Annotated in this window: 49 protein-coding genes and 1 pseudogene (1 of these 50 cut by a window edge); 25 read left to right on the top strand and 25 right to left on the bottom strand. The window is 71.0% G+C overall.

The genetic code is table 11. The features are described 5' to 3' along the window. Nucleotides 1–119: 119 nt before the first annotated feature. A complete protein-coding gene (locus tag OG456_RS13555; RefSeq protein ID WP_266560658.1) occupies nt 120–1,439 on the bottom strand; it encodes a cytochrome P450 in 1,320 nt (439 codons plus the stop codon). Nucleotides 1,440–1,785: 346 nt separating this feature from the next. Between OG456_RS13555 and OG456_RS13550 the strand changes: the two genes are divergently transcribed. After that, nucleotides 1,786–2,574 carry a class I SAM-dependent methyltransferase gene (locus OG456_RS13550; protein WP_266560656.1) on the top strand — a complete coding sequence of 263 codons (789 nt, stop codon included), beginning with the start codon at nt 1,786–1,788 and terminating at the stop codon, nt 2,572–2,574. A 273-nt stretch (nt 2,575–2,847) separates the two neighbouring features. Here OG456_RS13550 and OG456_RS13545 read toward each other — a convergent pair whose 3' ends face one another. Continuing rightward, entirely contained in the window at nt 2,848–3,183 is a 336-nt protein-coding gene (locus OG456_RS13545) for a DUF192 domain-containing protein (RefSeq protein WP_266560654.1), read from the bottom strand. A gap of 334 nt (nt 3,184–3,517) precedes the next feature. Between OG456_RS13545 and OG456_RS13540 the strand changes: the two genes are divergently transcribed. Next, nucleotides 3,518–4,036, top strand: a complete 519-nt coding sequence (locus OG456_RS13540; RefSeq protein WP_266560652.1) for a hypothetical protein — start codon at nt 3,518–3,520, stop codon at nt 4,034–4,036. Between the two features lie 49 nt (nt 4,037–4,085). Here the strand turns inward: OG456_RS13540 and mgrA are convergent, their stop codons facing one another. After that, complete coding sequence (gene mgrA, locus OG456_RS13535; RefSeq protein ID WP_266560650.1) at nt 4,086–5,126, bottom strand: L-glyceraldehyde 3-phosphate reductase; 1,041 nt, start codon at nt 5,124–5,126, stop codon at nt 4,086–4,088. A 133-nt stretch (nt 5,127–5,259) separates the two neighbouring features. Here mgrA and OG456_RS13530 point away from each other — a divergent pair, with 133 nt between their 5' ends. The 4 genes from OG456_RS13530 to OG456_RS13515 all read left to right on the top strand — a co-directional run bounded on the left by OG456_RS13530 (nt 5,260) and on the right by OG456_RS13515 (nt 10,350). Further along, nucleotides 5,260–6,021, top strand: coding sequence for an isoprenyl transferase (locus OG456_RS13530; protein ID WP_116510472.1), 762 nt, complete (start codon nt 5,260–5,262; stop codon nt 6,019–6,021). Nucleotides 6,022–6,341: 320 nt separating this feature from the next. Further along, the gene (locus OG456_RS13525; RefSeq protein ID WP_100598186.1) at nt 6,342–7,661 is read left to right on the top strand and encodes a PhoH family protein; all 1,320 of its coding nucleotides are present in this window, start codon (nt 6,342–6,344) and stop codon (nt 7,659–7,661) included. Nucleotides 7,662–8,070: 409 nt separating this feature from the next. Then, nucleotides 8,071–8,802, top strand: a complete 732-nt coding sequence (locus OG456_RS13520; protein WP_266560643.1) for a lytic transglycosylase domain-containing protein — start codon at nt 8,071–8,073, stop codon at nt 8,800–8,802. Between the two features lie 147 nt (nt 8,803–8,949). Continuing rightward, the gene (locus OG456_RS13515) at nt 8,950–10,350 is read left to right on the top strand and encodes an AI-2E family transporter (RefSeq protein ID WP_266560641.1); all 1,401 of its coding nucleotides are present in this window, start codon (nt 8,950–8,952) and stop codon (nt 10,348–10,350) included. Between the two features lie 95 nt (nt 10,351–10,445). Here OG456_RS13515 and OG456_RS13510 read toward each other — a convergent pair whose 3' ends face one another. Together OG456_RS13510 and OG456_RS13505 are read right to left on the bottom strand one after the other, a co-directional pair. After that, entirely contained in the window at nt 10,446–10,976 is a 531-nt protein-coding gene (locus tag OG456_RS13510; RefSeq protein WP_227297019.1) for an alkyl hydroperoxide reductase, read from the bottom strand. Between the two features lie 6 nt (nt 10,977–10,982). Next, on the bottom strand, nt 10,983–11,537 hold the full coding sequence (locus OG456_RS13505; protein WP_100598182.1) for a peroxiredoxin: 555 nt from the start codon (nt 11,535–11,537) through the stop codon (nt 10,983–10,985). A gap of 162 nt (nt 11,538–11,699) precedes the next feature. Here OG456_RS13505 and OG456_RS13500 point away from each other — a divergent pair, with 162 nt between their 5' ends. Then, nucleotides 11,700–12,635: a LysR substrate-binding domain-containing protein gene (locus tag OG456_RS13500; protein ID WP_266560631.1), complete on the top strand. Its 936-nt coding sequence runs from the start codon at nt 11,700–11,702 to the stop codon at nt 12,633–12,635. Nucleotides 12,636–12,673: 38 nt separating this feature from the next. Here OG456_RS13500 and OG456_RS13495 read toward each other — a convergent pair whose 3' ends face one another. From OG456_RS13495 to OG456_RS13470, 6 genes and pseudogenes are all read right to left on the bottom strand, one after another. After that, on the bottom strand, nt 12,674–15,079 hold the full coding sequence (locus tag OG456_RS13495; RefSeq protein ID WP_266560629.1) for an FtsX-like permease family protein: 2,406 nt from the start codon (nt 15,077–15,079) through the stop codon (nt 12,674–12,676). Next, nucleotides 15,076–15,762 carry an ABC transporter ATP-binding protein gene (locus OG456_RS13490; protein ID WP_266560627.1) on the bottom strand — a complete coding sequence of 229 codons (687 nt, stop codon included), beginning with the start codon at nt 15,760–15,762 and terminating at the stop codon, nt 15,076–15,078. The genes OG456_RS13495 and OG456_RS13490 overlap by 4 nt, the downstream gene beginning before the upstream one ends. Beyond that, on the bottom strand, nt 15,759–16,286 hold the full coding sequence (locus OG456_RS13485; protein WP_266560625.1) for a PadR family transcriptional regulator: 528 nt from the start codon (nt 16,284–16,286) through the stop codon (nt 15,759–15,761). Before OG456_RS13485 ends, OG456_RS13490 begins: the two co-directional genes overlap by 4 nt. Before the next feature lie 113 nt (nt 16,287–16,399). Then, the gene (locus OG456_RS13480) at nt 16,400–16,594 is read right to left on the bottom strand and encodes a hypothetical protein (RefSeq protein ID WP_266569205.1); all 195 of its coding nucleotides are present in this window, start codon (nt 16,592–16,594) and stop codon (nt 16,400–16,402) included. Nucleotides 16,595–16,675: 81 nt separating this feature from the next. Further along, a pseudogene (locus tag OG456_RS13475) lies at nt 16,676–16,915 on the bottom strand (SPFH domain-containing protein); the annotation flags it as partial. 4 nt (nt 16,916–16,919) lie between these two features. After that, complete coding sequence (locus tag OG456_RS13470) at nt 16,920–17,555, bottom strand: Uma2 family endonuclease (protein ID WP_266560623.1); 636 nt, start codon at nt 17,553–17,555, stop codon at nt 16,920–16,922. A gap of 289 nt (nt 17,556–17,844) precedes the next feature. Here OG456_RS13470 and OG456_RS13465 point away from each other — a divergent pair, with 289 nt between their 5' ends. Then, nucleotides 17,845–20,148: a transglycosylase domain-containing protein gene (locus tag OG456_RS13465; protein WP_266560621.1), complete on the top strand. Its 2,304-nt coding sequence runs from the start codon at nt 17,845–17,847 to the stop codon at nt 20,146–20,148. 83 nt (nt 20,149–20,231) lie between these two features. Here the strand turns inward: OG456_RS13465 and OG456_RS13460 are convergent, their stop codons facing one another. The 4 genes from OG456_RS13460 to OG456_RS13445 all read right to left on the bottom strand — a co-directional run bounded on the left by OG456_RS13460 (nt 20,232) and on the right by OG456_RS13445 (nt 25,468). Beyond that, complete coding sequence (locus OG456_RS13460) at nt 20,232–22,397, bottom strand: SpoIIE family protein phosphatase (RefSeq protein WP_266560619.1); 2,166 nt, start codon at nt 22,395–22,397, stop codon at nt 20,232–20,234. Nucleotides 22,398–22,446: 49 nt separating this feature from the next. Then, nucleotides 22,447–23,187, bottom strand: a complete 741-nt coding sequence (locus OG456_RS13455) for a class I SAM-dependent methyltransferase (RefSeq protein WP_266560617.1) — start codon at nt 23,185–23,187, stop codon at nt 22,447–22,449. Nucleotides 23,188–23,280: 93 nt separating this feature from the next. Continuing rightward, nucleotides 23,281–23,973: a DUF402 domain-containing protein gene (locus OG456_RS13450; RefSeq protein WP_266560615.1), complete on the bottom strand. Its 693-nt coding sequence runs from the start codon at nt 23,971–23,973 to the stop codon at nt 23,281–23,283. A 73-nt stretch (nt 23,974–24,046) separates the two neighbouring features. Beyond that, the gene (locus tag OG456_RS13445; RefSeq protein ID WP_323136325.1) at nt 24,047–25,468 is read right to left on the bottom strand and encodes a class II fumarate hydratase; all 1,422 of its coding nucleotides are present in this window, start codon (nt 25,466–25,468) and stop codon (nt 24,047–24,049) included. 122 nt (nt 25,469–25,590) lie between these two features. Here OG456_RS13445 and OG456_RS13440 point away from each other — a divergent pair, with 122 nt between their 5' ends. After that, complete coding sequence (locus OG456_RS13440) at nt 25,591–27,105, top strand: ricin-type beta-trefoil lectin domain protein (RefSeq protein ID WP_266569201.1); 1,515 nt, start codon at nt 25,591–25,593, stop codon at nt 27,103–27,105. A gap of 73 nt (nt 27,106–27,178) precedes the next feature. Here the strand turns inward: OG456_RS13440 and OG456_RS13435 are convergent, their stop codons facing one another. Continuing rightward, on the bottom strand, nt 27,179–28,849 hold the full coding sequence (locus OG456_RS13435) for a fumarate hydratase (RefSeq protein WP_266560613.1): 1,671 nt from the start codon (nt 28,847–28,849) through the stop codon (nt 27,179–27,181). Between the two features lie 154 nt (nt 28,850–29,003). On the opposite strand from OG456_RS13435, the gene OG456_RS13430 reads away from it, so the two are divergent. Together OG456_RS13430 and OG456_RS13425 are read left to right on the top strand one after the other, a co-directional pair. Continuing rightward, entirely contained in the window at nt 29,004–29,672 is a 669-nt protein-coding gene (locus OG456_RS13430) for a DUF1707 domain-containing protein (protein WP_266560611.1), read from the top strand. Nucleotides 29,673–29,824: 152 nt separating this feature from the next. Then, nucleotides 29,825–30,202, top strand: a complete 378-nt coding sequence (locus OG456_RS13425; RefSeq protein WP_266560609.1) for a WhiB family transcriptional regulator — start codon at nt 29,825–29,827, stop codon at nt 30,200–30,202. A 99-nt stretch (nt 30,203–30,301) separates the two neighbouring features. Here OG456_RS13425 and glpX read toward each other — a convergent pair whose 3' ends face one another. Continuing rightward, nucleotides 30,302–31,336: a class II fructose-bisphosphatase gene (gene glpX / locus OG456_RS13420; protein WP_266560607.1), complete on the bottom strand. Its 1,035-nt coding sequence runs from the start codon at nt 31,334–31,336 to the stop codon at nt 30,302–30,304. 149 nt (nt 31,337–31,485) lie between these two features. Between glpX and OG456_RS13415 the strand changes: the two genes are divergently transcribed. Next, nucleotides 31,486–32,007 (top strand): DUF4245 domain-containing protein, encoded by a 522-nt coding sequence (locus OG456_RS13415; RefSeq protein ID WP_266560605.1) that lies wholly within the window; start codon nt 31,486–31,488, stop codon nt 32,005–32,007. 109 nt (nt 32,008–32,116) lie between these two features. Here the strand turns inward: OG456_RS13415 and OG456_RS13410 are convergent, their stop codons facing one another. From OG456_RS13410 to OG456_RS13395, 4 genes are all read right to left on the bottom strand, one after another. Next, nucleotides 32,117–32,707 (bottom strand): malonic semialdehyde reductase, encoded by a 591-nt coding sequence (locus OG456_RS13410; RefSeq protein ID WP_266560603.1) that lies wholly within the window; start codon nt 32,705–32,707, stop codon nt 32,117–32,119. Nucleotides 32,708–32,899: 192 nt separating this feature from the next. Then, nucleotides 32,900–33,136, bottom strand: coding sequence for an exodeoxyribonuclease VII small subunit (locus tag OG456_RS13405; protein ID WP_266560601.1), 237 nt, complete (start codon nt 33,134–33,136; stop codon nt 32,900–32,902). Next, a complete protein-coding gene (xseA, locus tag OG456_RS13400) occupies nt 33,133–34,380 on the bottom strand; it encodes an exodeoxyribonuclease VII large subunit (RefSeq protein WP_266560599.1) in 1,248 nt (415 codons plus the stop codon). Before xseA ends, OG456_RS13405 begins: the two co-directional genes overlap by 4 nt. Nucleotides 34,381–34,484: 104 nt before the next feature. Continuing rightward, nucleotides 34,485–35,873 carry an APC family permease gene (locus OG456_RS13395; RefSeq protein ID WP_266560597.1) on the bottom strand — a complete coding sequence of 463 codons (1,389 nt, stop codon included), beginning with the start codon at nt 35,871–35,873 and terminating at the stop codon, nt 34,485–34,487. 89 nt (nt 35,874–35,962) lie between these two features. Between OG456_RS13395 and OG456_RS13390 the strand changes: the two genes are divergently transcribed. Both OG456_RS13390 and ppgK read left to right on the top strand, forming a co-directional pair. Continuing rightward, complete coding sequence (locus tag OG456_RS13390; protein WP_266560595.1) at nt 35,963–36,970, top strand: 4-hydroxy-3-methylbut-2-enyl diphosphate reductase; 1,008 nt, start codon at nt 35,963–35,965, stop codon at nt 36,968–36,970. A gap of 30 nt (nt 36,971–37,000) precedes the next feature. Continuing rightward, entirely contained in the window at nt 37,001–37,750 is a 750-nt protein-coding gene (gene ppgK / locus OG456_RS13385) for a polyphosphate--glucose phosphotransferase (RefSeq protein WP_266560593.1), read from the top strand. A 48-nt stretch (nt 37,751–37,798) separates the two neighbouring features. Here the strand turns inward: ppgK and OG456_RS13380 are convergent, their stop codons facing one another. Further along, nucleotides 37,799–38,341 carry a DUF6542 domain-containing protein gene (locus OG456_RS13380; protein ID WP_266569199.1) on the bottom strand — a complete coding sequence of 181 codons (543 nt, stop codon included), beginning with the start codon at nt 38,339–38,341 and terminating at the stop codon, nt 37,799–37,801. Nucleotides 38,342–38,613: 272 nt separating this feature from the next. On the opposite strand from OG456_RS13380, the gene ychF reads away from it, so the two are divergent. From ychF to OG456_RS13355, 5 genes are all read left to right on the top strand, one after another. Beyond that, nucleotides 38,614–39,702: a redox-regulated ATPase YchF gene (gene ychF / locus OG456_RS13375; RefSeq protein ID WP_116510423.1), complete on the top strand. Its 1,089-nt coding sequence runs from the start codon at nt 38,614–38,616 to the stop codon at nt 39,700–39,702. A 150-nt stretch (nt 39,703–39,852) separates the two neighbouring features. Further along, entirely contained in the window at nt 39,853–40,845 is a 993-nt protein-coding gene (locus OG456_RS13370; protein WP_266560590.1) for an Lrp/AsnC family transcriptional regulator, read from the top strand. A gap of 170 nt (nt 40,846–41,015) precedes the next feature. After that, the gene (locus tag OG456_RS13365; RefSeq protein WP_266560588.1) at nt 41,016–42,497 is read left to right on the top strand and encodes an amidase; all 1,482 of its coding nucleotides are present in this window, start codon (nt 41,016–41,018) and stop codon (nt 42,495–42,497) included. A 60-nt stretch (nt 42,498–42,557) separates the two neighbouring features. Further along, a complete protein-coding gene (locus OG456_RS13360) occupies nt 42,558–42,788 on the top strand; it encodes a hypothetical protein (RefSeq protein WP_266560586.1) in 231 nt (76 codons plus the stop codon). After that, nucleotides 42,785–44,212 (top strand): sodium:solute symporter family protein, encoded by a 1,428-nt coding sequence (locus tag OG456_RS13355; protein ID WP_266560584.1) that lies wholly within the window; start codon nt 42,785–42,787, stop codon nt 44,210–44,212. The genes OG456_RS13360 and OG456_RS13355 overlap by 4 nt, the downstream gene beginning before the upstream one ends. A gap of 81 nt (nt 44,213–44,293) precedes the next feature. Here OG456_RS13355 and OG456_RS13350 read toward each other — a convergent pair whose 3' ends face one another. Then, nucleotides 44,294–46,969, bottom strand: a complete 2,676-nt coding sequence (locus OG456_RS13350) for a glycosyl hydrolase family 65 protein (protein ID WP_266560582.1) — start codon at nt 46,967–46,969, stop codon at nt 44,294–44,296. 274 nt (nt 46,970–47,243) lie between these two features. Between OG456_RS13350 and OG456_RS13345 the strand changes: the two genes are divergently transcribed. The 6 genes from OG456_RS13345 to OG456_RS13320 all read left to right on the top strand — a co-directional run bounded on the left by OG456_RS13345 (nt 47,244) and on the right by OG456_RS13320 (nt 54,385). After that, nucleotides 47,244–47,996, top strand: a complete 753-nt coding sequence (locus tag OG456_RS13345; protein WP_266560580.1) for a GntR family transcriptional regulator — start codon at nt 47,244–47,246, stop codon at nt 47,994–47,996. A gap of 154 nt (nt 47,997–48,150) precedes the next feature. Continuing rightward, on the top strand, nt 48,151–49,836 hold the full coding sequence (locus tag OG456_RS13340) for a cytosine permease (RefSeq protein ID WP_266560578.1): 1,686 nt from the start codon (nt 48,151–48,153) through the stop codon (nt 49,834–49,836). Between the two features lie 203 nt (nt 49,837–50,039). Then, nucleotides 50,040–50,231 (top strand): SPOR domain-containing protein, encoded by a 192-nt coding sequence (locus OG456_RS13335; protein ID WP_116510396.1) that lies wholly within the window; start codon nt 50,040–50,042, stop codon nt 50,229–50,231. 31 nt (nt 50,232–50,262) lie between these two features. Next, a complete protein-coding gene (locus tag OG456_RS13330) occupies nt 50,263–50,658 on the top strand; it encodes a (deoxy)nucleoside triphosphate pyrophosphohydrolase (RefSeq protein ID WP_266560575.1) in 396 nt (131 codons plus the stop codon). Nucleotides 50,659–50,913: 255 nt separating this feature from the next. Beyond that, on the top strand, nt 50,914–51,333 hold the full coding sequence (locus OG456_RS13325; RefSeq protein ID WP_266560573.1) for an ATP-binding protein: 420 nt from the start codon (nt 50,914–50,916) through the stop codon (nt 51,331–51,333). Between the two features lie 313 nt (nt 51,334–51,646). Further along, complete coding sequence (locus tag OG456_RS13320; RefSeq protein WP_266560571.1) at nt 51,647–54,385, top strand: SpoIIE family protein phosphatase; 2,739 nt, start codon at nt 51,647–51,649, stop codon at nt 54,383–54,385. 26 nt (nt 54,386–54,411) lie between these two features. On the opposite strand, the gene OG456_RS13315 is transcribed toward OG456_RS13320, so the two are convergent. Further along, nucleotides 54,412–55,125, bottom strand: a complete 714-nt coding sequence (locus OG456_RS13315) for a PspA/IM30 family protein (protein WP_266560569.1) — start codon at nt 55,123–55,125, stop codon at nt 54,412–54,414. A 55-nt stretch (nt 55,126–55,180) separates the two neighbouring features. After that, nucleotides 55,181–56,638, bottom strand: partial view of a YgcG family protein gene (locus tag OG456_RS13310; protein ID WP_266560568.1) — the 3' portion only. It continues 648 nt past the right edge of the window; only the last 1,458 of its 2,106 coding nucleotides appear in the window; its start codon lies off the right edge, out of view; its stop codon occupies nt 55,181–55,183.

The following is a 56,638-nucleotide window of genomic DNA, read 5'->3' as shown; positions in this document are numbered from 1 at the left end:
TCCGGTTATTCGGGCGGGGACGCTCCAGTCAGGGCGCGAGGGTGTGCTGACTTCGGACCGGCTTGCCGCCGTCCGATCGGCGTCGGAAGCACAGTGGCGTGCTGGGGCTGGACCGTGCTTCAGGCCACGTAGACCGGCAGTGAGTCCACCCCGTACACGATCGACAGCTTGCGGAACTCCAGGTCCCGGGGCTCTACGGCGAGCTTCAACTCAGGGAAGCGGCGGACCAGTTGGGGGAAGGCCGCGCGGAGTTCCATCTTGCCGAGTTCGGCGCCGATGCAGCGGTGGATGCCGTAGCCGAACGCGAGGTGGGAGCCGGTGACCTGGCGGGACGGGTCGAAGCGGTCCATGTCCTCGCCGAGGCGCGCGTCGCGGTCGGCGGCGCTGAGGGAGACGAGGACTATGTCTCCGCCGGATATCTGGACCCCGCCGATCTCGACGTCCTCGCGCGCGAAGCGCGGGAACGCGGTCTGGACGACGGTCAGATGGCGCAGCAACTCGTCGACGAAGGGCGCGGCGACGGCCTCCGGGTCCTCCGCGTCGCGCAGCGCGGTGAAGTGCTCGGGGTTCTGGAGCAGGATGAGCGTGCCGAGCGCCAGCATGCTCGCGGTGGTCTCCAGGCCGCCGGTGAGGACGCCGTCGGCGAGGCCCGTGAGCTCCTCGTCGGTGATGGAGTCGCCGTATTCGCGTACGAGCATGCCGAGGAGGCCGTCGCCGGGGTTGCGGCGCTGCTCGGCGACGATCCCGCGCAGGTAGTCGAGGGACTGCGACACGGCGCTGAACGACGCGCCCGCGCCGCCGAACACGTCGAAGCGGGCCACGGAGAACTGCTGGAAGTCGTCCCGGTCCTCATAGGGGACGCCGAGCAGTTCGCAGATCACCAGCGCGGGCACCGGCATCGCGAAGTGCTCGACGAGGTCCACGGCACCGTCGCCGTCCGCCGCCTTCGCGAGGTCGGCGAGGCGCTCCTCGACGATGGCGTGGATACGGGGCGTGAGCCGGGAGAGCCGGCGCATCGTGAACTCCGGCGTGAGCATCTTCCGTAGCCGGGTGTGGTCCGGCGGGTCGGTGAAGCCGAGTCCGCCCGGGTTCTGGTCGTCGGTGACACCGGTGTTGCCGACCAGGTTCCGGAAGTCGTTGCTGAAGGCGGACCCGTGGCCCAGTACCGCCTTCGCCTCGTCGTAGCCGGTGACCAGCCAGACCGTCATGCCGGGGATGGGCAGCCGGCTGACGGGCTCACGGTCGCGGAGCTCGCCGATCTCGGCCACGGGGTCGAGGCCCTCGCGGCGCAGCGGAAGGAGCGCCGCGTCGGGCAGCTTCGAGAGGACGGAGAGGTCGAGGCCGCCCTTCTTCCGGAGCCGGGCGAAGTAGAGGCGGGTGAGCCAGGCCGCTATCGCTGAACGGGCAGAACGAACGGAGCGGAGGGAACGATCGGACATGTGCTCGCATTTCGGCGCGGGACGGACGGTGCCGTTACCTGTGTCGGGCAGCGGTGCCCGGAGCGGATCCGCCCAGGGTACGTGGAGAACCCCCGTAGGCCGAGGGCGGGCGGACGGTGACCTCCCCCGCCCACTTCAGCGGGCAGGCTCCGTGAACCGGGCGGGAGTTCGGTCAGACCCCGGCGTCGATCACGCGGCAGTCGCCCGGCGAATCATCCACCGGCCCGCGACGATCACGCGCCCGCCTTCCCGCGATCCAGCGACCGGCGCCCGGCCATCACCCCTCCCGCACGGTCAGTGCAAAAAGCACGTGCCGTCGCGGGAACGCCGCTGCGAACATGGCCCCATGAGCACACCCCCGACCCACGCCGGCCGCCCCTTCGACGAGCTCCTCGCGGAGGCGGCCGCCGTCCCCGTGGAGGGCTGGGACTTCTCGTGGTTCGACGGCCGGGCCACCGAGGAGCGGCCCTCCTGGGGGTATGCGCGTGCTATGGGCGAGCGCATGGGCCGGGCCTCGGCCGGGCTCGACCTCCAGACCGGCGGCGGTGAGGTACTGGCCTCCGCCCCGAAGCTGCCCCCGCTGATCGCCGCCACCGAGGGCTGGCCGCCCAACGTCGCCCAGGCCTCCGCGCTGCTCGCCCCGCGCGGTGTCGTGGTCGTCTCCTCGCCGGAGGGCGCGCCGCTGCCGTTCGCCGACGGCACGTTCGACCTGGTGACCAGCCGCCACCCGGTGAAGGCCCCGTTCGCCGAGATCGCCCGGGTGCTGACGCCCGGCGGTACGTACTTCGCGCAGCACGTCGGCCCGAGCAGCGTCTTCGAGGTCGTCGAGTTCTTCCTCGGCCCGCAGCCGGAAGAGGTCAGGAACGGCCGTGACCCGGAGGCCGAGCGCGCCGAGGCCGAGGCGGCCGGCCTCGATGTCGTCGACCTGCGCGCGGAGCGTCTGCGCATCGAGTTCTACGACGTCGGGGCCGTCGTCCACTTCCTGCGCAAGGTGATCTGGATGGTCCCGGGCTTCACCGTCGAGGCGTACCGGCCGCGCCTCCTTGAGCTGCATGAACGGATCGCGAAGGAAGGGCCGTTCGTCGCCCACAGCACCCGCCACCTGATCGAGGCCCGCAAGCCGATCGCCGGCTGATTCACGGCAATTGGTGTGCAAGCGGGAGGAGTTCGCCGGGTCTTTTCCGGAGGTCCGCCGTCCAACCGATTCCGCATCGTTATCGACAATGGCTCGCTACACGTGTCACCGTCACGTAGGTTCAGACCAAGGCAATTCGCGCGAGCAAAGCTGCGCGGCGGTACCGTGCAGTGGAGGGGGCTGCGCGGTGCCGCGTGCCTTTCCGTCATCTACGGTCACCGGATCGCCGGCGATCAGCGGACCGTCCCGCGAGACGCGAGACGCGAGACGCCGTCACCACCCCAGGACCGTCACCCGCACCCCCCGCCGCACTCCCCACCGCGCCATCGCCCCCGCCTCGGACTCCAGGACACGCCGGGCGCGCAACCGGGGGAGCCCGATCCGCCCCGGCCGCATCGTCCGCACGGCGAGCACCGTGCCGCGCCGGTCCAGATACGCCACATCTATGGCGAAGCGCATCCCCAGGGTGTGGACACTCGACGACGACGTCAGCAGGAGCGCGCCGCTCACCCCGTCCCGGCCGAGGAGGCCACGTCGCCGCGCCGGTCCCGACTCCGCGATTTCCAGTGGTAGTTCGGCCGCGAGTCCCGGAACGGTGAAGGTCGCCATGAGGGCGCAGCCAACCTCCGGGCCGCTGTGGGGTCAAGCGCGCGTTCGTCACCCGACTAGCCCATGAGAGGGACGCCGCGGGTGGGCCACAAGCCGGGAAAACCATTGCGAAACCCCGCCCGAACCGGCCGGAAACAGACGTCCAGCCGTCGTCGGGCGACTTCGGAGAGTAGTTATGGCGCGCCGATGGACCCACCATCACTTACGAAGGGTTATGGTGGAAACCCCCCCTCGGGCCGGTCCGTCTCCCCCCCACGGACCGGCCCGTTTTTTGTCTCCGACCGGGCCGCGCGTGCGCCCCCCGGGTCACGGCGCCGCGATTAGAGTCCCCGGCATGCCGAACGACTTTCCGCGCCAGGCGCCGCCCACCGCTCCCGGTCCGTACGGAGGCCCGGGTCAGCACGGCGCTCCCGTCCCCTACATCCCCGGCCCCTCCAACGCGCCCGGACCGTACGGGACGAACCCGCAGTTCGCCCTCGCGCCGCCCCTGAGCATGCCGTCCTCGCTCCGCGCCGCCCGGACGACCACGTACGTGATGGTCGGCCTCGCACTGCTCGCCTCTGTGGCGGTCGGCGTGACGGAGGGGACGCGGGGCGCCGGCGCCGCGTTCGGCGGGAACATCTTCGGCGTCGCGCTGCTGGTCCTCGCCTGCTTCTACGGGAGGGCGGGACGTGGGCTGCGCGTCACGTCGATCGTCATCGCGAGCGTGCAGATCCTGCTCGGCCTGAGCGCGACGATGCGCGGCAACATCGGCGGGCCCATCGCGCTGGTCGGAGCGGTCGTCATGGTCGTCCTGCTCGGTCAGGCGAGCTCGGGTGCGTGGTTCCGCAGGCCGCGTACCCCCGGCGCCTAGGGGGAGTCCTGGCGCGAGGGCCGCGGCCCGCGGAACGGAACGGGCGGGGTCAGCTCCGCCCGGCCCAGATGTTCGTGCCCGGGGTCGACACCGCGAACGAGTCGATTTCGGACAGCTCTTCGTCGGTGAGCTTCGGGCCCGCCAGCGCCGCCACGTTCTCCTCGAGCTGCCGGACGCTTGAGGCGCCGATCAGGGCCGACGTCATCCGCTCGTCCCGCAGCACCCAGTTGAGCGCGAGCTGCGCCAGGGACTGGCCGCGGCGCTGAGCGATGTCGTTCAGACCGTTCAGCCGGCGGATGACCTCGGAGTCGCCCGCGAGACCCGGGTCGAGGGACTTGCCCTGCGTGGCGCGCGACCCCTCCGGGATGCCCTTCAGGTACTTGTCCGTCAGCAGGCCCTGCGCGAGCGGCACGAAGGAGATGCAGCCCATCCCGGCCGTCTCCAGCGTGTCGAGCAGGCCGTCGTCCTCGGTCCAGCGGTTGATCATCGAGTACGAGGGCTGGTGGATGAGCGCCGGGACACCCATCTCCTTCAGCAGGCGCGCCGCCTCGGCGGTCTGCTCGCTGTTGTAGGAGGACACACCCACGTACAGCGCCTTGCCCTGCTGCACGGCGGACGCGAGCGCGCCCATCGTCTCCTCGAGCGGGGTGTCCGGGTCGAAGCGGTGGGAGTAGAAGATGTCGACGTAGTCGAGGCCCATCCGTGACAGGGACGCGTCGAGGGACGACAGCAGGTACTTGCGGCTGCCCCACTCCCCGTACGGGCCCGGGTGCATGAGATAGCCCGCCTTGGTCGAAATGACCAGCTCGTCCCGGTACGGGGCGAAGTCCTGGGCGAACATCTTGCCGAAGTTCAGCTCGGCGGAGCCGGCGGGCGGCCCGTAGTTGTTCGCCAGGTCGAAGTGGGTGACACCGATGTCAAAAGCGCGGCGGAGGATCTCCCGCTGCGAGTCGAGGGTGCGGTCGTCACCGAAGTTGTGCCACAGGCCGAGCGAGATCGCGGGCAGCTTGAGACCGCTGCGGCCGGTGCGCCGGTACTCCATCGAGTCGTAGCGGTCCCCGGCGGCGCGGTAGGAAGACGTGTCGTTCATGGGTACGAAGCTACGTCAGAGCACCGACAGTCCACAGTGCCGGAGCACAGACACCCCACAGTGAGGGCGAGGCCTCACAGCGGTAGGCTTTCGCCCTCGGGGACTGCCGTCTGCACGGAGGGGCTGAAAGACAGTGAACCTGCGCGACCTGGTGTACGGACTTTACGCACGCCGGGTGGAAGGCCGTCTCGACCACGATCAGGTGCCCAAACACATCGGGGTCATCCTCGACGGGAACAGGCGCTGGGCGAAGGCCTCCGGTGGCACTGCGGCGCAGGGCCACCAGGCCGGCGCGTACAAGATCGAGGAGTTCCTCGGCTGGTGTGCCGAGACGGACGTCGAGGTCGTCACCCTCTGGATGCTGTCGACGGACAACTTCGACCGTCCCGAGGAGGAGCTGCGGCCGCTCCTCGGCATCATCGAGGAGACCGTCCGCAGCCTCGCCGTCGACGGCCGCTGGCGCGTCCACCACGTCGGCACCCTCGACCTCCTCCCCGCCCGCACCCAGACCGTCCTCAAGGAGGCCGAGCAGGCCACCGCCGACAACACGGGAATACTCGTGAACGTCGCGGTCGGCTACGGCGGCCGCCAGGAGATCGCCGACGCGGTGCGCTCCCTGCTGCTGGACCACGCGGACAAGGGCACCGCCCTGGAGGAGATCGCCGAGAGCGTCGACATCGACCAGATCTCGAAGCACCTCTACACCAGCGGGCAGCCCGACCCCGACCTCGTCATCCGCACGAGCGGCGAGCAGCGCCTGTCCGGATTCATGCTGTGGCAGTCGGCCCATTCCGAGTACTACTTCTGCGAAGTTTTCTGGCCCGCCTTCCGCAAGGTGGACTTTCTGCGCGCCCTGCGCGACTACGCCGCCCGTCACCGGCGTTACGGCGGCTGACCTCGGGGACGTACGTCACCAGGAGTTAACACGCGCGCCGTCATATGCCGTGGCATGGCCGCGCGTGTTCGAGGGAATAAGCCTTCCAGGTCGATGTCCGATTCACGGACGTCGAGTCTCAGCGGACGGCACGGGGCTGTCCGCCCGGGAGGCCCTTTGCGCCAGGACGACCACGCGGAGAGCACGCGCTCCGCTGGAGAGGCTGGGGGCCGGTCCACGGCCCACGCATCGCGGCCGTCGACCGGCGGGTACGACCCGCCCCGCCCGGCCCGGGATCCCTCTGTCGCTCCCCGACCTCATCCGAGGGGGTACGTCCTTCCGTGGTGACCAGCAACAAGCGCCAGCCCGACCGGCGCACTTATGTTCTCGACACCAGCGTCCTGCTGGCCGACCCGAACGCCCTGACCAGGTTCGACGAGCACGAAGTGGTGCTCCCGATCGTCGTGGTCACGGAACTGGAGGCCAAGCGGCACCATCCGGAGCTCGGATACTTCGCCCGGCAGGCCCTGCGCCTGCTCGACGACTTCCGTATCCGCCACGGACGCCTGGACGCCCCGATCCCCATCGGTGATCTGGGCGGGACCCTGCGCGTCGAGCTCAACCACTCGGATCCGGGCGTTCTCCCGGCGGGTTACCGCCTGGGGGACAACGACTCCCGCATCCTCGCCGTCGCCCGCAACCTCCAGGCCGAGGGGTACGACGTCACCGTCGTCTCCAAGGACCTGCCGCTGCGCATCAAGGCGTCGTCGGTCGGCCTGCTCGCCGAGGAGTACCGCGCCGAGCTCGCCATCACGGACTCCGGCTGGACCGGGATGTCCGAGCTGCGGCTCTCCGGTGAGCAGGTGGACCTCCTCTTCGAGGAGGAGAGCCTGTACGTACCGGAGGCGGCGGAGCTGCCCGTCCACACCGGCCTCACCATCCAGTCCGAGCGCGGCAAGGCGCTCGGCAGGATCACGGCCGAGGGCAACGTCCGTCTGGTGCGTGGCGACCGTGAGGCGTTCGGCATCAAGGGACGCAGCGCCGAGCAGCGCATCGCGCTCGATCTGCTCCTCGACCCGGACATCGGGATCCTGTCGATGGGCGGCCGGGCCGGCACCGGCAAGTCGGCGCTCGCGCTCTGCGCTGGCCTCGAAGCGGTGCTCGAACGGCGCCAGCACCAGAAGGTGATGGTCTTCCGTCCGCTGTACGCGGTGGGCGGCCAGGAGCTCGGCTATCTGCCCGGCACCGAGGCCGAGAAGATGGGGCCGTGGGCGCAGGCGGTCTTCGACACGCTCGGGTCCGTCGCCGGCAAGGCCGTCATCGAGGAGGTCACCGCGCGGGGGATGCTGGAGGTCCTGCCCCTGACCCACATCCGCGGCCGCTCCCTGCACGACGCGTTCGTGATCGTGGACGAGGCCCAATCCCTCGAACGGAACGTCCTTTTGACCGTTCTGTCGAGGATCGGGGCGAATTCACGGGTTGTGCTCACGCACGACGTGGCGCAGCGCGACAACCTCCGGGTCGGCCGGTACGACGGCGTGGTCGCCGTCGTCGAAAAGCTGAAGGGACACCCGCTGTTCGCGCACGTCACACTCACGCGGTCGGAGCGTTCACAGATCGCCGCCCTGGTCACCGAGATGCTGGAGGACGGCCCCTTGTGAGGAGAGAGCGTGTGAAGCGCCCCGTCTTGTAGGGGTTACCCGGTAGTTGGCGCCGCCCGGCGAAGCGCAGGAGCTTAGCCGGGCGGCGTTGTGCCGTGCGCTTGTTTCCGTGAAACCGCTGGGGCAAACGAGGTGTGAGCTTTCCCACTTGGATGAGAATTGCCTTGAGGCAACCGCGTCCGGCAGAGTCTCAGTCCTGTCAGGCCCCGCATACGACACTTGTGCATCCACAGCATGAAGAGCACCACGAACACCAGAACTTCACAGAGGCCGTCGTATGCCGCCCGAGCACCACGCGGCGCTCCCGTAGCGGGAGTTGCCCACCGGGCCCGTGTCTCCCGTGACCCCGCAGTTGGGAGGCCAGCGCCAGGGGCACGATTGCGTCCGCGAGGGTCACCTACAGCGGGCGATGCTGGAAGGAAACCGTGTGAGCCGGATTTCGGTCCGGGGATTCGCAGTGGCTTCGGCCACCGCGGTCACCACAGTCGGCGCAGTCGTGGGTGTTGCCTCGGGCAGCACCGCTCAGCCCTCCACCAACGAGGCTGAGGCCACGGCGAGCGACGCGACCCTCCTCGCCGACATACCCGCGGGCCAGCAGGCCCAGGTGCAGACCGCCTCTCTGACGCAGCAGGCGGAGACGCAGGCCATCGCCGCGGACAACGCCGCTCAGAAGTCGGCGGAGGAAGCAGCCCGTAAGAAGGCCGCCGAGGACGCCGTCGCCAAGCAGAAGGCCGCCGCCGACGCCAAGGAGAAGGCGGAGAAGGAGGCCAAGGAGCGCGCGGAGGCCAAGAAGGTCGCCAGCCGCTCGGCCACCCGCGACGCCTCCAGCTTCGCCACGCAGGCCTCTTACTCGGCGTCGCAGATCCAGGCGATGGCGCGTCAGATGGTGCCCGCCGGGCAGTTCCAGTGCTTCAGCAACATCGTGGACCACGAGTCCAGCTGGAACTACCGGGCGACCAACGCCTCCTCCGGTGCCTACGGTCTCTTCCAGGCGCTGCCCGCGTCCAAGTACTCCACCGCGGGCGCCGACTGGCAGACCAACCCGGCCACCCAGATCAAGTGGGGCCTCAACTACATGGACAGCCGCTACGGCAGCCCGTGTGAGGCCTGGACCTTCTGGCAGGCCAACCACTGGTACTAGAAGCGGGTACAGCTTCGTGACGGGCCCTGGGCCCGTCAACCTTCCTGAGCCCCTCGCCGTCCTACGGTGAGGGGCTTCGGGCATGTACGGTCGGAGCCGACGACTCCCGGGGGAGTGGTGAGAGAGCACGGGGGAAGAGGGCGGATCATGTCGCGAGTTCCAGGATGGCTCGGCCGGCTCGGCCACGAGCTGAGCCGGATGGGGGAGCGGTTGGACGAACGCCGCGCCGAGGCCGAGCGTGACGACGGCGGGGACGACTCCGCCCAGGACTCCGCCCCGCACGCCTCTGATGCCGCTCGGGCACCCGCGCACATGGCCGCCGAAGCGTCCCAAGTGCCCGTCACCCGGCCGGAGAACGGCGGCGGCGACCACGTACCCCCGCCGCCCGCGTACGCGCCCGCGATAGCGGCCCGGCCCGACCCCGTCGCGGCCGTGCCGTGGGGGATGCGGGTCGCGGCCGAGGCCGGCTGGCGGCTGCTCGTCCTCGCGGGCACCCTCTGGGTCCTGATGAAGGTCATCAGCGCCGTGCAGCTGGTCGTGTACGCGTTCGTCGCCGCGATGCTCATCACCGCGCTCCTCCAGCCGACCGTGGCCCGCCTGAGGAGGCACGGTGTGCCGCGGGGCCTGGCCACCGCACTCACCGCGATCCTCGGCTTCGTCATCATGGGACTCGTCGGCTGGTTCGTCGTATGGCAGGTCCAGGAGAACATCGACAACCTCTCGGACCAGATCCAGGACGGCATCGACGAGCTGCGCAGATGGCTCCTCAACAGCCCGTTCCATGTGACCGAGAGTCAGATCAACGACATCGCCAAGTCCCTGCGCGACGCGGTCGGCGCCAACACCGACCAGATCACGTCCGCCGGCCTCGAAGGCGTGACCGTCATCGTCGAGGCCCTCACCGGCATCCTGCTCACGATGTTCTCGACGCTGTTCCTGCTCTACGACGGCCGGCGCATCTGGGAGTGGACCACCAGGCTCGTCCCGGCGCAGGCCCGTCCGGGCATCTCGGGTGCGGGCCCCCGCGCGTGGCGCACGCTCACCGCGTACGTGCGCGGCACGGTGATAGTCGCCCTGATCGACGCGATCTTCATCGGGCTCGGCATCTTCTTCCTCGGCGTCCCGATGGCGGTGCCGCTCGCCGTCTTCATCTTCCTGTTCGCGTTCATCCCGCTGGTGGGCGCGGTGATTTCGGGGGCGCTCGCGGTGGTGGTGGCCCTGGTGACCCAGGGCGTCTTCACGGCCGTCATGACGCTCGCGGTGGTACTGGCCGTGCAGCAGATCGAGGGCCACATCCTCCAGCCGTTCATCCTGGGCCGCGCCGTGCGGGTGCATCCGCTCGCGGTGGTGCTCTCCGTCGCGGCCGGGGGCCTGGTGAACGGGATCGGCGGTGCGGTGGTGGCGGTGCCGCTCGTGGCCGTCACGAACACGGTCGTCGGCTATCTGCGCGCGCACTCGCGAGAGGCGGCGCTACGGCAGGCGCCTTCGCCGCACGGGGCGACGATCATCGACGTGGCGCCCGTCGATCCGACGGCCGGGAAGACCTAGGGCCTTTCGTCCGGACACACGAGAACGCCGGGCGGGCTGAATTTCCTTCAGCCCGCCCGGCGTTCTCGTGTGCGGATACCGGGGTGATCCGTCCGTCAGGACAGGACATCCTCGGAGTCCAGGGTGACGCCCACGGCCTGGACGACCGCGGCGATCTTGAACGCTTCCTGGATCGTCTCGCGGTCGACGCCCGCCTTGCGCAGCACCTGCTCGTGCGAGTCGAGGCACTGGCCGCAGCCGTTGATCGCGGAGACCGCGAGGGACCACAGCTCGAAGTCGACCTTCTCGACCCCCGGGTTGCCGATGACGTTCATCCGCAGGCCGGCGCGCAGCGTCCCGTACTCCGGGTCGGAGAGCAGGTGGCGCGTGCGGTAGAAGACGTTGTTCATCGCCATGACGGCGGCGGCCGACTTGGCGGCCGTGTACGCCTCCGGCGACAGGTTCGCCTTCGCCTCCGGCTCCAGCTCGCGCAGGACGCGCGGGGAGCGGGACGCGATTGCGCAGGCGAGCACGGTGCCCCACAGCTGCTGCTGCGGCAGGTCGGAGTTGCCGATGACCGAGCCGAGGTTCAGGCGCAGGTCCTTGGCGTAGTCCGGGACGGCGGACTTGAGTTCGTCGAGAGCCATGTCAGATCACTCGCCCGACAGGAGCGCGACCGGGTCGAGGGTGTTCTCGCCCTTGGTCCAGTTGCACGGGCACAGCTCGTCGGTCTGCAGGGCGTCGAGGACCCGCAGGACCTCCTTGGGGTTACGGCCCACGGAACCGGCGGTCACCATCGTGAACTGGATCTCGTTGTTCTGGTCGACGATGAAGACGGCGCGCTGCGCGAAGCCGTCCTCGCCCTCGATGCCGAGGTCGCGCATGAGCTCATGCTTCGAGTCGGCGAGCATCGGGAAGGGCAGGTCGGTCAGGTCCGGGTGGTCCTTGCGCCAGGCGTGGTGCACGAACTCGGAGTCGCCGGAGAAGCCGAGGATCTGGGCGTCACGGTCGGCGAACTCGTCGTTCAGCTTGCCGAACGCGGCGATCTCGGTCGGGCACACGAAGGTGAAGTCCTTGGGCCACGCGAAGACGATCTTCCACTTGCCCTCGTAGGTCTTGTGGTCGATCTGCTCGAACTCCTTGCCCTTCTCCAGGGAGACACAGGCAGTCAGATCGAACTGGGGGAACTTGTCACCGACAGTGAGCACGCACTACTCCTTGCAGCATGGAGGGGCCCTTTTTGGGGGGCTTTCCAAGGGGGTTGGACTGGCCACGATCGTGGCACAGGGTGCATTGATTACGGAAATAGCTAGACTCGGTTGTGTTGATCGGAACCAGCTATCAGTAGCCGTAGGTAAAGGGGAGTGACCGTGGCCGGCATCAAGCGGCGACAGCCGAGCCTCGCGCAGTTGCGGGCCTTCGCCGCCGTCGCGGAGCATCTGCACTTCCGGGACGCGGCCGCTGCGATCGGCATGAGCCAGCCCGCGCTCTCCGGCGCCGTGTCCGCCCTGGAGGAGTCCCTCGGCGTGACCCTGCTCGAACGCACGACCCGCAAGGTGCTGCTCTCGCCCGCGGGTGAGCGTCTCGCGGTGCGCGCGAAGGCCGTGCTCGACGAGGTGGGCGCGCTGATGGAGGAGGCCGAGGCGGTGCGGGCGCCGTTCACGGGAGCGCTCCGGCTCGGCGTCATCCCCACCGTGGCGCCCTACCTCCTGCCGGCGGTCCTGCGCCTCGTCCACGAGAAGTACCCGGACCTGGACCTCCAGGTCCACGAGGAGCAGACGTCGTCCCTGCTGGAAGGGCTCGCGGCCGGGCGGCTCGATCTGCTGCTGCTCGCCGTGCCGCTCGGCATGCCCGGCGTCACCGAACTGCCCCTGTTCGACGAGGACTTCGTGCTCGTCACGCCGCTCGACCACTGGCTCGGGGGCCGGGAGGGCATCCCGCGCGAGGCGCTGCGCGAGCTGCGGCTCCTGCTGCTCGACGAGGGGCACTGCCTGCGCGACCAGGCGCTCGACATCTGTCGCGAGGCCGGCCGCGCGGACGCCCCGGTGACCACGACGGCCGCCGGCCTGTCCACGCTGGTCCAGCTCGTCGCGGGCGGGCTCGGCGTGACGCTGCTGCCGCGCACCGCGCTCGCCGTGGAGACCAGCCGCAGCAGCCAGTTGCTCACCGGGTTCTTCGAGGACCCGGCGCCGACCCGCCGCATCGCCCTCGCCATGCGGACGGGCGCCGCGCGCAGCGCGGAGTACGAGGAGCTGGCCGCGGCCCTGCGTGTGGCGGTGCGGCCGCTGCCGGTACGGGTGCTGTGACCTCGGGGGCGCGATAACTCCCGTACTGGCAGGGCGTGTTACTCGGTGCGCAGGCCGTCGGGCCGCATCATGCGCCACAGCGGTGGCAGGCTGAGGAGCGTCACCACCGCGACGAGCGCGGCGCCGCCCGCCGCCAGGGGCGCGAACACCCACCAGTCGGTGACCTGCTTGTCGATCATGCGGGTCATGACGTAGCCCAGGCCGAGCCCGCCCCCGATCGCCAGGCCGAGGCCGAGGGCGACCGGGATCGCCGTCTGCCACAGGACCGACCAGGCCATCGAACGGCGCCGTGTGCCGAACGCGGTCAGGGCCGCCAACAGCCGCTTGCGCTCCCGCAGTTGCTCCAGCGTGGAGACCAGCATGGACGCCGCGATCAGGGCCATCGTCGCGGCCGCGCCGATCTGCAGCCCCCGCGCGATGCTCGCGTACTGCTTGTCGCGGTTGGCCGCCTTGATCGACATCACGTCGAGCATCGGATCGATATGGGCCGCGGTGTTGCGCGTGTACTCCTCGGCGTCCGGCACCTTCGGGTCGATCTGCACCATGGCGGTGGTCGTGGCCTCGGTCAGCTTCGCGCTGTCGATCGCGCCGGGGGTGGCGAGGATGCCGTCGACCTTGTCGCCCGTCGGGCTGGGCCGCGCCCGGACCGTGCGGGCGTCCGCGGGCAGCGTCCACAGGATCTGGCTCGACTTCCTGCCGTCGCCGGGCCCTACGTCGACGGGTTTGCCCGGGCGCGCCGACTCGTCGACCCAGTCGTTCATCTTCCGGTCCCCGGTGTGCGAGACGAACGTGTCGCCGTCGCGGCAGCTGCCGACGCGGGCCAGCTCGCGCAGGGTCGCGCAGGTGCCGACGCTGATCGTCGTCGTGGGCTGGATCTCGCCCTCCGGGACCGGGCCGGGGCGCGTGGCGTACGTCGACACGGTGCCGATGACGCTCTGGACGCCCTTCGTGGCACGGAAGTCGTCGATCATCCGCTGCGCGAGCCTGCCGTCGCCGACCAGGGAACTCACGGTCAGCTGGGCGCGATGAGGGTCCTGGCCGGTCGCCCGGTTGAAGTCGTCGTGCATCGACGCGAACATCATCTGCAGGGCGATCGCGCCGGCCACCGCGATGGTGATGCCGCTGACCGCGCGGGCCGCGGTGCCGCTGCTCAACTGGAGCCGCCGCGTGGCCAGTTGCCACGGCACCGGGCCACCGCGCAGCCGGGCCACGACCGATTCGAGCAGCCAGGGAAGCAGCGTGCTCAGGCCGACCAGGGCCAGGGTCGCGCCGGTGGCGATGGCGTACGCGTTGATGTCCTGGTCGGTACTGCTGACCCGGCCGATGGCCAGGAGGACCCCGATGCCCGCGACGGGCAGGAGCAGCCGCCACCACAGGCGCCGCCTGCGCGGCACGCCGCCGCGCACGACACCGAGCGGCTCGATGGCCACCGAGCGCAGCGAGAGGACGGTGACGAGAACCGCCGAGAGCGGCACGGCCACGACGATCAGCGCGGCGAGCACCGGCACCGGCCGCACGTCGGACGGGAACGCGCTGACCTTGTCGAGGTCGACCACGGCGACCAGTTGCCGTACGGCGAGGAAGAACACGGCGCCGACGGCCAGGCCGAGCAGCGCCCCGAACAGGGACTCGCCCGCCGCGATCCGCCGCACCGCCCTGGTGTCCGCGCCGACCAGACGCAGCGCGGCCAGGCGCCGGTCGCGGCGGTCGCCGCCGAACCGCACCGCCGTACCGATGAACACGGCCACGGGCGTGAGCAGCACGACGCAGATCAGTACGACGAGCACCATCAGGAGCGCGTTCAGCGGCTCCGACATGTCGGAGCCGAACCTCGCCGCCCGGTAGCCGCCGTCGCGGGTCGTGAGGGCGTCGGATCCCGCGTAGTAGAAGAGCTCCCGCGGGGAGACCAGGCCGGCGTCGGCGATCGTTCCGGTGACGCGGTAGTCGCGGAAGCGCTCCTTGAGGAGCCTCGCGCCGGGGTCGTCGAGGAGATCGCGCAGCGCGGGCGAGACCACCATCTCGTGGTCGCCGGGCAGCTTGCCGAGGCCGGGCGGCAGGACGGGCCGGCCGCCCTCGGCGCGTACGAACCTGCCCTCCAGCGAGCGGTCGCGGAACGTCGTGAACGTGTCCCGCATCAGCACGGTCGTGTCGGACCGCTTGATCTTGCCCGCCAGGGTCATCCGGTCCGCGGCCTCGCGCGCCGAGGAGCGGTCGCTGCGGTGCTCGGTCAGATACGGCACGGACGCGGCGCCGAGCAGCAGCGCGACGCCGAGTCCCACGCCCACGGCGGTGAGGATCGTGCGGACCCAGCCCTCGCGCCCGCCGCCGGCCGCGAAGCGCATCCCCATGCCCAGATCGCGGAGCCAGGCGCGCACGCCGGTGGGCGCGGAGGCCTCCGCCGTGACCGCGGGCGCGGGCTGCGGCTTCGTACGCGTCACGCTCATGCGATGCGCTCCATGTCGCGGGACCTGCCGTCGCGGACGATGATCTCGCGGTCCGAGTAGGCGGCGACGCGGGCTTCGTGGGTGACGAGGACGACGGCGGCGTGGGTGGAGCGGGCGGCTTCGGTGAGCAGCTCCATGACGCGCTCGCCGTTGAGAGAGTCGAGGGCGCCGGTGGGTTCGTCGGCGAACAGGACGCGGGGGCCGGTGGCCAGGGCGCGGGCGACGGCGACGCGCTGGCCCTGGCCGCCGGAGACCTCGCCGGGGCGCTGGCCGGTGAGGTCATCGACCTCGAGGCGCTCCATCCAGGCTCGGGCGGTGGCCTCGGCGGCCTTGCGCTTGGCGCCGTTGAGGCGCAGGGGCAGGGCGACGTTCTCGAGGCAGGTGAGTTCGGGGACGAGCTGGCCGAACTGGAAGACGAAGCCGAAGTCGCTGCGGCGCAGGGCGCTGCGGGCGGCGTCGGACAGGGCGGCGAGGTTCTGTCCCGCGTAGGTGATGTCGCCTTCGTCGGGGGTGACGATGCCGGCGAGGCAGTGCAGGAGGGTCGACTTGCCGGAGCCGGAGGGGCCCATGACGGCGACGACCTCGCCGGGATGGACGGAGAACTCGGCGCCGTCGAGGGCCTTGGTGGCGCCGTAGGTCTTGTGGAGACCGTGGGCGGTCAGGAGGGAGCCGGCGGGGGTCATGGCTTGCGCACCTCCGCGGCGAGCTTGTCCAGGCGGGCGGCGGTGAGTTCGAGCCAGCGCAGGTCCGCTTCGAGGTGGAACAGGGCGTGGTCGCAGATGAGCTGGTCGGCGAGGTCGCCCTTGCGCTTGCGGTCGGTGAGGATGCGCATCATGCGCAGGTGCTCGGCGCGCTGGGTGTCCAGGACCGTGGCGGCGTCGCGCTCGGTGAGCAGCGCGAGGACGACCTTGGTGTAGAGGACGGACTGGAGGTAGGGCTCGGGCGCCTCGGGGGTGGCGAGCCAGCGCTGGACATCGGTGATGCCGGCGTCGGTGATGGCGTAGCGCTTGCGTTCCGGGCCGCCGCCGGCCTCGATCCCGTCGACCTCGACCAGGCCGTTCTTCAGGAGCCGGGACATGGTCGAGTAGACCTGTCCGTAGTGCAGCGGCTTGTCGTGCCCGAAGGTGGCGTCGAAGGTGCGCTTGAGGTCGTAGCCGTGCCGTGGGCCCGACTCGAGAAGTCCCAGAAGGGTGTGACCGATGGACATGGCGGCCACTATACATAGCGGGTATACGTAGTGTGTATAGCTGGTCGGGCGTGGGGTTCCGGGAGGACTTCGGGGGAAAGCGTGAACGGTCCGGGGCGCGTGCCCCGGACCGTTCACTCCGCCTCGCCCCCCGTGGATCCCTTGGGCGGCCGCCCCCGCCGCGGCAGCGGCCCCGCCGAGCCGGGCAGCCGCCCGGCCTCCGCGAGAGCGCGCCGCAGCAGGAACTCGATCTGCGCGTTCGTCGAGCGCAGGTCGTCCCCTGCCCACCGCGCGAGCGCGTCGTACACGAGCGGGTCGAGCCGCAGCAGTACCTGCTTGCGCTGTGGCCGCGACCGGCGTGCGGGCCCCTGTGGGGGTTCCTCGTGCGCCTCGTGCGCCTCGTCAGGGGCTTATTGGTAGAGCGTTCCCGTGTTCAGGACCGGCTGGGCGGCGCGGTCGCCGCACAGGACCACGAGCAGATTGCTGACCATGGCCGCCTTGCGCTCCTCGTCGAGGGCCACGAAGTCCTGCTCCGTGATCCGGGCGAGCGCGTCCTCGACCATGCTGACCGCGCCGTCCACGATGAGCCGCCGCGCCGCGACCACGGCGCCCGCCTGCTGACGCTGGAGCATGGCCGAGGCGATCTCGGGGCCCTCAGTGCTGTGGCGTGACCGTGGCGGCCGCCGAGAGGACCTCGGTCACGTCGAGCGTGACCTCGGCGCCGAGGGATTCCGGGAGCGTGACCTGCTGGCCGGGAGCGTGGAGGCGGTGGCTGCCGTATCCGTTCTCGATGGGCTCGGTCAGGACGTGCAGGCGGTTGTGCTTGCGGTCGACGATCACGTAGACCGGGACCTTCGCGTTGCCGTAGGCGACGACCTTGGTCTGGAGGTCGTTGTGGTAGTTGCCGGAGGTCACCTCGAGGACGAGGCGGAAGGACACCGGGTCATAGCAGTTGTGGTCGACCAGATGATCCTCGAAGTCCGCGTCGATGACGCAGAGGTCCGGAACGGCGAAGTCCTCGGGGCCGTCCGGCAGCCACAGGCCGACGCCTTCAAGGAGCTCTGTCTCGCCGCCGTCCAGGCCGGCCCCGGCGAACGGCCGCCTGAGGCGGGACAGGGCCCTCGCGTGGGCGCCGTCAGGGGGTGGGGTCACAGTGAGCACGCCTCCGAGGATCTCGACCCGATAGCCAGGAAGCTGATCCGTGAGCTTGTCGGCCTGCTCGAGCAGCGTCAGCGGACGAGGGGCCGACTGGGGCTCGGGGCACGTGTGCTCGACAGGTGCTGCGGTCATCTCGCGCCTCCCATGGACTGGTGCCGAGGTCATCATCGTAGGACGCGCGAACCCGTACCGTCTGGTGCGATCCGGTTCACACGATCGAGAATCACGCAACCATCCGAGCCCCTCGCTCGTCGGTTCCCATGGGGCAGGTGCTGATTGTCACGTCCGGAAATGCCCGGATCGGCATCCTTTTGCCCTTAGGTGCGGTGTTAGCTTCATGAGCTGATTCAGCACCGATGAGTGTGAAGTGCGCACTGTGCGCGCGGACGTGTCAGCGACGAGAAGCGGAGTACCGGGAGCCATGGGTCGAGCGGACGAGAGACGAGCACGGCAGCGCGGCGGCGCGCGCCGGGCGGAGCGCGGGGGCTCGTCCACCCGGCGGACGGGTATACGCCGCTTTTTCACCTGGAAGAAGATCCTCGGCACGTTCCTCGGCCTGTGCCTGCTCGGCATGGGCGCGTTCATCGTGCTGTACCTGGTGATCGACGTCCCCGAGGGCAACGCCCTCGCGAAGAAGCAGAGCAACGTCTACAAGTACAGCAACGGCTCGGTCATGGCCCGCACCGGCGATGTGAACCGCGAGATCGTCGACCTCTCCGAGGTGCCCACGGGCGTGCAGCACACCTTCGTCGCCGCCGAGAACAAGTCGTTCTACGAAGACAAGGGCGTCGACCTGCGCGGCACCGCCCGCGGCGTGCTCAACACCGTCACGGGCAAGGGCAAGCAGGGTGGCTCGACCATCACGCAGCAGTACGTGAAGAACTACTACCTGACGCAGGACCAGACGGTCAGCCGCAAGCTGAAGGAAATCGTCATCTCGCTGAAGGTGGACCGGCAGAAGTCCAAGGAGTACATCCTCGCCGGGTACATCAACACCAGCTACTACGGCCGCGGCGCCTCGGGCATCCAGGCCGCCGCCCAGGCGTACTACGGCGTCGACGCGAGCCAGCTGAAGGTGGCGCAGGGCGCGTACCTCGCCGCGCTGCTCCAGGCCCCCAGCCAGTACGACTGGGCCGTCGCCTCCGACACCGGCAGGAAGCTGGTGAAGCAGCGCTGGAACTACGTGCTCGACAACATGGTCGAGAAGCACTGGCTCTCCGCGAGCGAGCGGGCCGGCATGAAGTTCCCCGTGCCGCAGAAGCCGAAGGCCGCGCCCGGCCTCGAAGGCCAGACCGGCTATCTCGTGAAGGCCGCCGACGCCTCGCTGGAGCAGCAGCTCGTCGCCCAGGGCTCCTCGGAGAAGGACGCCGAGAAAATGGTCAGCGACGGCGGCTGGACCATGACGCTCAACATCGACAAGAAGAAGCAGGCCCAGCTGGAGAAGGCCGTCAAGGCCAAGCTCACCGGCAAGCTGAACCCCAAGTCCCGCAAGACCGACGCCAATGCGCAGGCCGGCGCCGTCTCCGTCGACCCCAAGACGGGCCGCGTCCTCGCGATGTACGGCGGCGAGGGGCTCACCAAGCACTGGACGAACAATGCGATGCGGCGCGACTACCAGCCCGCCTCCACGTTCAAGCCGATCATTCTGGCCTCGGCCCTGGAGAACCAGGCGCAGACGCAGACCGGCAAGCCGATCACCGCGAACACGATCTACGACGGCACGAGCAGGCGCCCCGTCGTCGACGGCGGCAGCAAGGTCGGCTTCGCCCCGCCGAACGAGGACGACGTCGACTACGGCCCCTCCACCGTCCAGAAGGCCATGAACAAGTCCATCAACTCCGTCTTCGCGCAGATGGGCGTCGACGTCGGGATGGACGAGGTCATGAAGACGGCCGGCGAGCTCGGCATGGACGTCAAGGACCAGCAGGCCGTACCCGCGCAGACCCTGGGCTCCATGGGCGCCAGCCCGATGGAGATGGCGGGCGTCTACGCGACCCTCGACAACCACGGCAAGAAGGTCACCCCGGCGATCCTCAAGAGCGCCGAGCACAAGGACCACACGGTCGAGCTCCCCGACCCGATCGGCACCCAGGTCATCAGCCGCGGCGCCGCCGACTCGGTCACCTCGGTGCTCACCGGCGTGGTCGACGACGGTACGGGCTTCGCCGTGCGCAACTCCCGCCAGGACGTCGCGGGCAAGACCGGTACGTCCGACGAGGACAAGTCGGCCTGGTTCACGGGCTACACGCCGAAGCTGGTCACCTCGGTCGGCCTGTTCGGCGAGCAGGCCACGGACATCAAGAAGTCCGACGGCACGGTGGTCAAGGCCGGTACGCACGTCACGCTGAAGGGCGCCGGAGGCGGCGGCCGCGTCAACGGCGGCGGCTTCCCGGCCGAGATCTGGGCGGCGTACACGTTCGACGCGATGGGCTCGCCGAGCGAGTTCGACCTCGACACGGACATGGGCGCGGCCATCGAGGTGCCGTCCACCCCGCAGGACACCCCGAGCGCCCCGGAGTCCACCCCCGAGGACACGCCGAGCGCCCCGGAGTCCACCCCTGAGGACACCCCGAGCGCCCCGGAGTCGACCCCGGAGACCACGCCGCCGACCGACGACCCGTCAGGCGGCGTCACGCCCCCGACCGATCCGTCGTCGCCGACCTTCGGAGTCCCGGAGAAACCGGCCGACTCGGGCAGCAACAAGCCACGCGGCCTGACCGGCTGACAGTGACGCACGCGAGTGGGCCCGGAACCGTACGGTTCCGGGCCCACTCGTATATGTGCAGGTTCAGGCAGGTATGCGCAGGTTCAGGCAGACGATCCCGTGCCGTTGCCATGAGGCAGCTCGAACCACACGACCTTGCCGGTGCTCAGCCGCGTCGCACCCCAGCGCCGCGCCAGCCTGTTGACCAGGTACAGGCCGCGCCCGCCCTCGTCGGTGGCGCGGGCCTGGCGCAGCCGCGGCAGCTGCGGCACGTCGTCGCCGACCTCGCAGCGCAGCACATCGGTCCGCAGCAGGCGCAGCGTGACGGGCCGGGACGCGTACCGCACGGCGTTCGTCACGACCTCGCTGACAAGGAGCTCCACCGAGTCCGTCAGCTCCTCCAGGCCCCACCGGGCGAGCGCGCTGCGCGCCAGCCGGCGGGCCCGGCCCGGCGCCGCGTCCTCGGGCTCCAGGAGCCAGTACGCGACGTCGCTCGGCGCGATCCCGTCGAACCGGGCCGCGAGCAGCGCGATGTCGTCGTCCCGGTCGCCCGGACCGAGCATGTCGAGGACCTCGTCGCACAGCGCCTCGAGCGGCGGCGGATGGTCGGGGCCCGTCAGCTGGGCCGTCGCGGCGAGCCGCTCCCGCAGCTGCTCTATCCCGGTCCACACGTCCCGCAGCCGCGACTCGACCAGACCGTCCGTGTAGAGGAGGAGCGTCGCGCCCGCCGGGGCGTCCAGCTCGACCGCCTCGAAGTCGACGCCGCCGACACCGATCGGGGCACCCGGCGGGACCCGCAGCACCTCGGCGCGGCCGCCCAGATGCAGCAGTACGGGCGGCGGGTGGCCCGCGTTGGCGATGGTGATGCGGTGCGAGACCGGGTCGTAGACCGCGTACAGGCAGGTCGCCATGCGGTCGCTGCCGAGGCGCTGGGCCTGCTCGTCCAGATGGTGCAGGACCTCCTGCGGCGGCAGGTCGAGACCGGCGAGGGTCTGCGCAGTCGTGCGCAGCTGGCCCATGATCGCGGCGGACGTCATGGAGTGGCCCATGACGTCGCCCACGACCAAGGCGACACGGCTGCCGGGCAGCGGGATCGCGTCGTACCAGTCGCCGCCCACGCGCGCGGTCTCCGCGGCCGGCAGATACCGGGACGCGAGGCGCACGCCCGTCGGCCGCGGCAGCGTCTCGGGCAGCATCGTGCGCTGGAGCTCGTCGGCGATGTACGCCTCGCGGCCGTACAGGACGGCCTTGTCGATGCCGAGCGCGCTGTGCGTGGCGAGCTGCCCCGCGACCAGCAGGTCGTCGTTCTCGAACGCGTGGCGCTCGGGGCGGCGCAGGAAGACGACCGCGCCGATCACCCGGCGGCGCCCGCGCAGCGGCGCGAGGATCGCCCGCTGCCCGGTGGGCAGGGCGAGGTCCGGGTCGTCGCCGAGCAGCTCCGGCAGCGCGGCCAGGGCGGCGGGCGAGTCCGCGAACACGGGCCGCACGCCCCTCAGTACCTCGGCCAGCGCGCCCCCGGTCCGTACCTCGCACAGCTCGGCGGTGACGGGGTCGCCCTGGGCGGTGCCGGCCGCCATCGTCAGGAGTCCGCCGCCGTCGGTGTCCGGGTCCTCGGCGCCCTCCTCGATGAGGCGCAGCCGGTCCGTCCTGCGCAGCCGCAGCACGACGGGCCCGGTGGGCCGCTCGTCGCCGACCGGCAGCGGGTCCCGCAGATACACCAGGATCACGTCGGAGAACGTGGGCACGGAGGCGCGGCACAGGCCCATGACGATCTCGTCGAGATCTATCCCGCGGGCGATCCGCCGGGTCGCGGCGCCCACGAAGCGCAGCCGGTCCCCGTCCCGCCGCATCGGGACGGGTGTCCCCGGCGGCCGCGGCTGTCCGCTCCGCCGGTCGGGCACGGGCCTCGGCCGGTGGGGATCGTCCGGTCCGGCGTCCGACAGGGCGTGCTCGGGCGCGCTCCCACCGGCGCCTGAAGCGGAACCGGGCTTGCGCCGCCCGGGCACCCCACCGCCACCGCTCTCACGGCGCGGTGGCTCGGGTACGGGTGCCGCGCCGGAGTGCTCGGGCGCGGCACCGCGCGGTGCGGAGGCACCTGACGCGGGCGCGCGGCGCGCGGGATCGGCGTCGTCGGCGGACGCGGTCGCTCCGGGGCGCCCCTGCGCGGGGAACGCGTCGGAGGCGCGCCTCAGGGCCCCGCGGGGGTCCGCGGGGGCGGCGGGGCGGGCGGCCGGCCGGCGGCCCTCGTGGGAGGTGGGGTGCTCCGTCACGCGTTTCGAATCCGTCCGTCCTGGGCTGCGCGCCTAACGACGTGCCGCTTCACTTTCCGGCGCGCCGGCAGTTGAAGAACAGCTGGTGTTCGGGTGGTACATCGGTGCTTGCCGGAGCGTACGCGTACGTGTGCTCGCCGGTGATCTCCAGTCCCGCGTCGCGTACGACCTGGCGCAGCTCGTCCCGCAGAAAACCCGATACCCGGATTGTGTGCCCCAGGAACGGAATCTCGGCGTCGTCCAGATCGGCCTCGACCATCGACAGGGCGAGCAGCCCGCCGGGCCGGAGCATCGAACACAGCAGCCGCAGCGCCGCGGGGATCTCGGCGCGCGGCAGCATCAGCAGCGTGAAGAAGCAGGTGACGGCGTCGAACTCGCCCAACTCGCCCTGTTCTTGGCCTGATTCGGGTCGCAGTGACGCGAGGTCCAGCTGATGGAACTCGGCCTCGGGGACGTTCTTACGGGCGAGCTCCAGCATGCCGGCCGACAGGTCCACGCCGACCACCGAGTGTCCTGCGTCCGCCAGTTGACGGCTCGTCGGAACTCCCGTGCCGCAGCCCACCTCGAGTATGCGCGAGCCGGGTGCGAGGCCCGCGAGCAGCGCGTCCACCGCGGCCAACTGGCCTTCCTTGTGCGGAAAGGCGTCGTCGTAGCGGGCGCCGATCGCGTCGAAGGCCTCGGCCTGGCCCGTACGGTCCGGCGCCGGGGTCCGGCGACCGCTCCCGTACGTCTCGTAACCCTCGCTGCCGTGACTCACGGTCCCGCCGCCCCTCGATGACCTCGTTGACATCGTGTCAGACCTGCTGCAAGCGCGAAGAGTTGTACCTGTGTGCACTTGCGGAGGACGATCCTACGTTTGAACCACGGGGGCGCATCAAGGGTCTCATGAGGACACATGCGCGGGCGTACGGTCCCAGTCACCCGGAAGGGCGGGAACCGGCCACGACGGATCGGGCCGCCAGTGCTGCCAGCCGTCGGGGAACGGGTGCCCCCAGTCCTCGATCACCTCGACCGCGGCGCGCCCCGCTCTCCGTACGGATTCGGCCTGCGCCGCGCTCATCAGGCCCGCGATCTGCGCCTGCGCGAACTCGTCCTCGTCGTGCCAGCGCCAGGTGCGGTCCGCGTAGACCGACAGGTCGAGGAAGTGGTCCTCGGAGTCCACGCCGCCGGCCCAGCGCACCTGCGGCTGCTCCAGGTTCACGTACCAGTTCCTGAATTGCCAGCCCGGATCCCAGAACAGCCACACCGACCAGGGCTCGCCGGGGCGCGCCAGCTTCAGGACACCGGTGCCGAACCACCGGTCGCGCAGCACGGTGCGCGGCCTCGTGTACCGGGTGGCCAGCGGCTCCTCGTGCACCGGTGTGCCGTCGGCCAGGACCGGCTTCACGCACTCGGTGCCGGGTGCCAGCCACACGGCGAGCAGCTCGGCGCTGTCCTCGACCACGGTGACGGGGCGGCAGATGTGGAAGCCGTCCCCGCCGTTCGTCCGGTAACGCCACAGAATCCGGCTGCCGGGCGCCCAGCGCCCAACGCCGCGGTCGGTCCCACCCGCCAGAATGCTCGTCCGGTCCGTCATGGACAGATATTAGGTGCCCCCGGCACGTGACGCTGCGGTGCACGCCACGAATTCGGTCAGTCGCCGAACGCTGTTACGGGCGCGTCATCCGCAGGACATCCAACGCCTCGTCGAGCTGCTCGACCGTGAGATCGCCGCGCTCCACGTAGCCGCCTTCCAGGACGACCTCGCGGATCGTCCTGCGCTCGGCCAGCGACTTCTTGGCCACCTTCGCCGCGTCCTCGTAGCCGATGTACTTGTTCAGCGGGGTCACCACGGACGGTGACGACTCGGCGTACTCGCGGGCGCGCTCGCGGTTCGCGGTGATGCCGTCGACGGTCCGGTCGGCGAGCAGACGCGCGACGTTGGCGAGAAGCCTGATCGACTCCAGGACGTTCCTGGCGATGACCGGCAGCATGACGTTGAGCTCGAAGTTCCCCGCGGCGCCCGCGGCGGCGACCGCCGCGTCGTTCCCCGTGACCTGGGCGGCGACCATGAGCACCGCCTCGGGAATGACCGGATTCACCTTGCCCGGCATGATCGACGAGCCCGGCTGGAGGTCCGGCAGGCCGATCTCGGCCAGTCCGGTCCGGGGACCCGACGCCATCCAGCGCAGATCGTTGGCGATCTTCGTCAGGCCGACGGCGATGGTCCGCAGCTGCCCGCTGGTCTCCACGATGCCGTCACGCGCGCCCTGCGCCTCGAAGTGGTTGCGCGCCTCGGTCAGCGGCAGGCCCGTGGTCCGCGCGACCTCCGCGATGACGGCGGCCGAGAAGCCGGGCGGCGTGTTGATCCCCGTGCCCACCGCCGTTCCCCCGAGCGGCAGTTCGGCCAGGCGCGGCAGCGAGGCCCGAAGACGTTCGATGCCGTAAGCGACCTGCGCCGCGTACCCGCCGAACTCCTGCCCGAGCGTCACCGGCGTCGCGTCCATGAGGTGCGTACGCCCCGACTTCACGACGTCGGCGAACTCCTCCGCCTTGCGTTCCAGGGCCGCCCGCAGATGGGAGAGCGCCGGGATCAGGTCATGGGTGACGGCGGCGGTGGCCGCGATGTGGATCGACGAGGGGAAGACGTCGTTCGACGACTGGGACGCGTTCACATGGTCGTTCGGGTGGACGTCGCGGCCGAGGCGCTCCGTCGCGAGGGTCGCGAGCACCTCGTTGGTGTTCATGTTGGACGACGTGCCCGAGCCGGTCTGGAAGACGTCCACGGGGAACTGGTCGTCCCAGCGTCCGTCGGCGACCTCGCCGGCCGACTCCGCGATGGCCTGCGCGATGTCCTTGTCCACGACCCCGAGCTCGGCGTTCACATGGGCCGCCGCCGCCTTGATGCGGGCGAGCGCCTCGATGTGGGCGCGCTCCAGGCGCTGACCGGAGATGGGGAAGTTCTCCACGGCCCGCTGGGTCTGGGCCCGCCATTTGGCGTCCGCGGGGACCCGTACCTCGCCCATGGAGTCGTGCTCGATCCGGTACCGGCCGCTGTCGTCGCCGCCGTCGTCATCCATCGCCGTCGTCATCGTCGTCCCTCCGTATCCCTCGTAAAACGTGAGCACTTGTCGTGTTCTGGCTATTCCCAAGTCTCTTACCCGCCAGTAAATACCTCGGGTAACACCCAAACCGGGGAGGCGTCATGAACGTCCTGCACCGCACCAGACCCAGCATCAGATGCGCCGTCGCCGTTGTCGCGGCGACGGCCGCCGCACTCGTCGGCCTGACCGCGCCGACCGCGTCCGCGGTACCCGCCGCCGCGGCCACCACCCCACTCCCGCCCGACCTCGAGAAGATCCGCGCCGCCGAGGCCACCAAGCTCTACGGGGACCCGGCCGAACGGCCCCTGGCCGACCGCAGGACCGCCCTCATCTCGCTCGGGGACAGTGAGATCTCGGGTGAGGGCGTCGGCACCTACGAGGCCGGCACGAACGGCCCGGACAACTGGTGCCACCGTTCGCCCGACTCCGCCATCCACCGCACCGGGATCCCGGCCGACGAGACGTACAACGTCTCCTGCTCGGGCGCGTACACCGGAAACATCCGCATCGGCGGCAGCAAGCAGTACGCCGACGAGCTGGTGCAGAGCGACGCTCTCGCCGTCAAGGCGCGCAACACGAAGATCAAGATGATCGTGCTCGTCGCGGGCGCCAACGACGATCTCCAGTTCGGTCCCGTCATGACCGACTGCGTGACCCGCTACCTCACGCTCCAGGGCGCGTGCGAGCCCAAGTACGCGCCGGGCTGGCAGGCCAGGGTCGACGGGCTCGTGCCCAAGGTCGAGTCGACCGTCGCCGACCTGAAGACCGTGATGCGCGGCGCGGGCTACGCCGACAGCGACTACAAGCTCGTCCTCATGGGTTACCCCAGCCCCATCGGCCCCGACATCCACGACAACCCCAACTTTCCCGGCAAGCTGCCCGGCGGCTGCCTCGGCTACGACTCCGACGCCGCCTGGGGCCGCAACGCCGCCGTGCCCGCCTTCGAGCGCGGCATGCGCGAGGCCGCCGAGGAGTCCGGCGCCTTCTACCTCGACAACTCCCGGCTCTTCCAGGGCCACGAGGTGTGCATGGAGGACGCCTGGGCCCGCGGCCTCTACGTGGACGTCTCCAACCCGTTCCCGCCCGACTCCAACTCCGTGCGCCAGTCCTTCCACCCGAACGCGCGCGGCCACGGCGCCTTCGCCTCCTGCCTCACCCAGCTCTACAACTCCGGCTACCGGGAAGCAGGTTGCGCCGATTCGGCGAGCACCGGCACCCCCAAGCTCTACCAGGGCGGCTGGGACGACGCGTACCGGCCACTGAAGAACGCGGGCACCGGCACGTGCGCCGACGCCAAGGGGGGAAGCAGCGCGAACAACACGGCCGTCATCGGGTGGGACTGCTCGGGGGCCCGTAACCAGGGCTGGTGGTACGACACCGCCGGCCGGTCCCTGCACTCCGAACTCACCCAGGACCGCTGCGTGGACGTCCCCGGCAGCGCCTACAAGGCGGGCACGGCCCTCGTCCTGTGGAACTGCCACGGCGGCACCAACCAGCAGTTCGTCCGCCAGGGCGACACCCTGCGCCCGTCCGCCTCGACGGGCCTGTGCCTGACCCTCGCCTCGGCGAAGGACAACGTGCGGCTCCAGAACTGCGACGGCTCGGCGGGCCAGCGGTTCGCATGATCTTTTGGTGGACAGCACAAAGGCCGCCCGTCGCCGTGACGGCGACGGGCGGCCCTGCCGGCGCGCTCAGGTGTTACGCGAGGCCGGGGCCGCGCACCGGGATGCTGGTGAACGTGGGCGCCGGGGCCGGGTCCTTGAAGAAGTCGTTGCCCTTGTCGTCCACGACGACGAACGCCGGGAAGTCCTCGACCTCGATCTTCCAGACCGCCTCCATGCCGAGCTCCTCGTACTCGACGACCTCGACCTTCTTGATGCAGTCCTGCGCGAGACGGGCGGCCGGGCCGCCGATCGAGCCGAGGTAGAAGCCGCCGTGCGCGTTGCACGCGTCGGTGACCTGCTGCGAGCGGTTTCCCTTGGCCAGCATGACCTTCGAGCCGCCCGCCGCCTGGAACTGCTCGACGTAGGAGTCCATGCGGCCGGCCGTCGTCGGACCGAAGGAACCGGACGCGTAACCCTCCGGGGTCTTCGCCGGGCCCGCGTAGTACACCGGGTGGTCCTTCAGGTACTGCGGCATCTCCTCGCCCGCGTCCAGGCGCTCCTTGATCTTGGCGTGCGCGATGTCGCGGGCCACGACCAGGGGGCCGGTCAGGGAGAGGCGGGTCTTGACCGGGTACTTCGTCAGCGCGGCGAGGATGTCGTCCATGGGCTGGTTCAGGTCGATCTTGACGACATCGCCCGACTCGTCGAGATGCTCGTCCGTGGTCTCCGGCAGGAAGCGCGCCGGGTCCGTCTCCAGCTGCTCCAGGAAGACGCCCTCGGCGGTGATCTTCGCGACGGCCTGGCGGTCGGCCGAGCAGGACACGGCGATCGCGACCGGGCAGGACGCGCCGTGCCGCGGCAGACGCACCACGCGCACGTCGTGGCAGAAGTACTTGCCGCCGAACTGCGCGCCGATGCCGATCTTCTGCGTCAGCTCGAAGACCTTCTCCTCCAGCTCCTTGTCACGGAAGCCGTGGCCGAGCTCGGAGCCCTCGGCGGGGATCTCGTCCAGGTAGTGCGCGGAGGCGTACTTCGCGGTCTTCAGCGCGTACTCGGCGGACGTGCCGCCGACGACGATCGCCAGGTGGTACGGCGGGCAGGCCGCCGTACCGAGCGAACGGATCTTCTCCTCCAGGAACTTCATCATCGAGCCCTCGTTGAGGACCGCCTTCGTCTCCTGGTAGAGGAAGGACTTGTTGGCCGAGCCGCCGCCCTTGGCCATGATCAGGAACTTGTAGGCACCGCCGTCGGTCGCGTACAGCTCGATCTGCGCCGGCAGGTTCGAGCCGGTGTTCTTCTCGTCCCACATGTTCAGCGGGGCCATCTGCGAGTAGCGCAGGTTCAGGTTCTTGTACGCGTCGTAGATGCCGCGCGAGAGGGCCGCCTCGTCGCCGCCCTCCGTGAGCACGTTCTGGCCGCGCTTGCCCATGACGATCGCGGTGCCGGTGTCCTGGCACATCGGAAGCACGCCGGCCGCCGCGATGTTCGCGTTCTTCAGCAGGTCGAGCGCGACGAACTTGTCGTTGCCCGACGCCTCCGGGTCGTCGATGATGCGGCGCAGCTGGGCGAGGTGGGCCGGGCGCAGGTAGTGCTGGATGTCGTGGATCGCCTCTTCGGCGAGCTTGCGCAGCGCCTCCGGCTCGACCTTCAGGAACGTACGGCCGTCCGGCCCCTCGGCGGTCGAGACACCCTCCGTGGTCACCAGGCGATAGGGGGTGGTGTCCTCGCCCTGGGGGAGCAGATCGGTGTACGCGAACTCAGGCATCTCGCCCATTCCTCTTTCGGCCGTTAGCAGCTGGCATCCATTGGCAGCGCCAACCAGCGTAGGACCTGACAGTACGGGCGAACCTGTGAGGTAAGGCTCAGTTCCCGCCGTCGCCCCCTAGTCGCGATCTATCGCGTTTGGGTACGCTGACCCGGTGGACCTTGACAAGCGCCCCGAGCAGCCCGCGCCGCAGACCGATCTGCGCGCCTCCGACGCCGACCGCGACCGCACCGCGGACATCCTGCGCGAGGCCCTCGCGGAGGGCCGGCTCACCGCGGAGGAGCACGCCGAGCGGATCGACGGGGTGTACCGCGCCAAGACCCACGCCGAGCTCGAGCCGCTCGTCAGGGACCTGCCCGGCGCCCACACCCAGCGCCGGCCCGCGGCGTCCTCGCCGGCCCCGAACCGCCCCACCATGGGCGCGGTCCCGGCGGTCGCCGACGAGAACCTGGTCGCCGTCTTCAGCACCTCGACCCGCAAGGGCCGCTGGCGCGTGGGCCGCAGGACCCACGCGTACGCAGTCTTCGGCAACATCGAGATCGACCTCAGCGAGGCGATCTTCGAGTACCAGCAGGTCGTGATCAAGGCGGTCTCCGTCTTCGGGAACGTGGAGGTCCGCGTCCCGGAGAACATCTCGCTGCGCGGCAGCGGCGGCGGCGTCCTCGGCAACTTCGAGGTGGACACCCTCGACTCGGCCGACCCGGACGCGCCCGTGGTCTACGTCGACGGCATCGCGGTCCTCGGCAACATCGAGGCCAAGCCCAAGCGAGGCAAGCGCCTGCGCGATCTGCACGACCGCATGCGCAAACACCTCGACGGCTGACCCGCCTCCGGGGCGGCGGACGCACGGCACAGCCGCGGCGGCCCGGGGCCGGGGAACTCCCGTCCTTCGGAACTCAGTGCATAGGCGCGCACACAGCGGGTAGAGGTTGCTGCATCGTCGCTCGCTCGCGAAGCCGTCGTCAGGAGTAGACCGTGCTGCATCCGCCGCATCAGTCCCTGCAGGTCGCCGCCGTCCCCCCGCAGCGGGGGCCAGTGCGAGATCGGGACCAGGACGACCCGTGGCACACGGAGGCCGTGTGCAGGCGCGACGAAGCCGGCCTTTTCTTCGCCCCTTCCAAGGAGCCGACCGCGGCCCGCCTGTCCCGCGAGGAGGCGGCCAAGCGCGTCTGCGCCCGCTGCCCCGTGATGGTCGAATGCCGCGAGCACGCGCTCCTTCAGCCCGAGCCCTACGGGGTGTGGGGCGGCCTCACCGCCGCCGAGCGCCGTGTGGTCCTCGCCCGCAGGCGCCGGCGCGAGGTCGAGCTCCAGAAGGCGACGAGCTCGGTCGACCAGATTCGCGCGGCAGGCTGACGACCTCCCGATACGCGTTCGGGGCGCCCCTCCGCACAAAGGGGCGCCCCGAACGCGTAAGGGGAAAGAACCTGCCTGGCGCGACCTGCCCGGCGCGACCTACTTGGCGCGGTCGAAGTCGATCGCGCTGTACGCGCGCAGCTTCGACAGCCGGTGCTGCGAGTCGATCTGACGGATTGTGCCCGACTTGGAGCGCATCACCAGCGAGGACGTCGTGGCACTCTCGGCGCGGTAGCGGACGCCGCGCAGCAGCTCGCCGTCCGTGATGCCGGTGGCGACGAAGAACACGTTCTCGCCGGAGACCAGGTCGTTCGTCGACAGGACCCGGTCCAGGTCGTGGCCCGCGTCGATCGCCCGCTGGCGCTCCGCGTCGTCCTTGGGCCACAGCTTGCCCTGGATGACACCGCCCAGGCACTTGATGGCGCACGCCGAGATGATGCCCTCGGGGGTGCCGCCGATGCCCAGGAGCAGGTCGACGCCGCTGTCCTCGCGCACCGCGAGCACGGAGCCCGCGACATCGCCGTCGGAGATCAGCTTGATCCGGGCGCCGGCCTCGCGGACCTCCTTGATGATGCCCTCGTGGCGCGGCCGGTCCAGGATGACGACCGTGACGTCCTCGGGAGCCGCCCGCTTGGCCTTGGCGATACGGCGGATGTTCACCGCGACCGGGGCGTTGATGTCCACGTAGTCGGCGGCCTCGGGGCCCGCGACCAGCTTGTCCATGTAGAAGACGGCGGACGGGTCGAACATGGTGCCGCGGTCGGCGGCGGCCAGGACCGCGATGGCGTTCGGCATGCCCTTGGCGCAGAGCGTCGTGCCGTCGATCGGGTCCACGGCGATGTCGACCTCGGCGCTCGTGCCGTCGCCGACGCGCTCCCCGTTGTAGAGCATCGGGGCTTCGTCCTTCTCGCCCTCACCGATGACGACGACGCCGTTCATCGAGACGGTGGAGACGAGGGTGCGCATGGCGCGCACGGCGGCGCCGTCCGCCCCGTTCTTGTCGCCGCGGCCGACCCAGCGGCCGGCGGCCATGGCCGCGGCCTCGGTGACGCGGACGAGTTCCAGGGCGAGGTTCCGGTCGGGAGCCTCCGCGGGGACTTCGAGTTCGGACGGCAACTGGTGATGCTCGGTCATCGAGACGCACCTTTCTGATACGACGACGGCCGGATGAGGGTGATGGCCCCGACTCTATCGTCAGGCCGACAAAATGAGCAGAGGGCCCCACGTATGAGCAGACCGGGCCCACGTGCGGTGATCGCTCACGTACCTGCGACGATGGGGGCGTGGCAGGTACCAAAGGCAAGAAGACCGTGGGCAGTCTGGTCCTCTCGATGGGCGCGACCGTCATCGCGGCGGCAGGCATCTACGTGTTCGTCCCGCACGACAACTCCGGCACCCCGCCGGTGAAGCGTGTGGACTACCGCGTGGAGCTGCTGACGGCGCGACGCGCAGCTCCGTACCCGGTGGCGGCGCCCGAGGGGCTCGCGAAGTCCTGGAAGGCGACGTCGGTGCGGTTCCAGGGCTCGGACTTCGACGCCTGGCACCTCGGCTTCCACGACGCCGACGGGCAGTACGTGGGCGTCGAGCAGTCCACCGAGAAGGCGTCGGCCTTCATCGACCGGACGAGCCAGGGCGCCACGGAGACCAGCGCGACGCAGCGCATCGGCGGCGAGACCTGGCGGCGCTACAAGGGCGGCCAGTACGACGCCCTGGTGCTCAAGGCCGACAAGTCGACAACCGTCGTGACCGGTACGGCGTCGTTCGCGCAGCTGACGAAGATGGCCGAGGCACTGCGGACGAAGTAGGTGCTTCCGGGATTTCCGCGCAGGGGATCTCGGGGATTTCGGCGCATGGGAAAGGCCCCCCGGCTGTTGCCGGGGGGCCTTTCCTTTCCCGTGACGTGTGCGGGAGTACTCAGATCGTGGTGATGACCTGGTCGTGCTCCAGGCGCGGGGAGCGCGGGAACCAGGCGTCCTCGCCCGGCTTGCCGATGTTGATGACCATCAGCGGGGTGTGGTCGTCGTCCAGGAACTCCTTCTGGACGCCGGCGAAGTCGAGACCGGTCATCGGGCCCGCGGCCAGGCCGGCGGCGCGGACGCCGATGATGAAGTACGCGGCCTGGAGGGCGGCGTTCAGGGCGGCGGCGCCCTCACGGGCGGGGCGCTCCGCGAAGAAGACGTCCTTGGCCTGCGGGAAGTGCGGGAACAGCGCCGGGAGCTCCTCGTGGAACTCGTTGTCCGCGGAGAGGATCGCGACCAGCGGGGCGGACGCCGTCTTCGGACGGTTGCCCTCGGCCATGTGCTGCACGAGGCGCTCGCGGGCCTCGGGGGAGCGGACCAGCGTGATGCGCAGCGGCGACTGGTTGAACGCCGTCGGGCCGAACTTGACCAGGTCGTAGATCGCCTGGACCTGCTCGTCGGTCACCGGCTCGTCGGTGAAGGTGTTCGCGGTGCGGGCCTCGCGGAACAGCAGGTCCTGGGCGGCGGGGTCAAGAACGAGAGACATGGATCAACCTTCTCGATACGTACGTGCTGGGGGTGCGGCCGGTCCGTCGCGACGCTGCGAACGGATCGGCCGATGCACACGACAGTACGTCAGCACCGTTTAACATTCAACCAAAACTGGAAGCTCGTGACCCGCTTCACAAACCCCTGACGCCGCGTCTCGTCCCGCTCACCGCCCGCGGGTGCCCGCCGCTCACCCCTCCTCGTCCGCGCCCCCGTCCGGACCGGCCTCCGCCAGCGCCGCATCCAGGCGCGCCCGCGCCCCGTCCAGCCAGCGCCGGCACACCTTCGCCAGCTCCTCGCCCCGCTCCCACAGCGCGAGCGACTCCTCGAGCGACGTGCCGCCCGCCTCGAGCCGCCGGACGACCTCGATCAGCTCGTCCCGCGCCTGCTCGTAGCCGAGCCCGGCCTCGTCGGTCTTCGTGGTCATGCGTTCTCCTGGTTCCCGGTCTCGACCCGTACGTTCGCGTGCTCGACCCGTACGGTGAATTCGCCCTCGGCGACGCGCGCCCGCAGCACCTCGTCCGCCGCCACGTCGTCCGCGGCGCGCACGACGTCCCCGTCGGACTTCTGCAGCACCGCGTAACCTCGCTTGAGGGTCGCGGCGGGGGACAGGGCCACCACGCGCGCGTGGGTGTGCGACAGCTCCGACTCGGCGCGGTCGAGAAGGTGGCCGAGCGTGCGCCGGCCGCGCTCGGCCAGCGACGTCACCTGCTCCTCACGCACCTCGATCATGCGGTGCGGGTCCTCCATGACGGGCCGGGCGAGGGCATGTCTGAGCCCGCGCTCCTCGCGGTCCACGAACGACTCGACGCTGCGCCGCGCCCGGTCCCGCAGCCCCTGCACCCGCTCGTACTCCTCGCCGACGTCCGGCACGACCTTCTTCGCCGCGTCGGTCGGAGTGGAGGCGCGCAGGTCCGCCACGTGGTCGAGGAGCGGGTTGTCCGGCTCGTGGCCGATCGCCGAGACGACCGGCGTACGGCAGGCGGCGACGGCCCGCACCAGCTGCTCGTCCGAGAACGGCAGGAGGTCCTCGACGCTGCCGCCGCCGCGCGCCACGATGATCACGTCGACGTCGTCGAGCGCGTCCAGCTCCTTGACCGCCTGCACGACCTGCGGCACGGCGTGCACGCCCTGGACCGGCACATTGCGCACCTCGAAGCGGACGGCCGGCCAGCGGTGCCGCGCGTTTTCCAGGACGTCCCGCTCGGCGGCCGACGCGCGCCCGCACACGAGCCCGATGAGCTGCGGCAGGAACGGCAGCGCCTGCTTGCGCTCGGGCGCGAAGAGCCCCTCGCCGGCCAGGGTCTTCTTCAACTGCTCCAGCCTGGCGAGCAGTTCACCGACGCCCACCGGTCTGATCTCGGAGGCCCGCAGCGACAGCTGGCCGCGCGGCGCGTACCACTCCGGCTTCGCCTGGACGACGACGCGCGCGCCCTCGCTGACGACGTCCGCGACCGCGTCGAACACCTGCCGGTAGCAGGTGACGCCGACCGAGATGTCGTGCGACGGATCGCGCAGCGTCAGGAACACGACGCCGGCTCCGGGGCGCCGGGACAGCTGGGTGATCTGCCCCTCGACCCACACGGCACCGAGCCGGTCGATCCACCGCCCGATGAGCCGCGACACCTCCCCGACGGGCAGCGGGGCGTCCGCGGACGTATTCACAGCCATGCCGGTGAGCGTAGCCGCACCCACCGACAACGCTCCGTGACGCGAGGGGCGCACGCGGACGGGGCGGGGCGGGTGCCATCGCGCGCCCCTGGCCGGACGCCCCGTCAGACGGCCCGCGCGCCCCGCCGCCCCCTCTGTGCCACCAGCACCACGAGCCCCGCCGCCAGCCAGATCGCACCCACCACCTGGGCCGTGCCCGACGCCTCCACGATCACCGCGACCGTGATGGCAGCGCCGAGCACCGGCACGAGCAGATGCCGCCACCAGCTGAATGTCCCCCCGCCGCGCCGCACCACGAACCAGCCCACCACGCTCGCGTGCAGCAGCACGAACGCCGTGAGAGCGCCGATGTCCACCACGGAGACCAGATGGTCCAGGCCGTCGTCCCTGCGGGCCGCCCAGACCGCCGCGACCAGCGTCACCGCCGCCGCGCACAGCAGCGCGACCCGCGGCACCCCGGAGTCCGTCCGCGCCAGCGCCTTCGGCAGCCGCCGGTCGCGGGCCATCGCGAACAGCAGCCGCCCGGCCGCCGCCTGCCCGGCCAGTGCCGCGAACGCCGCGCCGATCGCCTTGCTGACCGCCACCAGGTCGTGCAGCCACCCGCCGACCGACACGTCGATCGCGTCGTAGAAGGCGGACCCCTGCTTGGCCGGGTCCACGGCCAGCTCCGCCGCCTGCACCGGTTCGATGAGTGCCACGAGGTACGTCTGCGCGATGAACAGCACACCCGCGAGCGCCAGACAGAACAGCACCGCCCGCGCCACCTTCGCCGAGCCGCCCGTGACCTCCTCCGCGAACGACACGATCGCGTCGAAGCCCAGATACGAGAGCACGGCTACGGACACCGCGCCGACGACCGCCGACAGCGCGAACGCGCCCTGCGACCCGTCCCCGGTCAGCGGGGACAGCCAGCCCCGCTCCGCCCCGTCGCGTACGAGCACGACGATCGCCGACCCGAGGAACACGAGCAGCACGACGATCTCCATCGCCAGGACCGCGAAGCCGACCCGGGCCGCCGCCCGTACGCCCCACAGGTTCAGGAGCGTCGTGATGATCACGGCCAGAGCCGTCCACACCCAGCGCGACACCGACGGCACCAGGGCGTTCATCGCGATGCCGGAGAAGAGATAGGCGACCGCCGGGATGAGGAGGTAGTCGAGCATCGCCATCCACCCGGCGATGAACCCCGGCGCCTCACCGAGCCCCACGCGCGCGTAGGTGAAGACAGAGCCGGCCTGCGGGGCGACCCGCACCATCTGCGCGTAGCTGAACGCAGTGAACGCCATCGCGACCGTCGCGACGACGTACACCAGTGCGACGGCGCCGTGCGATCTGGCGTCGAGCGTGCCGAAGATGCCGACCGGGGCCATCGGGGCGATGAACAGGAGCCCGTAGACGACGAGGTCCCGGAAGCCGAGGCTGCGCCGCAGCGTCTCTTCCCCGGCGGGCGGCGGCCCGTCTTCCCCGGCTGGTGGAGCGGTGTGGGCGGACATCGGGCCTCCGTTTGCCGCGCACGGTGTCGCGCACGGGCCTTCAGTCTCGCCAAGCGGTGGATCTTTGACCTGTTGGACACGGCCTTACGATGGTGGACATGACTGCTACGACTGGCCCCCGCCGCGTCCTGCTCGCCGCCCCCAGGGGCTACTGCGCCGGTGTGGACCGTGCCGTGATCGCCGTCGAGAAGGCCCTCGAGCAGTACGGGGCCCCGATCTATGTCCGCCACGAGATCGTTCACAACAAGTACGTCGTGCAGACCCTGGAGAAGAAGGGCGCGATCTTCGTCGAGCGGACCCAGGAGGTCCCCGAGGGCTCCATCGTGATGTTCTCGGCGCACGGCGTCGCGCCCGTCGTCCACGACGAGGCCGCGGCAGGCAAGCTCGCCACCATCGACGCGACCTGCCCGCTCGTGACCAAGGTCCACAAGGAAGCCGTCCGCTTCGCCAAGGAGGACTACGACATCCTCCTGATCGGCCACGAGGGCCACGAAGAGGTCATCGGCACCTCCGGCGAGGCCCCCGACCACATCACGCTGGTCGACGGCCCCGAGGACGTGGCGAACGTGGAGGTGCGGGACGAGTCGAAGGTCGTCTGGCTCTCCCAGACCACGCTCTCCGTGGACGAGACCATGGAGACGGTCGACGCCCTCAAGAGCAAGTTCCCGAACCTGCTGTCGCCGCCCAGCGACGACATCTGCTACGCCACGCAGAACCGCCAGATCGCGGTGAAGAAGCTGGCCGAGGACGCCGAGCTCGTCATCGTCGTCGGCTCCAAGAACTCCTCCAACTCGATCCGCATGGTCGAGGTCGCCCTGGACGCCGGTGCGCCCGCCGCCCACCTGGTGGACTTCGCCGCCGAGATCGACGAGGCCTGGCTCGAGGGCGTCACCACCGTCGGCCTCACCTCCGGCGCCTCGGTCCCCGACGTACTCGTGGACGGCGTACTGGAATGGCTGGCCGAGCGCGGTTACGGCGACGTGGAGACCGTGAAGACCGCCGACGAGTCGATCACTTTCTCCCTGCCGAAGGAACTCCGCCGTGACCTGCGCGCGGAGGCCGCGGCGCTCGCGGGGGACGACCCTTCCGGGAAGTGACGTTGAGCCACTCGTCGTAACGTGGTGCCCATGCAGATCTTCGGCGTGGACATCGGCGGATCAGGGATCAAGGGCGCACCCGTTGACCTGGACCGCGGCGACCTGGCACAGGAGCGGTTCAAGGTCCTGACCCCACACCCGGCCACGCCCGACGGCGTGGCCGACGGGGTGAAGCAGGTCGTGGAGCACTTCGGCACGCGGCCCGACCGGGTCGGCATCACCTTCCCCGGCGTCGTCACGGGCGGCGCCACGATCCGTACGGCCGCCAACGTCGACAAGTCATGGATCGACGTCGACGCCCGCGCCCTCCTCGGCGAGCGGCTGGACGGGCTCCCCGTGACGGTCCTCAACGACGCGGACGCGGCCGGCGTCGCCGAGATGCACTTCGGCGCGGGCCGCGGCCGCAAGGGCGTGGTACTGCTCCTCACCTTCGGCACCGGCATCGGCAGCGCCCTGTTCATCGACGGACAGCTCGTCCCGAACACCGAGCTCGGCCATCTGGAGCTGCACGGCCACGACGCCGAGAAGCACGCCTCGACGAAGGCGAAGGAAGACCACGACCTGACCTGGGAACACTGGGCACACCGGGTCCAGAAGTACCTGGCGCACGTCGAGATGCTGTTCTCCCCCGAACTGTTCATCATCGGCGGCGGCGTCAGCCGCAAGGCCGACAGGTTCCTGCCCCTGATCAAGGGCGTCAAGGCGGACATCGTCCCGGCGCAGCTGCAGAACAACGCGGGGATCGTGGGGGCGGCGATGGCGGCGGCGCAGCAGAAGTAGCGGGGGGTGGCGGGCGCCGGGGCGGACCGTGCGGCGCCGGAGAACGCGCTAGGCCGTACGCCGCCGGGGGCGCGGGGCCGACGTCACCTGTTGTCCTGCCGTGCCCGGGGAGCCGGCGCGGGCCTGCGCGAGGGCTCGTCGGCGTGCCGCGCGCCGGGTCATGTGGCGGATGCCGCGCACGGTCACGACGACTCCGGCGACGAGCGTGCCGCCGTAGAGCCAGCCGGCGTGCATCGCGAGGGTCGTCACCAGCCCCATCGCCTGCCCGCCGAACCCGCCCGAGCCGCCGGCCACCGGCAGGACCCCGACGGCGAAGCCGATCGGCACGGCGACGGGCGCGCTCACCAGGTCGGCGCGACGGACCCACATCGCCGTGAGCGCGCTGACCAGCAGGAACAGCACGCCGTACACGGTGACCGAGCCGGCGAACAGCAGCGCGTCCAGGCAGGCGAGCGTGAACATCGTGGCCGTGCAGAACAGCCCGCTGCCCAGGCCGGTGAGGCGCGGATCGGGGAAGCGGCGCAGCGCGAGGACGACCGGCGGCACGGGGCGCGGCGCCGTGCCGCCGCCCTTGCCCGACGCCCGGTACACGGTGCCGGAACCGGAGGGTCCGCTGCGTCCGTCGCTGCCGCCCTGCGCCTGCGGGGGGAGCGGGGGCGTGCGGCGGGTCCGGTTCTGCGGGGCGTGCGGCGGAGTGCGACTGGGTTGTTCCACCGCACCAACTTAGGTCGGGTTATGTGTGGAATCCGCTCCGGGACACGCGGTTTCGCCGACCTTGGCCAAGCGTTCGATACGGCGCCGGGGGGTGGCGCGGCACGCCGTAGACTGGGGGTCCTCCATCCTCACGTACGGGAAGTCGCAACGTGTCGCTCACGATCGGAATCGTCGGCCTGCCGAATGTCGGCAAGTCGACCCTTTTTAACGCCCTGACCAAGAACGACGTGCTGGCGGCCAACTACCCGTTCGCCACGATCGAGCCGAACGTGGGCGTGGTCGGTGTCCCCGACCCCCGCCTCGCCAAGCTCGCCGAGGTCTTCAGCTCCCAGAAGATCCTCCCGGCGACGGTCGACTTCGTCGACATCGCGGGCATCGTGCGCGGCGCCTCCGAGGGTGAGGGCCTGGGCAACAAGTTCCTCGCGAACATCCGCGAGTCGGACGCGATCTGCCAGGTCATCCGCGCCTTCAAGGACGAGAACGTCGTACACGTCGACGGCAAGGTCTCGCCCAAGGACGACATCGAGACGATCAACACCGAGCTGATCCTCGCGGACCTCCAGTCCGTGGAGAAGCAGGTCCCGCGCCTCCAGAAGGAGTCCCGCCTCCAGAAGGAGAAGGTCGCGGTGCTCGCCGCGGTCGAGGAGGCGCAGAAGATCCTCGAGTCCGGCACGACGCTCTTCGCCGCGGGCATCACCGCCGGCACGGAGAAGGGCCGCCTGCTCCACGAGCTGCACCTCCTCACCACCAAGCCCTTCCTCTACGTGTTCAACGTGGACGAGGACGAGCTGGTCGACGAGGACTTCAAGAACGAGCAGCGCGCCCTGGTCGCCCCCGCCGAGGCGATCTTCCTGAACGCCAAGATCGAGTCGGAGCTGATCGAGCTCGACGACGACGAGGCGCTCGAACTCCTCCAGTCGATGGGCCAGGAAGAGCCCGGCCTGGCCACGCTCGGCCGCGTCGGCTTCGACACCCTCGGCCTCCAGACGTACCTGACGGCCGGCCCGAAGGAAACGCGCGCCTGGACCATCAAGAAGGGCGCCACGGCCCCCGAGGCGGCCGGCGTCATCCACACCGACTTCCAGAAGGGCTTCATCAAGGCGGAGGTCATCTCCTTCGACGACCTGATGGAGACGGGCTCGGTCGCGGAGGCCCGCGCCAAGGGCAAGGCCCGCATGGAGGGCAAGGACTACGTGATGCAGGACGGGGACGTGGTGGAGTTCCGCTTCAACGTCTGATCCGCCTCACCCGCAGGTCATCCAGGGTCCGCCTCTTCTGAGAGGCGGACCCTGGTTCGTTGTCCGGGGGCGTGTGAGGGCCGGGCCCCGGTTCCGGTTCGCCGCGCAGTCCCGGTCCGCCCGCCACCCCTGCTCGTTATGGTCAGTCCTGTGACGCACCCAGTACCGGCCACCCCGACCGCCCCCGCCCCGCTGGATCCCCTCGACCGGCGCATCGTCGCCGCCCTGCAGATCGACGGGCGGGCGTCGTGGCGGCGGATCGCGGCCGCGATCGGGGAGCCCGAGCGGAAGGTGGCGCGGCGGGGGCTGCGGTTGCTGGAGAGCGGGGACGTGGCCGTGCGGGGGCTCGTCGTGCGGGGCGAGACCGTGATCCTGCGGATGACCTGCCGGCCGGGGTCGGTGCGGGACGCGGCCGTGGCCGCCGCCCGGCGCGCGGACTGCATCTTCTCGTACGCGCTCGCGGGTCCGGTCGACTGTGTGGCCGAACTCCAGTTTCCGCAAGGGCAGTTGGGGCCGTTGATGCTCGACGAGGTGCCCGCGCTGCCCGGCCTCTTCTCGCAGAGCGTGTCGCCGGTGCTGCGGTACTTCAGGACCGTGCACGAGTGGTCGCCGGGGATCCTTGACGCCGGGGAGATCGAGGCGCTCGGCGGGCCGTCCGGGACCGTCGACGAGATCGGGCTGCCGGAGGTCGAGGTCGGGCCCGAGGAGCGGGCGATCCTGGGGGCGCTCGCCGAGGACGGGCGGCGCACCCACGAGGACCTGGCCGCCGTCGCCGGTGTCTCCGTGGCGACCGCCCGCCGCCGCGTCGAGACGCTGACCCGAGACGGGCACGTGAGCATCCGGGCCGCCGTCGAGCCCGCGCTGCTCGGCCTCCCGGTCGAGGCGCTCCTGTGGATCAGGACCCGGCCCGACGAGGTGGAGAAGGTGGGCCGGCTGCTCGTCGAGTCGCCGCTCGTGCGGTACGCCGCCGTGGTCATGGGCGAGCACCAGCTCCTGGTCGACGTGACGCAGCCGTCGAAGGCCGCGCTGTACGAGTTCCTGACCGCCTCGCCCTGGGTGCGGCACGTGGAGGCCGTGCAGTCGCATCTGGTGGTCGAGGCGTTCAAGCGCAGCGGGGTGGAGTTCCCGACGTCCCACCGCTGACTTGCGTGATGCGACCGAAATCTTCACGATGGTGGGTCTAGCGTCTTAAAAGTTCATACGGCTTTAGGTGTTGACTGAAAACGTCAGCGCCTTCAGTGTGGTGCAGCACACGCGTCGCCGATCCCGCCCCCGGCCGGCCGCACCTCTCTGCCCGCTGCCCTAGGACTGCCATGCCCGTTTCCGCCGGTCCCGCCGACTCCGGTTCCGCCGCCACCGGCCCCGCCGATTCCGCTCCCGTACAGGACGAACTCTGCGCCCTCGACGCCGTCGACCTCGCGGCGCGCGTCCATCGTGGTGAGCTGTCGGCCCGCGAGGTCGTCCAGGCCCACCTCGACCGCATCGAACGCCTCAACCCCGCCGTCAACGCGATCGTCACCCTGGACCCCGAGGGCGCCCTCGCCGCGGCCGCCGCCGCCGACGAGCGCCAGGCGCGCGGTGAGGAGCTCGGACCGCTGCACGGCCTGCCCATCGCGTTCAAGGACACCCACCTCACCCGCGGCATGCGCACCACGCACGGCTCGCCCCTCTTCGCCGAGCACGTCCCCGACGAGGACGAGCTGCTCGTGCGGCGCATCCAGGACGCGGGCGCCATCCGCATCGGCAAGACCAACGTCCCCGAGTTCGCGGCCGGTTCGCACACGTTCAACCCCGTCTTCGGCGCGACCAGGAACCCGTACGACACGAAGCGCTCGGCGGGCGGCAGCAGTGGTGGGGCCGCGGCCGCGCTCGCCGCCGGGTTCCAGCCGCTCGCCGACGGCAGCGACATGGGCGGCTCCCTGCGCAACCCGGCGTCCTTCTGCAACGTCGTCGGCCTGCGTCCCACCCCCGGCCGCGTCCCCTCGCACCCGGCCGGCAACCTGTGGGAGACCCTCGCCGTCGCCGGGCCCATGGGGCGCACCGTCGCCGACACCGCGCTGCTGCTGTCCGTCATGGCCGGGCCCGACCCGCGCGTCCCGATCTCCCTGGAGGGGCCGGGCGCCGCCTTCCGCGCACCGCTCGGGCGGGACGCGGCCGGGCTGCGGGTGGCGTTCGCGCCCGACCTCGGCGGGCGGGTCGCCGTCGACCGCGACGTGCGCGACGTGTTCGAGCGGCAGGCCGAGGTCTTCGAGGAGCTCGGCTGCGTCGTCGCCGAGGACTGCCCCGACCTGGACGGTGCCGAGGACGTCTTCCGTACCCTGCGCGCCCAGGAATTCAACCAGGGCCTCGGCGCGCTCCTCGACAGCGGCCGCGCCTCCCTGAAGGACAGCCTCGTCTGGAACATCGAGGAGGGGCGGCGCCTCACCGGAGCCGACCTCGCCCGCGCGACCGCCGAGCACGCCCGCATCCACCTCGCGGCCGTCGGCTTCTTCGAGCGCTACGACGTACTGGTCGCGCCCGTCAGCCAGGTCACCCCCTTCGACGTGGAGGCGGAGTACCCGACCGTCATCGACGGGCAGCCGCAGCACACCTATCTCGACTGGATGCGCTCGGCGTACTTCCTCTCGGTCCTGGGCGCACCCGCCCTCTCCGTACCGGCCGGCTTCACCGGAGCCGGGCTCCCCGTCGGGCTCCAGATCGTCGGCCCGCCCCGCGCCGAGCGGACCGTGCTCGAGGTCGGCGCCGCCTACGAGGCCGCCACCGGGCACGGACGCCGTCGCCCCTCCCTCCCGTAGCCCTCCCTCCCGTAGCCCTCCCTCCCGCAGCCGTACCTTCCGCAGCCGTATGGAGCCCTGATGAGAAAACCGCACGTGATCTGGGCCTTCGTGCCCGTACTGGCTTTCCTCAGCACCCCGTTCCTGCCCTTCGTCAACGGCCCGCACCTCTGGTTCGGCGTCCCCTCCGTCCTGGCCTGGTGCCTGCTGTGGACGGCCGGTACGACGGCGTCGCTCGCCCTTGTCGAGCACTTCTCGCGCACCGACAACGAACGCGCCGACCGCGAAGAGGCCGAGGAGGCCGCCGCATGAACACCACCATGGCCATCACTCTCATCGGCATGGTCTCCATCGCCGTCGTCGGCGTGAGCGGGCGCAGACCGCGCAGCGGCGAACTCGGCGAATGGACGGTGGGGAAACGGAAGTTCTCCACCTTCACCACCTGGTTCCTCCAGGCGGGCGAGGCCTTCACGACCTTCAGCTTCCTCGGTCTCGCCGGCATCACCTTCGGCGGAGGCGTCGCCGCCGCGTTCGCCCTGTGCTACCTCGCGATCAACTTCGTCCTGCAGTACTTCACCGCGCCCCGCATGCGTGAACTCGGCCGCAAGGGCGGTTACTTGACGCAGGCGGACTTCTTCGCCGACCGCTACCGCAGCCCCCTGCTCGGCAAGGTCGTCGCCGTCGTCGGCGCGGTCTTCCTGCTGCCGTACCTCCAGCTCCAGATCACCGGGCTCGGGATGATCGTCCAGCTCGCCACCGGGAGCCGCACGGGCGGCAACCTCAGCATGGTCCTCGCGACCGCCCTCACCGTCGCCTTCGTCCTGTGGTCCGGGATCCGCGGCATCGCCCGCGTCGCCTACCTCAAGGACGCCCTGATGATCGTCGGGCTCGTGGTGCTGCTCATCGGTGTCGCGGTCTCCGTGCGGGGCGGCATCGGCGGCCTCTTCGAGACCGTACGGGACAGCCACCCACAGCTCCTGACGTTCCATCAGAACGGTTATGACGCCACGTTCTTCGTCACCGCCGTCATCATCTCCGGCATCGGCGGCGGACTCGGCACCATGGCCCACCTGTGGCCGCCGGTCCTCGCCGCCGTCAGCGGGCGCGCCCTGCGCAAGAACGCCGTCTGGCTGCCGCTGTACCAGATAGCACTCGGCATCCCGGTCATCGTCGGCTTCGCGGGAATCCTCATGGTGAAGCCGGGCTCGCCCGCGAACTCCGTCGCCCTCACCCTCGCGGGCCAGACCCTTCCCGGCTGGCTCGTCGGCGTCGTCGCGGTCGCCGCGGCCTCGGCCGCCATGGTCCCCTCGGCGGCCATCGTCGTGGGCATCTCCAGCCTGCTGTCCCGCAACTTGCTCAGCCCGCGCAACGAACGTACGCAGCTGCGCACCAACCACCTCTGCGTGGTCGCGGCCGCCGCGTTCGCCCTCGTGCTGGGCCTGACCAGGCCCGGACTCCTGTCCGACCTGTTGCTGCTCACCTACGGAGGCCTCACCCAGCTCGCCCCGGCGATCGTCATGGGCCTGGCCAAGAAAGTGCGTCTGGATGCCGTGCCCGCACTGCTCGGCATCCTGACCGGCGTCGGCGTTCTGATCTGGCTCACCTTCGGGAGTGTGGACGTCGGCACGGTCGACACCGGGCTCATCGCGCTCGTCCCGAACCTGGTGGTGACGGCGGTCGCCCAGCTCGTCGTGCGGTCCCGCTCCCTGGCCGCCGTGCCGGCCGAGGCCAACTGACCGGCCGCCGGGCGCCGTCGCGCGGTGTGGGGCCGCGCGCGGCGCCCGGCGGTCCAGGGCCTGCCGGTCGGGCGGCAGGCCCTACCTCACCCTCAACTCCTTGATGGGCTCGGGACTTTCGCCGTTCTCGGTGATGCGGACGTACCGGGCCGCTCGCCCCGGCGTGAAGGCCCGCCAGGACGCCCCGTCGGCCGACGTCGTCACCGCGTACGCGAGCGTGCCCGTGACGTCCACCCCGGAGACCTTCCCCGTCCGGCCGAGGTCGACCGTGAGGGAGGCGTGCGCGGTCGCCGGCTGCCAGGCGGTGACCGGATTGCCGTCCACCGCCGCCTCCGCGTACAGGCCCGGCTCCTCGGACGTCGCCGTTGCGGGGCGGCAGCGGGCCAGGTCGGAGGTGGGTTCGAGGTCGGGGCGCCGGGTGCGCAGGACGAGCCCGCCGCGGTCGACCGTCGCGCGCCTGGTGGGCGTGACGACGGGGAACGGCTCGCCCGCGGTCAGCCTGACCGTCGTACGCTCCGGCCCGATCGCGATGTCGTACGTGCGTCCGCGCCAGGTCAGCCCGCGCAGCGTCACGCCCCTGCCGAGCTGCGGCGGCAGCGACGGGTCCAGGCGCAGGGCGTCCTCCTCGAGGCGCAGGCCGGTCAGGCCGTGCGTGAACACCTGGAGGAAGCCGCCCTTCCCGGTCAGGAAGTCCTGAGCGGGCGTGCCCGCGAGCGGGTCGCTGGATCCCGCCTTCGTGCCGCGCGCCTCCGAGAACAGCCCGAACGGCTCCCGGAAGAACGGCTTCGAGGCGCGCCGCAGGAACGTGTACGTGGCGCAGCCCGGCTCCCCGGCCGACGCGGCGGCCACCGCGTTCACGGAGTCCGTCATCGCGGGCCCCTCCGGGTCGGTGTGCGCGACGTAGTAGTCCAGGGTCGCCGCCGCCGCGCCCTTCGGCATCGGCTTCCAGTCCAGCGGGTACAGCAGCAGGACCGCGTCGGCCTGCTTGATCGTCGAGCCGTTGTAGCCCTCGTACTGGAGGAAGATCTTGCGCTCGGCGTCGTACGGGATGCGGAGACCGTCGGCGATCGTCGTCCACGCGGCCGGGGGCGCGGCGCCCACGAGCCGGGCGGCGCGGGCGGCGGAGCGCAGGGCCGTGGCCGCGACGGCGTTCGTGTAGACCCCGTCGTCGACGCCGTTGCTGTACTCGTCGGGTCCCGCGACGTCCTTGATGGAGTACGAGCCGTCGGCGTTCTTCGTGACGCGTGAAGTCCAGTACTCCGCAAGGCCCTTGAGCAGCGGCCAGCCGCGCGAGCGCAGCCAGGCGCGGTCGCCCGTGGCCAGGTAGTACTGCCAGGCGGCGAGCGCGATGTCGCCCTGGAGATGGTTCTGGGTGACGCAGTGCGGCGGGTACCAGCTCTGGCACTCCGTCCACAGGGCGCCGCGGCTCGCGCTGGTCCACGGGTACATCAGGCCCTTGACCGACGTCTTGAGCGCGTTGTCGGCGGCCGCCTCGCGCGTGCGGTAACGGTATTCGAGGACGGGACGCGCCAGTTCGGGCCGGTCGGCGAGCAGCGCGGGGAACATCCACGTCTCGGCGTCCCAGAAGATCATGCCCGCGTAGGCGTCGCCGGTGAGCCCGGCGGGCGCGACGCTGTCGCGACCGCCGGCGCGCACCGCGGTGAGGAGCCCGTACCGCGCGGCCCGCACCTGCTGCTGGAGCTCGGGCCGGTCCGGCACCTCGATGTCCGACGTCCACAACTTCCGCCAGGCGGCCGCGTGTCGGCGGAACACCTCGTCCCATCCGGCGGCGGCCGCCTGCTGCGAGGCGCCGACGGCCGAGTCGTGCGGGGTGCGGGAGGTGAGGGACGTGTCCACGCCGACGTATTTGGTGACGGTGTAGGTGCGGCCCGTGTCGACGGAGAAGGCGGCGGACTGACGGTTCGTCAACGTATCGGTGCGGCCCGCCGTGCGGGTGCGGCCGGGGGCGCGCAGGGTGGAGGCGACGACGCCGTCCTCGCGAGTGCCGTCCGTGCGGAAGCCCACCGCCATCGTGCGCTTGCCCGCGGGGCCGCCGCCGGTGGGCGCGATCCGGCGGGCGCCGCGGCCGTCGATCCGGTCGGTGACGGTCGCCTCGCCGCTCCAGTGCGGCGTGACGCGCAGCCGCACGGCTCCGGTGTGCGGGTGGGAGCGGTCGGTCAGCACGTCGTACGTCAGGTCGGTGCGCCGGCCGTCCTTGTGCGTCCAGGTCAGCGACGTACGGACGAATCCGCAGCGCAGGCTGAGGGTCTGCCGGTAGTGCGAGATCCGGCTGCCGGGGCCGTACGTCTCGTCGCCCACCGTCAGGTCGAGCGCGGTCCAGTTGGGCAGCGCGGCGATGGCCTCGCGGTGCGCGGTGTTCTCGGGGCCGCGCGCGTAGAGCCCGGCGGTGAACGCCCCGTCGTAACGCGGCGTGTAGAGCGGCCAGCCGGTCTTGTCGCCGGGCTCGGCGTAGCCCGCGCCGGACGGCGGGACGCGCACGCCGAGATATCCGTTGCCGGTGTACGCGTGATAGGTGTTCGCGGGGTCGATACGGGTGGTGGCCGGGGCCCAGGCCTGGTCGCCGGTGCAGGCTGCGGAGGCCTGGGAGGGGGAGCCCGCGGGGGCGAGTGCGGGGGCGGGTTCGGCGGGCGCCGGGCCGGGGCCGGGCGCCGCCAGGGCCGCACCCGGTGAGGCGCCGAGCACCGCGAGCGCGAGGAGGACGGTGAGGCGGGCGGGGGATCGGCGGGGTCGGGTCACGCATCCGACGATGCGGGCGGTTGCGGACGGGAGTCCGGCAACCCGCGCCGGAGGTCCCACGGATGGCGGGGATGTCCCCGCCGCCACCCGTCTCAACGGCCAAGCATAAGGATTCCCTTACCTGGAGAAAGTCCCTGCGTAAAGGCCTGCACTCGCGCATGTCATCACTTCGAGTGATTCTTTGGCCTTTGCTTGCGGCGCACAACCCAGGGTTGCGACGCTGTTGCTGTCTGTCAATCTGACGGGTCGCCATGGGTCTTAGGGAGTGCAGCCAGTGACATTCGGTGAGCAGCCGGCGTATCTGCGCGTCGCGGGTGATCTTCGCAACAAGATCGTCAATGGATCGCTGCCACCGCACACCCGGCTCCCGTCACAGGCCAGGATCCGCGAGGAGTACGGCGTCTCGGACACCGTCGCCCTCGAAGCCCGCAAGGTGCTGATGGCCGAGGGTCTCGTCGAGGGGCGCTCGGGATCGGGCACCTATGTGCGCGAGACGCCGGTCCCGCGCCGCGTCGCCCGCTCCGGGTACCGGCCTACCAGCGGCTCCACCCCTTTCAAGCAGGAGCAGGCCGACGATACGGCGCGCGGCACGTGGGACTCCCGCAGCGAGCAGGTCGAGGCGAGCAGCGCCATCGCCGAGCGCCTCGGTGTCCGCGCCGGTGACCGGGTGATGTGCACGAAGTACGTCTACCGGGACGCGGGGGAGGCCATGATGCTCTCCACCTCCTGGGAACCCCTCACGGTCACGGGACGCACCCCCGTGATGCTCCCCGAGGAGGGCCCTCTCGGCGGCTGCGGCGTCGTCGAGCGCATGGCCGCCATCGACGTGATCGTGGACAACGTGACGGAGGAGGTCGGCGCCCGCCCCGGCCTCGCCGAGGAGCTCATGGCGCTCGGCGGAGTGCCCGGCCATGTCGTCCTCGTCATCCAGCGCACGTACTTCGCGTCGGGCAGACCGGTCGAGACGGCGGACGTCGTCGTCCCCGCCGACCGGTACCGGATCGCATACCACCTGCCCGTGAAGTGACCGATACGCGAACACCCTGTCCGGGGCGCGTGACGGCGACTTAACCCGCGGCCGCCTCCCGTAACGCCGCGGCAATCACCGGCCGCCCCGCATTGTCATGCACGGCTCCTAACTTCCGTCCGTACCCGCAATCGGCCGGACGACAGGAACCCTCATGACGGACACGGTCACCCGTGACACAGAGGCAGCCCCGCCACGGCGCAGCTACGCCAGGCTCGCCGCGGACGAGAGCCGCGAGGACTTCTCGCTGCGCTACGCGCCCCACTCCTACCGGCGCTGGTCCCCGACCATGGTCGCGTCCACCGCGCTCGGCGGCATCGCCTACCTCGCCGACTTCGCGATCGGCGCCTCCATCGTCTTCACGTACGGCTTCACGAGCGGGCTCGCCTCGATCCTGTGCGCGGCGACGATCATCTTCCTGACCGGCATCCCCATCGCCCGCGCCTGCGCCAAGTACGGCCTGGACATGGACCTCATCACCCGGGGCGCGGGCTTCGGCTACTTCGGCTCGACGCTCACGTCCCTCATCTACGCCTCGTTCACCTTCATCTTCTTCGCGCTCGAAGGCTCGATCATGGCGCAGGCCATGCACGAGGTCGTCGGACTGCCGCTGCCCGTCGGCTACTTGCTGACCACGCTCATCGTCATCCCGATCGTCTTCCGCGGCATGGGCGCCCTCGCCAAGGTGCAGGCGTGGACGCAGCCGGTCTGGCTCATCGGGCTCGTGCTGCCCTTCGTGATCCTCGCCTTCCACTCGCCGGGTTCCCTCGGTGACTTCACCCACTTCGGCGGCACGGAGGGTGCGGGCAGCGGGTTCTCCTGGCTCGGCTTCGGCCTCGGCACCGGCGTCGCGCTCTCCCTCATCGCGCAGATCGGCGAGCAGGCCGACTATCTGCGGTTCATGCCGGCGAAGACCGAGCAGAACCGGAAGCGATGGAATCTGGCCGTTCTCGCGGCCGGACCCGGCTGGGTGATCATCGGCGCCGCGAAACAACTCGGCGGCGCGCTTCTCGCCTTCGTCGCCCTCGAAGCGGTCGGCAAGACCCACGCGCTGGAACCCATCGCGCCGCAGGTCGAGGCCCTCAAGCCGTGGCTCGGCTCGGTCGCCCTGCCCGCCGCCGCGCTCTTCGTGGTCGTCTCCCAGATCAAGATCAACGTGACCAACGCCTACAGCGGCTCGCTGTCCTGGTCGAACTTCTTCTCCCGCATCACCCACCGGCACCCGGGCCGCGTCTGGTACATCTTCCTCAACCTCGCCATCGCGCTGACGCTGATGGAGATGAACATGTTCGCGGCCCTGAACAAGCTGCTCGGCTTCTACTCGAACGTGGGCATCGCCTGGATCGCGGCCGTCGCCGCCGACCTCGTCATCAACAAGCGGGCCGGCTGGAGCCCCAAGTACATCGAGTTCAAGCGGGCCTATCTGTACGCCGTGAACCCGGCCGGCTTCGGCGCCATGGTCATCGCGTCCACCGTCTCGATCGTCGCGTTCTTCGGGGCGTTCGGTGCCTACGCGGAGGCCTTCTCGACGTTCATCGCGGCCGGACTCGCCCTGACGCTCTGCCCGTTGATCGCCTGGGCCACCAAGGGCAAGTACTACCTGGCCAGGCCCAACCCCGTGAACGGCCCCGACGTCGAGATCGCCGACATCACCGCGACCCACACGTGCAGCGTCTGCGAGACGGCGTACGAACTCCCCGACATCGCGGATTGCCCCGTCCAGTCGGGCCCGATCTGCTCGCTGTGCTGCTCGCTCGACGCGGAGTGCGGCGACGTATGCCGCAAGGAGCCGCAAGCGGGGCCGGTGCTCATGCCGATGCCGACGGTGCGTACGGGCTGACGCCCGGAGCGGGGAAGCCACGGAACGCCCAGGGGGCGCACTCTTCGGAGTGCGCCCCCTGTGGATTGGCTGGTTGTGTATCTCTTTGTGCCAATGCGTATCCGCTGCGTGAAGGTCAGGCGTACGCTCGGGCATATGCGGAGTGGGGTTTCCTCAGAAAGCGGGGCGCTGTGCGAGCCGGGGTCGGGGAGTGGAGGGGCGCGATGAACGAGGGCACGACCACGCTTGTGTGGCTCGTCATACGCCAGGACGACAACGGCAACCGCTATCGCGTCGGCAGGTACGCGACCAGGGCGGAAGCCCAGAAGATCGCCGACAGTCTCGACGACCGCGGCCACAAGCAGCTCTACTGGGTCGAGCGCCTCGGCCAGGCGCAGAACGGCACCGCGCGCTGACGTTCCCGCCCGCGGCCGTAGGCTCCGGCACATGACTGAACCGACCGTCGTCGTCGCGGCGGCCCTCCAGGAGAGCGGCCGTCTGCTCGCCGCGCGACGCAGTGCGCCCCCCGAGCTCGCGGGCCGCTGGGAACTCCCCGGCGGCAAGGTCGAACCCGGCGAGGACCCGAAGCGGGCTCTCGTACGGGAGCTGCGCGAGGAGCTCGGGATCGACGCGGAGCTCGTGGCGCCCGTCCCGGGGGAGTGGCCCCTGAAGCCCGGATACGTGCTGCGGGTGTGGACCGCGCGCCTGCTGTCCGGCCGCCCCCGCCCTCTGGAGGACCACGACGAGCTGCGCTGGCTCGGGCCCGACGAGATCTGGTCCGTGGACTGGCTCGACCAGGACGTACCGGCGGTGAAGGCGGTACTCGCGGCGCAATGGCCGTGATCCGTCCGCCGGTGGTCCTGTCCGCGGTGCCGGTCGTCGTGCCGCGGGCCGCCACCGTCGTGCCGTCGGCCGCCATCGTCGTGCTGCCGGTTGTGTCACCCGTCGTACCGTCCGAAGTGCTCCGTTCGTGCCGCCCGTCGCGGAGTGTTCGTGTGAGACGGTAGCCCTCACGGTCACCCGGGTATATGCCGATTAACCCTACGAAATCGGACGCGATCCGAAGGGGGTGGACGGGGTTCTACTGCTGCCTGGGAAGTGATCGGCGTGTTCGACACCGACGGCGACGGGGAGTGCGCCGAGTGGGTCTTCCCCGAGGAACCGGGCGCAGTCCGTTCCGCTCGTGCCGCGGTCCGCGGCCAGCTCGGCGTCTGGGGCCTCGATTCGCTCGGCGATGTCACCGAACTGCTCGTCAGTGAGCTGGTGACCAACGCGCTCCGGCACGCTTCCGGCCCCATCGGTGTACGTCTCCTGCGGTCGGCGGAGCCGGCCCACACTCTGCGGGTGGAGGTCTCCGATCCCCTTCCGGATCCGCCGTTGGAGCGCGTCGCGGGGCCGGAAGAGGAAAGCGGGCGGGGACTCCAGCTGGTCGCGGGGGCGGCGCGGCGGTGGGGGACGCGGCCCGGTGACGCGGGCAAGACGGTCTGGTTCGAACTGTCGCTGCCCGGCCGGCACTGACCGCGTCCGTCACCCGCGTCCGTCACCCGTGGCCGGAACCTGCGGCCGGAACCGGTGGCGTCGCGCCGATTAAGAGGAACCCTCCCTGGTTAGGAGACAGGGAGCATGCTGATCGGCGAAGGGGCCGGCCAGGAAAAGGAACGGGACAGCCGCGGATCTGGTTGTCGTCCTGTTACGTGGGGACGGGCCAAAAAGCGTCGGGACCGTGGTGTGATCGTGAACACCGTGTTGCGCGGCTCCGTAGTGCTGGATACTGCGGGCAGCCGCCCCGGTGACCGGTGCCGGACGCGGTGAGCTGGAGGGGACGGTTCGCGTGAGCGAGATACCAGCGAAGGCCACGTCGTCCGAGGACACCTCGGGCGGGACGGCCGCGCGCGATGCGGCAGGCCCGCTCCGGGCCGAGACGTGGCAGAGCAGTCCGCCCGGCTCGATGTACGACTACATCAAGGTCGCCTCCTTCTCCATCGGCCCGGACGGGCTGATCGACCAGTGGAGCCGGCGCGCGGCGCAGCTCTTCGGCGTCCGTGCGCAGGACGCCGTGGGCAAGGACCCCATCGAGGCCTTCGTCTCCACCGAACTGCGCGAGCGCGGCCACCGCAAGATGGCGGAGATCCTCGACGGCCGCGAGTGGACCGGCGTCGTCCCCTTCCGGATGCCCAGGGGCCGGACGGCGGACGCGGGCGGATCGGAGTCCGGCGAGCGCGATCCGCACGTCCCCGATCTGCACGTCCCCGATCTGCACGTCCCCGGTCAGCACGTCCCCGGTCAGCACGGCCCCGCTCCGTATACGGAGGGGATAGCCGAGGTCTATGTGATGCCGACCGAGACGGAGTCCGGCGAGCACGCCGCCGTCTGCATCGTCGTGGACGTCCGCGCCCTGCGCCGCATCGAGACGGACCTCGCCGCGTCGCAGGCCATTTTCGGCCAATCTCCTTTCGGTTTCCTGCTGTTCGGCACCGACCTGAAGGTGCAGCGGGCCAACCGGCCCTTCGCCGCCGTCTTCGGCGGCCGGGCCGACGACCACCGCGGCCGCACCGTCCACGACTATCTGCCCCGCGGCGAGGCCGACCGTGTACAGGCCGCGCTGCGCCGCGTCCTGGAGAGCGGCGAGTCCGTCACCGACATGCAGCTCGTCGGGCCCGCGCCCGACTCCTCCGAGCGCCGGCACTGGTCGATCAACCTCTACCGCGTGCACAGCGGCAGCGGCCGGCCCATCGGCGTCGCCGGGCTCGCCACCGACGTCACCCGGCGGCACGCCGCCGCCCGCGAGGCCGCCCACGCCCGCCGCAACCTCGCCCTCCTCAACGAAGCGGGTGCCCGCATAGGCAACTCGCTCGACCTGGAGACCACCGCCCGCGAGCTCCTCGACGTCGTCGTCCCCGGCTTCTGCGACCTCGCCTCCGTCGACCTCTACCAGGGGCTCCTCGCGGGCGACGAGTCGGCGCTCAACAGCCGCAGCCTCGCCGACGGGAGTGCCGAACTGCGCAGGGTCGCCGCCGCGAGCGCCGTCGCCGACGTGCCGTACCTCGAAGCGTCCGGTGGCGACGGGGTCGTCGAGGTCGGTGCCGTCCACCGCTACTCCTTCAACTCGCCCTGCGCGGACGCCCTGCGCACCGCCCGCCCCCAGTTCGTCCCCGCCGCGGCCGGCGGCCTCATCCAGTCCACGCTGGCCGTGCCGATGGTCGCCCACGACACCGTCGTCGGCCTCGCGCGCTTCGCTCGCACGAAGGGCAGCGAGCCCTTCAACGACCGCGACCGTGCCCTCGCCGTCGAACTCGCCGCCCGCGCCGCCGTCTGCATAGACAACGCCCGCCTCTACCGGCGCGAGCACGAGCGCGCCCTGATACTCCAGCGGTCGCTGCTCCCGCCGGACGACCCCGAGGCGTCCGGCCTCGACATCGCCTGTCGTTACCTGCCGGGCAACGCGGCCACCGAGGTCGGCGGCGACTGGTTCGACGTCATCGAGCTGCCGGGGCACAGAACCGCGCTCGTCGTCGGCGACGTCATGGGCCGCGGCCTGCGCGCCGCCGTCGCCATGGGTGAACTGCGCACCGCCGTACGGACCCTGGCCCTGCTCGACCTCGAACCCGCGGAGGTCCTCTCCGCGCTCGACGAGATCGCCCGCGGCCTCGGCGCGCCCGGCAGCCCGTCGTCCCCGTCCGCCGGCCCCGGCGCCGGCGTCCAGCAGGCCACCCGCGCCGCCCGCAGAACCGGCGACGCCGACCTATCCGAGGTCTACCTCGCCACGTGCGTGTACGCGGTCTACGACGCCGTGACCCGGCGCTGCACCTTCGCCAACGCGGGCCATCTGCCGCCCGTCCTGGTCGAGCCCGGCGAAGGGGCGCTCATGCTCGACGTACCCCCGGGCATGCCGCTCGGCGTCGGCGGGGAGCCCTTCGAGGAGGTTGAGGTCGAACTGCCCGAGGGCTCACTCCTCGCCCTCTACACCGACGGGCTCGTCGAGTCCCGCGACCATCCCCTCGACGAGGGCCTCTCCGCGTTCCGCAGCGCCCTGGACGATCCCTCGCCCGCGCTCGAAGACGTCTGCGACCACGTGCTGAACACGCTCGACACCCACCACGGCGAGGACGACATCGCGCTGCTGATGGCCCGCGTACAGGGCCTGCCGGCCGACGCCGTGGGCGACTGGACGCTGCCGCGCGAGCCGCGCTCGGTGGGCCGCGCCCGCGAGTTCACCCGTGCCCAGCTGACCCAATGGGACCTGGAGCCGCTCGTCGACACGACGGAACTGCTGGTCAGTGAGCTGGTCACCAATGCCCTGCGGTACGGCGAGGGCGAGATCAGGCTGCGCCTCCTGCTCGACCGCACCCTCGTGTGCGAGGTGTGGGACGCGGGTCTCGTCCAGCCGCGCCGCCGCCGCGCGCGCGACACGGACGAGGGTGGCCGCGGACTTCAGCTCGTCGGCCTGCTCAGCGCCTCCTGGGGCTCGCGCAGGACGCCGCGCGGCAAGACCGTCTGGTTCGAACTCCCGCTGCCGGACGGCGACTCGGCGGCCGTGGACCCGACGGAGGCGCTGCTCAGCCTGTACTGACCGGACGCGTCGCCTCTCCGGCGGCTCTACGCGGACGTCTTGAGCGCCGCCAGGCGTGCCTCGATCTCGGCCGTGTCGCCGAGACCCTCCAGCTGCTCGAACTGCGCGTCGAGCGACGAGTCGGCGAGCTCCTGCTTGCCCAGCGCCTTGGCCTCCTCGCGGCGCACCTTCTCCTCGAAGCGGCTCAGCTCGCTCGTCGGATCGAGGACGTTGATGTTCTCGGCGGCCTCCATCATCTGGTTCTGGGCCTGCGCCGTCTTCGCGCGGGCCACCAACTGGTCCCGCTTCGACTGGAGTTCGACCAGCTTCGTCTTCATCTGATCGAGGCCGGACTTCAGCTTTCCGACGACCTCGCTCTGCGCGGCGAGCGTCGGCTCGGCGTCCTTCGCCCCCTTCTCCGAGCTCAGCTGCCGCCCGAGCGCCACCTTGGCGAGGTTGTCGAACTTGTCGGCCTCCGCGGCACTGCCCGCCGCCCGCAGTTCGTCGCCCTTCTTGCTCGCGGCGAGCGCCTTGCCGCCCCACTCGGCGGCCGCCTCGACGTCCTCCTTGTGGTCCTGCTCCATCATCCGCAGATTGCCGATGGTCGCCGCGACGGCCTGCTCGGCCTCGGCGATGTTGTTCGCGTAGTCGCGGATCAGCTGGTCGAGCATCTTCTGCGGGTCCTCGGCGCCGTCCAGAAGGGCGTTGATGTTCGCCTTCGCCAGCTGAGTGACGCGGCCGAGAACGGTCTGCTTGGTCATGAGGGTGCTCCTTGTACGAGGGAGATACGTGGGGAACTGGGTGAGTGCCGCCGGGTCAGAACCGTCCGCCACCGCCCCTGCGGCCACGGGTCCCGCCCCCGCCGAAACTCCCCGGACCGCCGCCGCCGAACCCGCCCCCGAAGCCGCCGCCCCCGCCGGACCGCCCGCCGAACCCCCCGCCGGACCGCCCGCCGCCCAGGAGATCGCCGAGGATGATCCCGCCGAGCACCGCGCCGCCCATGCCCCCTCCGCCGCGGCCGCCCCCGCCGCCGTACGGATTCCCGAAGGACCGCACGTCCTGCTCGGCGAGCTGCTGTGCCTGCCGGGCCAGCGCGTCGGCCCGCTGGGCGCCGGCCAGGGCGGCGGCGGGATCCGCCTGCGCCGCCGTCCGTCCGTACTCCAGGTGCCGCTGTGCCTCGGCCAGACGCGTACGGGCCTCGCTGCCCACCGCCCCGCGGTGCGTGGTGATGAAGTCCGACGCGGCGCCGACGCTGCTGCGGGCCGTGAGTTCCGCCTGGTCGAGCAGGGAGCGCGCGCGGGCGGTGCCCGACTCGCGTTCGCGGGCCTCGTCCAGGGACGCGTCGAGCGCCGAGTCGGCCTCCTCCACGCGGCGCAGTGCGTCGATCGGGTCGTAGGGGCCGGCGGCCATCGCCCTGCGCACGCCCGCGGCGACGGTCTCCACGCGCGCGATGCGCCCGCGCAGATCGGCCGTGGACGCGCCCTCGGTCATGCCTTCGAGGAGTCCGTGCGCGTCCGCGAGGTCGGTGTCGGACTCGGTGAGCGCGGCGGGCAGCTTCCCGGCGGCCTCGGCCAGTTCCTGGCGGAGCCGGTCGACCGCGTCCACGAAGGTGCCCGCCTGGTCGACGGCCGACTCGGCGGCCCGCAGGAACACCGCGGCCCTCCCGTTGTCGCCCGCGTCGACGCAGCTCCGTGCCTGTCCGAGGTTCGTCGTGGCGAACACCAGCCGGTCCTTGGCCTGCTCGATGTGGCCCGCCACGGGAAGCAGTGCGGACGGCGCGTAGCGGGAGCCGAGCGCCGTCAGCGTTTCTTCGGTCGTCGTCGTGCGGGCGGCCAGGTCGCGGGAGGTGAGCTCCACGTGCGCGAGGGCCTCGGGCGCGGTGCGCTCCAGGGCCCGCAGCCGGTCGAAGCCCGCGGCCTCGGTGTCCAGCCTGCGTCCCGCCTCGGTGCAGCGGCTGATGATCTCGTCCAGCATCTGCCGCCTCGTCGCGTCGTCCTCGGGGTGCGCGTCGTCGAGCTGCTGGCGCAGCCGGAAGGCCGCCGTCAGCTCCGACTGGGCATACGCCAGCGCCTCGGTGAACGGCTTCACGGCCTCGTCGCCGAACTGGGCGGTGGCGAAACCGAGTTCCTCCGTACTCGTGCGGATCGAGTCGTCGCTCTCCACCAGCATCCGCCTGGCCTGCTTGTCCAGCTCGGGCAGCGGCGTGGCCTTCGGTCCCGTGCCCCCGCCCCAGCCGCCGCCGGGCGTGGTGCGGGTACGCGTGCGCCTCTTGCG

Origin of the sequence: Streptomyces sp. NBC_01446 (genome assembly GCF_026340095.1) — a bacterium.
GTDB lineage: Bacteria > Actinomycetota > Actinomycetes > Streptomycetales > Streptomycetaceae > Streptomyces > Streptomyces aureus.
Note: the sequence above shows the minus strand (reverse complement) of the source record. Positions and strands in the feature narration are given on the sequence as shown.

Excerpts from the sequence above, each read along its gene's own strand:
- OG456_RS13490 (WP_266560627.1), bottom strand. The coding sequence starts at position 15,762 with ATGACCCCCGCCGGCTCCCTCCTGACCGCCCACGGTCTCCACAAGACC.
- OG456_RS13340 (WP_266560578.1), top strand. The coding sequence starts at position 48,151 with ATGACGGACACGGTCACCCGTGACACAGAGGCAGCCCCGCCACGGCGC.
- OG456_RS13520 (WP_266560643.1), top strand. The coding sequence starts at position 8,071 with ATGCTGGAAGGAAACCGTGTGAGCCGGATTTCGGTCCGGGGATTCGCA.
- OG456_RS13435 (WP_266560613.1), bottom strand. The coding sequence starts at position 28,849 with ATGCCTGAGTTCGCGTACACCGATCTGCTCCCCCAGGGCGAGGACACC.
- mgrA (WP_266560650.1), bottom strand. The coding sequence starts at position 5,126 with ATGAACGACACGTCTTCCTACCGCGCCGCCGGGGACCGCTACGACTCG.
- OG456_RS13470 (WP_266560623.1), bottom strand. The coding sequence starts at position 17,555 with ATGACCGCAGCACCTGTCGAGCACACGTGCCCCGAGCCCCAGTCGGCC.
- OG456_RS13335 (WP_116510396.1), top strand. The coding sequence starts at position 50,040 with ATGAACGAGGGCACGACCACGCTTGTGTGGCTCGTCATACGCCAGGAC.
- OG456_RS13450 (WP_266560615.1), bottom strand. The coding sequence starts at position 23,973 with ATGACGGACCGGACGAGCATTCTGGCGGGTGGGACCGACCGCGGCGTT.
- OG456_RS13360 (WP_266560586.1), top strand. The coding sequence starts at position 42,558 with ATGAGAAAACCGCACGTGATCTGGGCCTTCGTGCCCGTACTGGCTTTC.
- OG456_RS13355 (WP_266560584.1), top strand. The coding sequence starts at position 42,785 with ATGAACACCACCATGGCCATCACTCTCATCGGCATGGTCTCCATCGCC.
- OG456_RS13550 (WP_266560656.1), top strand. The coding sequence starts at position 1,786 with ATGAGCACACCCCCGACCCACGCCGGCCGCCCCTTCGACGAGCTCCTC.
- OG456_RS13540 (WP_266560652.1), top strand. The coding sequence starts at position 3,518 with ATGCCGAACGACTTTCCGCGCCAGGCGCCGCCCACCGCTCCCGGTCCG.
- OG456_RS13365 (WP_266560588.1), top strand. The coding sequence starts at position 41,016 with ATGCCCGTTTCCGCCGGTCCCGCCGACTCCGGTTCCGCCGCCACCGGC.
- OG456_RS13555 (WP_266560658.1), bottom strand. The coding sequence starts at position 1,439 with ATGTCCGATCGTTCCCTCCGCTCCGTTCGTTCTGCCCGTTCAGCGATA.
- ppgK (WP_266560593.1), top strand. The coding sequence starts at position 37,001 with ATGCAGATCTTCGGCGTGGACATCGGCGGATCAGGGATCAAGGGCGCA.
- OG456_RS13510 (WP_227297019.1), bottom strand. The coding sequence starts at position 10,976 with ATGGCTCTCGACGAACTCAAGTCCGCCGTCCCGGACTACGCCAAGGAC.
- OG456_RS13445 (WP_323136325.1), bottom strand. The coding sequence starts at position 25,468 with ATGACGACGGCGATGGATGACGACGGCGGCGACGACAGCGGCCGGTAC.
- OG456_RS13410 (WP_266560603.1), bottom strand. The coding sequence starts at position 32,707 with ATGTCTCTCGTTCTTGACCCCGCCGCCCAGGACCTGCTGTTCCGCGAG.
- xseA (WP_266560599.1), bottom strand. The coding sequence starts at position 34,380 with ATGGCTGTGAATACGTCCGCGGACGCCCCGCTGCCCGTCGGGGAGGTG.
- OG456_RS13515 (WP_266560641.1), top strand. The coding sequence starts at position 8,950 with ATGTCGCGAGTTCCAGGATGGCTCGGCCGGCTCGGCCACGAGCTGAGC.
- OG456_RS13465 (WP_266560621.1), top strand. The coding sequence starts at position 17,845 with ATGGGTCGAGCGGACGAGAGACGAGCACGGCAGCGCGGCGGCGCGCGC.
- OG456_RS13485 (WP_266560625.1), bottom strand. The coding sequence starts at position 16,286 with ATGTCCATCGGTCACACCCTTCTGGGACTTCTCGAGTCGGGCCCACGG.
- OG456_RS13405 (WP_266560601.1), bottom strand. The coding sequence starts at position 33,136 with ATGACCACGAAGACCGACGAGGCCGGGCTCGGCTACGAGCAGGCGCGG.
- OG456_RS13545 (WP_266560654.1), bottom strand. The coding sequence starts at position 3,183 with ATGGCGACCTTCACCGTTCCGGGACTCGCGGCCGAACTACCACTGGAA.
- OG456_RS13315 (WP_266560569.1), bottom strand. The coding sequence starts at position 55,125 with ATGACCAAGCAGACCGTTCTCGGCCGCGTCACTCAGCTGGCGAAGGCG.
- OG456_RS13495 (WP_266560629.1), bottom strand. The coding sequence starts at position 15,079 with ATGAGCGTGACGCGTACGAAGCCGCAGCCCGCGCCCGCGGTCACGGCG.
- glpX (WP_266560607.1), bottom strand. The coding sequence starts at position 31,336 with ATGACCGAGCATCACCAGTTGCCGTCCGAACTCGAAGTCCCCGCGGAG.
- OG456_RS13395 (WP_266560597.1), bottom strand. The coding sequence starts at position 35,873 with ATGTCCGCCCACACCGCTCCACCAGCCGGGGAAGACGGGCCGCCGCCC.
- OG456_RS13390 (WP_266560595.1), top strand. The coding sequence starts at position 35,963 with ATGGTGGACATGACTGCTACGACTGGCCCCCGCCGCGTCCTGCTCGCC.
- OG456_RS13455 (WP_266560617.1), bottom strand. The coding sequence starts at position 23,187 with ATGTCAACGAGGTCATCGAGGGGCGGCGGGACCGTGAGTCACGGCAGC.
- OG456_RS13330 (WP_266560575.1), top strand. The coding sequence starts at position 50,263 with ATGACTGAACCGACCGTCGTCGTCGCGGCGGCCCTCCAGGAGAGCGGC.